This window comes from Janthinobacterium sp., from assembly GCF_009923995.1.
In the GTDB taxonomy this organism is placed as follows: domain Bacteria; phylum Pseudomonadota; class Gammaproteobacteria; order Burkholderiales; family Burkholderiaceae_D; genus Janthinobacterium.
This window is the reverse complement of sequence record NZ_RFSK01000022.1, coordinates 1-57,671: the sequence shown is the minus strand read 5'-3', so window position 1 is coordinate 57,671 and position 57,671 is coordinate 1. Positions and strand designations below refer to the sequence as shown.

The window sequence follows — 57,671 nt, the reverse complement described above, 5'->3', positions numbered from 1 at the left end:
GCCTGGAAATTCTCGACCCGTACACCCTGCGCGTGACCCTCACCAAGACCGATTTCAATTTCCCCATGATCCTGGCCTACGTGCCGACGGCCGCCCTGGCGCGCGAAGTGGTGGAAAAATATGGCGACGTGAAGGGCGAAGTGGGCTCGAACCCCGTCGGCACTGGCTATTACACCCTGGGCGAGTGGACGCGCGGCAACCGCATCGTCCTGAACCGCAATACGCAGCACCTGCCCGAGACGTGGAATTTCATGGCCGGCGACGACCCGGACGACCAGCGCATCGTGCGCCAGATGCAGGGCAAGCGCATTCCCGCCATCGACCGCATCGAAATTTCCGTGATGATCGAAGACCAGTCGCGCTGGCTGTCCTTCCAGAGCGGCGGCACGGACGTGTTCTGGCTCGACGGCCCGCTGGCGCCGAAAGCGCTGCTCAACGGCAAGCTGCGTCCCGAGCTGGCGGAGAAGGGCGTGCAACTGTCGCGCCTGCTGGACCCGGAGATCAGCTATTACTACTGGAACATGGAAGACCCGACCCTGGGCGGCTTCAGCAAGGAAAAGATCGCCCTGCGCCGCGCCATTGCCATGGCGCACAATATCGATGAAGAAATCCGCATCATCTGGAATGGCCAGGCCAAGCGCCTCGACTATCCGATTCCGCCCGGCGTCGTCGGCTACGACCCGCACTACAAATCGCTGCTGCAATACGATCCGGTGCTGGCCAACAAGCTGCTGGACAAGTTCGGCTACAAGAAGGGCGCCGATGGCTGGCGCACCTTGCCGGACGGCAAGCCGCTGCTGATACGCTACGCGTCGCGCAATGAAGCCAACGGCGTGCTGCAGGCGGAAATGTGGCGCAAGACCTACAACTCGCTGGGCATCCGCATGGAAAACGACCGCATGATCTTTTCCGATATTTTGAAGACGGAAAAGCAGTGCAAGATGCAGACGCGCACGGCGCCGTGGCTGGCCGACTATCCGGACGGCGACAACTTCATGCAGCTGTTCTACGGCCCGAATACGCACCAGAACAACAATGGCTGCTACCAGGATCCCGAGTACGATCAATGGTACGCGGCCAGCCAGCACATGCCGGCCAGCCCCGAGCGCGACGCGCTGTATCACAAGATGGCGCGCCGTCTGGAAGTCAATGCGGGCGCCCTGATCGGCTACGCGCGCTACCGCAACATGCTGGCGCAAAAGACGGTGCAAGGCTACAAGAAGCACCCGATCCTGTTCCAGGAATGGGCCTTCATGGATATCGACAGCACGGGTACGCCCGTGGTTGCCGCGCCAGCCCCTGCCGCCCCGGCGAATAAATAAGCGCAGCTTATAACAACAAGGAATCATTATGTTTGCTTATATCCTGCGCCGCCTGTGGCAGATGCTGCCGACCATGCTGGGCGTCGTCCTGCTGGTCTTCATCCTGTTCAACTGGGTGGGCGGCGACCCCGCCTATATCCTCGCCGGCAAGATGTCCAGTGCCGAAAGCATCGCCAACATCCGCCGCCAGCTGGGCGTCGACCAGCCGTACTACGTGCAGCTGTGGATCTTCATCAAGCAGATCGTTACCTTTGACTTCGGCCAGAGCTGGGCCACGGGCGAAACCGTGTCACACATCATCACATCGCGCCTGGGACCGTCCATGATGGTGCTGATTCCGCTGACCGTGCTGGAAACGTTCTTTGGCGTGGCGCTGGCGCTGGCCATCGCCTTCGTGCGCGGTTCGCTGACGGACCGCGCCGTCATGATCGCCTGCACGGTGGGCATGTCGATTTCCATCCTCGTCTACATCATCGTCTTCCAGTACGGCTTTGCCTACAAGCTGGGCCTGTTCCCCGTGCAGGGCTGGGGCGACAGCTTCTGGGAAAATCTGCTGCGCTATTCCACCTTGCCTATTTTGATCGGCCTGGCCGTGTCGATTGCGCCCACCCTGCGCCTGTTCCGCACCTTCGTACTGGACGAGGCCAACCAGGATTACGTGCGCACGGCGCGCGCCAAGGGCTTGAAGGAAGGGCGCATCATGTGGGTCCACGTGCTGCGCAATGCCGCCATTCCCATCATTACCTATGTGATGTCGAACTTGCCGGCCCTGCTGATCGGCGCCTTCCTGCTGGAACGCTTCTTCGGCATCCCCGGCATCGGGCGCGAAGTGATCCTGGCCGTCGAGCGCAGCGACTTTCCGGTGATCAAGGCGATCACCGTGTATGTGGCCGCCGCCACCATGCTCTTCAACCTGCTCACCGACCTGCTGTACCAGGCGGTCGACCCTCGCGTACAACTGAAGTAGAAAGAGACGATGTCGAATACTCATACTTCGCCCGGCCTGTGGGCCCTGGCGTGGCGCCGTTTGCGCGGCGACAAGATTGCAATGGTATCGCTGGCCGTGGTCGGCGCGTTTTTCCTGCTGGTGCTGGCCTCCGCCAGCGGCCTGGTGGCGGCGAACTGGGAAGATGAAGTGGCCGTCAGCTATGCGCCGCCCACCTTTGTCGGCGCCGACAAGGACGCGGCCGCGGCCGGCGACGGCGCCATTCCCCTGGCTGACGAGCGCACCTCGCCCACGCCCGTCAATGTGCTCGATCCGCTGGCCGACGATATCGCCGAATTGCGCGCCGAGTTGAAAAGCGATCCGTCCGCCGGCGTCGATATGTACGGCGTGACGGACCCGCTGGCCGAGGACTTGACGGCCTTGCGCGCCGGCATGGGCAAGGCGAAAAAGCTCGTCACGCACAAGGCCGCGACACTGCCGTTCGGCGCCGACAAGTGGGGCCACGACATCTTGCAGAAAACCATCAAGGGCGGCGAGACGTCCATCGTCGTGGGCCTGGTGGCGGCCTTGCTGGCCGTCGTGCTGGGCACGATCTTTGGCGCCGTGTCCGGTTACTTCGGCGGCATGGTCGATGACTTCTTCAACTGGTTCTACAGCATTTTTACGTCGATTCCGTCCATCCTGATGATTCTGACGGTGGCGGCCGTGCTGCAGCAGAAGGGCGTGCTGACCATCGTGCTGATCCTGGGCTTGACGGGTTGGACGGGGCCATACCGCCTGATCCGTGCCGAATACATCAAGCACAAGGCGCGCGAGTACGTGATGGCGGCCGACGCCATCGGCGCCTCGCACTGGCGCAAGATGTTTTCGCACATCTTCCCCAACGTGAGCCACGTTGCTTTGGTGCAAATGTCCATCCTCGTGGTGGGCTTCATCAAGGCGGAAGTGATTTTGAGTTTCCTCGGCTTTGGCGTGCCGGTGGGCACGGTCTCGTGGGGCAGCATGCTCAACGAGGCACAAAATGAACTGATCCTGGGCAAATGGTGGCAGCTGACGGCCGCCGCCACGGCGATGGCCGTGCTGGTGACGGCGTTCTCGCTGTTTACCGATGCCTTGCGCGATGCGCTCGACCCCAAAGTGAAATAGGAGTTGCTCATGGACCAGAATAACCTGTTGGAAGTGCGCGACCTGCGCGTCACCTTCCGCCTGGACAAGAAGACCACGTTCGAAGCCGTCAAGGGCATCTCGTTCAACGTGCCGCGCAACAGCACCGTCGCCCTGGTGGGCGAATCGGGCAGCGGCAAGTCCGTCAGCTCCCTGGCCGTGATGGGCCTGCTGCCGCCGGACAGCACCATCATCGATCCCGCCTCCAGCATCCACTTCGGCGGGCGCGACCTGCTGCAGCTGTCCATCGCCGAGCGGCGCACCATGTGCGGCAAGGATATCTCGATGATCTTCCAGGAGCCGATGTCGTCCCTGAACCCCGTGTTTACGGTGGGCTTCCAGATCGCCGAAGTGCTGCGCCAGCACATGGGCATGAACCGCAAGCAGGCGCGGACCCGTACCCTGGAACTGCTCGAGGAAGTGGGCATCCCCGACCCGGCCACGAAGATCGACGCCTACCCGAGCCAGATGTCGGGCGGCCAGCAGCAGCGCGTGATGATCGCCATGGCGATCGCCTGCGAACCGAAACTGTTGATCGCGGACGAGCCGACGACGGCGCTGGACGTGACGATCCAGAAGCAGATCATGGACCTGATCGCGGCGCTGCAAAAGAAGCACCAGATGTCCGTGCTCTTCATTACCCACGACCTGGGCCTGGTGGGCGAGATCGCCGACCAGGTGATCGTCATGCGCCACGGCGAAGTGCGCGAGACGGGCGAAGTGCGCCAGGTCTTCGAGGCGCCACAGGACAGCTATACCAAGGCCCTGCTGCATTGCCGCCCGTCCCTGGACGAGCGCCCATGGCGTTTGCCCGTCATCGCCGACTACATGGAGGGCAAGGCGGGCCCCGGCGTGGAAGTGAAACAGCGCACGCGCGGCTACACGCCGGGCGACGAGCCCGTGCTGGTGGTGAGTAACTTGAGTAAAAGCTTTTATACGCGCGAAGGCCTGTTCGGCAAGCGCGAATTCCAGGCCGTCAAGGATGTGTCGTTTACCTTGCCGCGCGGCAAGACCCTGGGCGTGGTGGGGGAATCCGGCTCCGGCAAGACGACCGTGGGCCTGACCCTGCTGCGCCTGCACCAGGCGACGGGCGGCACGGCCATGTTCCACGGCAAGGATCTGATTGCCATGCCGAACAAGGAATACCTGCCGTATAAGCGCCGCATCCAGATCATCTTCCAGAATCCGTATGCCTCGCTGAACCCCCGCTTCACGGTGGGGCAGATCCTGCTGGAACCGATGCGCATCCACAACATCGGCGCCAACGACAAGGAGCGCATCGCCAAGGCTTACTGGCTGCTGGACAAGGTGGGCTTGCCGGAACAGGCCTTCCACCGCTATCCGCATGAATTCTCCGGCGGCCAGCGGCAGCGCATCGCCATCGCGCGCTGCCTGACCATGCAGCCGGAAATCCTCGTCTGCGACGAATCCGTGTCGGCGCTGGACGTGTCCGTGCAGGCGCAGGTATTGAACCTGCTGCAGGATTTGCAGGATGAATTCGGATTGTCCTACATCTTCATCTCGCACGATTTGTCCGTCGTCAAATACATCGCCGACCAGGTGATGGTGATGCACAAGGGGCAGGTGGTGGAGCTGGCCGATTCGGACGAGCTGTACCGCAATCCCGTGCATCCGTACACGCGTACCCTGCTCAGTGCCATCCCGAAGGGCGTGCAAATCTAAACACGCTTTTACGGTAAGATAGCGCCCATGCCCAACCTTATTTACCTGCTCGAACATTACGGTGTCCTGATTGTCTTTGGCATCGTGCTGGTGGAGCAGCTCGGCCTGCCGATTCCCGCCTTCCCCATCCTCGTGGTGGCGGGGGCGCTGGCCGTCGATGGGGACATGAACGGGGCGCTGGTGCTGGCCGCCGCGCTGGGCGCCTGCCTGATCAGCGACTTCACGTGGTTCCGCGCCGGCCGCCATTTCGGCAAGCGCATCCTGCGCCTGCTGTGCCGCATCTCCCTGTCGCCCGACTATTGCGTCAGCCAGACGGAAGACAAGTTCAAGCGCTGGGGGCCGAAAGCCCTGATCGTCTCCAAGTTCGTGCCGGGATTTAACACCGTGGCCGCGCCCATGTCCGGCGCGCTGGGCACGCCGCCGGGCCAGTTCTTCCTGTACGCGGGCCTGGGCGCCCTGCTGTGGAGCGGCACGGGCATCGTCGTCGGCGTGATCTTCCATTCCAGCGTGCAGCAGGTGCTCGACCTGCTCAGCACCATGGGCAGCACGGCCTTGCTGATGCTGGCCACCTTGCTGGGACTGTTCCTGTTGTACAAATTCCTCGAACGCCGGCGTTTCCGCCAGGCCTTGCAGATCGAGCGCATCGGCATCGATGAATTGCTCGAGCTGATAGAGCAGGGCGAGGAGCCGCTGATGGTCGATGCGCGCAGCGCCACGGCACAGGCGCTGGAACCGGCCGTGCCGGGTGCCCTGTTCTTCAATGGCAAGGAACCCGTGCCCGCCATGATCGCCATGGACAAGGACCGCCACATCATCGTGTATTGCAGCTGCCCCAACGACGTGACGGCCGCGCAAGTGGCCAAGCTGCTGCACCAGCACGGCTTCCACCGGGCCAAGCCCCTGCATGGCGGCCTCGATGCGTGGAATGCCGCCTACCGCTCGGACCAGCCGGCGCCTGCCAGCCTGGTGGGCGAAGGCTTGCCATCCTGAATCGCGCTGTCGCCCGCGCGTTACGCCAGCCGTAAAAACCGGTAGTAATAATACGAAAACAGCCGCCCCGGGCCGCCACGATGCCGGCGCCGCGGGGCCGCCGTCCCGTACGAAGCGGCTTTGCGCAAACTGCGGCATACTCTCCTTCAAGGCCGATTCCTGCTGCTGTGCAGCATGGTTGTCACGCGCCTGGTGAGGGTGGGTACTCACTATTATTCATTGTTTCCGGGCAACTTTTCACCGCTCTGTTGCATTTGGAGTGGAACTACCAATAAAGGCTTGTTTTGATGTACTTAAACTACAAACTTTGCTTGCCTCCGGGCGCATTCATCCTTTAAGCTTGGCGTCCCATGCGTCCCACTTCATCATCTAAAATCATGAGCGCTTCGTCTTCTCCCGTACTGCCGACTTCCGCCTTCGCCGATGGACCGCGCCTGCTGGCCGACGTGGGCGGCACCAATGCCCGTTTCGCCCTGGAAGTGGCCGCCGGCCACATCGTCCTGGTGGAAGTGCTGCCCTGTGCCGATTACCCGAGCCTGTCCGCCGCGCTGCAAGCCTACCTGGCCTTGCCCCACGTGGCCGCGGCCGGCGGGCAAGCCGTGCGCCATGCCGTGATCGCCATCGCCAATCCCGTCGACGGCGATTTCCTCAGCATGACGAACCACCACTGGTCGTTCTCGATCCGCGCCATGCGCGAAGAGTGCGGCTTCACGACCCTGGACGTGGTCAACGATTTCACGGCCCTGGCGCGCTCGCTGCCGCAGCTGTCTGCCGAGCAGAAGCACCAGGTGGGCGCGGGCACGGCCCGTCCCGGCACGGCCATCGGCCTGATCGGCGCCGGCACGGGCCTGGGCGTATCGGGCCTGATTCCCTCGCATGGCGGCTGGATCGCCCTGCAAAGCGAAGGCGGCCACGTCAGCTTCGCGCCGTCGAATGAGGTGGAAGTGGGCATCCTGCAATTCGCCTGGCGCGAATTTGAACACGTCTCGGCCGAACGCCTGATTTCCGGCGATGGCCTGGAACTGATCTACCGCGCCCTGGCCGACCGCGCCGGCGTGCCGGCCGAAGACTTGCCGGCGGCGGAGATCACGCGCCGCGCGCTGGCCGGCGAATCGCAGCTGTGCGACGACGTCATCGAAGCCTTCTGCTGCATGCTGGGCACGGTGGCGGGCAACGTCGCCGTCACCCTGGGCGCGCTGGGCGGCATCTATATCGGCGGCGGCATCGTGCCGCGCCTGGGCCAGCGCTTCGACCGTTCCGGTTTCCGCGCCCGCTTCGAGCGCAAGGGCCGCTTCGCCAATTATGTGTCGCAAGTGCCCACCTTCGTCATCACGGCGCAGTATCCGGCTTTCCTCGGCGCATCGGCCATTCTCTCGGAGAAACTCGCCTCCCTTTGATGCGCCAGCCGTTCCAGATGTCGCGCCAGGGCCGGGTAAAACGTGTGTTTTGCCCGGTTTTGCGCTTTTCCGCTTTTTATCAGGTACAATTGGCATCGTTGGATGAAACGACGACTGTCGCTCACTTGCCTGGCTGGTCTGCCGCCACAAGAGAAGCAGCTGCTCCGGATATCGTTTCATTGCTGGTTATTTAAGGCCAGCTCCATGGATCGCAGGACTTTCACTGCATCCGCAAGTCCCGCTTTGCGCGCATCGGCCAAGGCGTCGGAAAAACAGCCTCAACTTGTAACTCCAGCATGGCGTCGTCATCGATGTCTGCCATCCGTTACGTTGAAATGAACGTTTTGATTTCTTTCTCTGCATACGAATTGCAACACACATCCGCACAGAATTGCTATGAATACAATTGAGGCTAAAAAAGTCCTCGAAACCGCGTTGCTGTGCGCTCGTGAGTCGCTGACGATCCACAGCCTGAAAAAGCTGTTCGTCGATGCGGACGAGAGCGGCCGCGTGCGCGGTGTCGGCGTCGGTGCCGACACGATCAAGCAGTTGCTGGAAGAGTTGCGGGACGAATGGGAAGGGCGGGGCATCGAGATCGTCAGCCTGGCCTCGGGCTGGCGCTTTCAAAGCCGCCCGGAAATGAAGATGTATCTCGATCGCCTGACGCCCGAGCGGCCGCCCAAGTATTCGCGGGCGACCCTGGAAACCCTGGCCATCATCGCGTATCGCCAGCCGGTGACGCGCGGCGATATCGAGGAGATTCGCGGCGTTGCCGTCAATTCGCAGACGATCAAGATGCTGGAAGACCGCGGCTGGGTCGATGCCATCGGCTACCGCGACGTGGTGGGACGGCCGGCCTTGCTGGCCACCACCAAGCAGTTTTTGGATGACCTGGGTTTGCATTCGCTGTCCCAGCTGCCGCCTTTGCAGCAAATCAGTGAAATGCAGGGCAATGGGCTCGAAGCCCTGGAAGCGGCCCTGCAGGAAAATTTTGACAAGGCAAGCAATGAGCTTGCCCCCCAGCTTGGTGCAGGTAGCAATACGGCTGTGACAGATGTAGATGTGACAGCAAGCCTTGATGCCGGCCCCGATGCTTCGCCCATGGACGAAGCCTACACTCACGACCCTGCGCCAGAACTAACGGTTGACGCTGCGCCAGGTCAGCACAGCCAAGAAACGAAGAATGAATAATCCGAACACACCCGAGACAGTTACCGCCAGCGACGAAGCCATCGTTGCCAAGCCCAAGCGCCGCACCAAGGCCCAGATCGAGGCCGACGCCGCTGCGGCGACTGCCGCTGCCGGCGACGCCGCCGTTGCCAAGCCGAAGCGCCGCACGAAAGCCGACGTGGCCGCCGAAGCGCCCGTTGCTGCCGCTGCCGCTGAAGAAGCCGCTCCTGCCGTCAAGAAAACCCGCGCCAAGCCGGCCCTGAAGGCCGTGGCGGAAGCGGCGGAAGCCGCCGCCGAGGCGGTCGCCGCCCCGGCGCCGCGTCCGCCGCGCGCCCGCGCCGCCGCCAAGGCCGCTGCCGCCGAAGCGGAAGCGTCGCCGGAAGCCGCTGCCGAGAAGCCGGCCGAAGCGCGTCCGACGCGCGGTCCGCGCCAGATGCGCGGCGTGCAAGCCGAACGCGCGCTGCGCCAGCCGCCGCGCGCCGAAGCGCCGCAGGCAGCGGAAGCCGCCGCGCCTGCCGCGGAGCAAGCTGCCGCGCCAGCCGCCGATGTGTTCGATGCCGAAGGCAACCTCGTGTCCGCACCACGCGCGCCGCGCGGTCCGCGCAACGACGTGCCCGGTGCCGGCAAGAATGCGGGCAAGAGCCGTAAAAAAGGCAAGGGCCGTCAGGCTGCGCCAGGCAAGGTCAGCGATGCAGACGCCGTGTTTTCCTTCGTGACCTCCGACGCCTTCGACAGCGAAGACGGCGGCATGGGCCGCGCGCAAAAAGCCGTCGTGCGCCGCGACCTGACGTCCGACGACGATGCGCCGAAGCTGCACAAGGTGCTGGCCGAAGCCGGTCTCGGTTCGCGCCGCGACATGGAAGACCTGATCATTTCGGGCCGCGTGTCCGTCAATGGCGAGCCGGCCCACATCGGCCAGCGCATCCTGCCGACCGACCACGTACGCATCAACGGCAAGCTGATCCAGCGCCGCGTGAGCAAGAAACCGCCACGCGTACTGGTGTATCACAAGCCGGCCGGCGAAATCGTCAGCCATAATGATCCGGACGGCCGTCCATCCGTGTTCGACCGCCTGCCGACCATGAAGGCAGGCAAGTGGCTGGCCGTGGGCCGCCTCGACTTCAACACGGAAGGCTTGCTGCTGTTTACTACTTCCGGTGACCTGGCCAACCGCCTGATGCACCCCCGCTACGGCATCGACCGCGAGTACGCCGTGCGTACCCTGGGCGAGCTGGAAGAGGGCATGCGCCAGAAGCTGCTGGCCGGCGTCGAGCTGGAAGACGGCATGGCGCAGTTCTCGAAGATCGCCGATGGCGGCGGCGAAGGCATCAACAAGTGGTACCGCGTGGTGATCGGCGAAGGCCGCAACCGCGAAGTGCGCCGCATGTTCGAAGCCATCGGCCTGACCGTTTCGCGCCTGATCCGTACCCGCTACGGCGCCATGACCCTGCCGAGCGGCCTGAAGCGGGGCCGCTGGGAAGAGATGGATGAGAACACCGTGCGCGACCTGCTGGCCGCCTACGGCATCGAAAAGAAAATGCCGCCTTCGGGCGATCCCCGTGCCGCCGGCGCCGCCAAGGGCCGCGAAGCGCGCAAGGCGAGCCGCGATGACGAGCCGAATGGCAACCGCATCGATGTGAGCAACCGCAACGCCGATCCTTTCCCCGTCGCGCCGCGCCGTGGCCAGCCGCAAGGCCAGTTTGCCCGTCCGCAAGGCCAGGGCCGCCCAGGCGGCGCCGGCCGTCCAGGCGAAGCGCGTGGTCCGGGCCGTGGTCAGCCGCAAGGTCCGTTCCAGGGTGGTCAGCCCCGTTCGTCGGCATCGTTCGAAGGCGCGCCGCAAGGCCGTGCTCCGCGCGCCGCCGGCCAGGGCCGTCCCGGCGGCGAAGGCCGCGCACCGCAGCGCGGTCCGCGCCAGCCCGATCCGCTGCAAACGGCGTTCGGCTTCGCCAACACGGGTCCGCGCCGCAATGCGGGCGGTGCCGGCGGCCAGGCCCGTTCCGGCGGCCAGCCGCGCGGCGGCATGGATCGTGGCGGCATGGATGGCATGCCGCGCCGCCGCAGCAAAGGTTAATTCAGAGGAATTTCTTCTCGCGTTCCCGCCAAACTGCGGCGGGGGCGCGCTCTTGTAACTGTTGTAAGCCGGGCCGCACCTTGCGTGCGGCATTGCGGCGAAGTTAATAAGAGGTTATAATCTGCAGCCTAATAAAAGTTCTCCGCAGGGTTGTTTGGTGGGGAGTGCTTTCATCTGGTTGGGGAAATACAAGAAGATGGGCAGATGCCCATTTTTTTTTTGTTGAACCGTTTGTAATGGCGCCGACAAGGGGCCATATATGACTTGCGCGTGTTTTTCGCATGCCGCCGGTGCTGTTGCAGTGCCGCGATGCTGAAAACGGGCCTTATTTCTGGAGAATTTCTTGCAGCAGTTGGGATTAATTGAAAAGACAGTCACTGGTCTGGGCTATGAGCTCGTTGATGTCGAACGTGCCGAGCGCGGGCTGCTGCGCGTCTTTATTGATTTCAGCGCCGCCGATGCCGCTGAAAAAGGTCCGATCACGGTCGAGGACTGTGCCACGGTCAGTCACCAGTTATCGCATGTGTTGACGGTAGAGAACGTTCCTTACGAGCGTCTCGAGATTTCTTCCCCGGGTCTGGATCGTCCGGTGCGCAAGCTGGAAGACTTTGTCCGTTTCGCAGGCCAGGAAATCATCGTCAAGCTGATGGTGGCGATGCCGGGTACGAACAACCGGAAATCGTTCCAGGGGATTCTGCAAGAACCCGTGGGCGATAAATTGTCGTTGGAATTTGAAGGTAAGGATGGTCCGGCGATGTTGGAGTTTACGCTCGCCGACGTGGATAAGGCACGCTTGGTGCCGCAGGTGGTTTTTAAGGGACGCAAAGCATGAGCCGCGAAGTTTTATTATTGGTTGACGCGCTGGCGCGCGAAAAAAACGTCGATAAAGATGTCGTCTTCGGCGCCCTCGAATTCGCGTTGGCGCAAGCCACGAAGAAACGGTATGAGGGTGAGGTAGACATCCGCGTTTCGATCGACCGCGACACGGGCGAATTCGAATCGTTCCGCCGCTGGCACGTGGTGCCCGATGAAGCGGGCCTGCAATTGCCGGATCAGGAGATCCTGCATTTCGAGGCAAAAGAACAGATTCCCGATATCGAAGTCGATGATCACATCGAAGAACCGATCGAATCCGTCGAATTCGGCCGTCGTTTCGCCCAGGATACCAAACAGGTCGTCCTGCAGCGCGTGCGCGATGCCGAGCGCGAACAGATCCTGGTCGACTTCCTGGAACGCGGCGACTCGCTCGTCACCGGCACCATCAAGCGCATGGAACGCGGCGACGCCATCGTCGAATCGGGCAAGATCGAAGCACGCCTGCCACGCGACCAGATGATCCCGAAAGAGAATCTGCGTATCGGCGACCGCGTGCGTGCCTACATCTTGCGCATCGACCGCAATATGCGCGGCCCGCAAGTGATCCTGTCGCGTACGGCGCCGGAATTCATTATGAAGCTGTTCGAGCTGGAAGTGCCGGAAATTGAACAAGGCATGCTGGAAATCAAATCCGCAGCCCGCGATGCCGGCGTGCGCGCCAAGATCGCCGTCTACACGGCCGACAAGCGCATCGATCCGATCGGTACCTGCGTCGGCATGCGCGGTTCGCGCGTGCAGGCCGTGACCGGCGAGCTGGGCGGCGAACGCGTCGACATCGTGCTGTGGTCGGAAGATCCGGCGCAGTTCGTCATCGGCGCCCTGGCACCGGCGAACGTGTCGTCGATTATGGTTGACGAAGAGAAACATGCGATGGATGTCGTCGTCGATGAAGAAAACCTGGCAATCGCGATCGGCCGCTCCGGCCAGAACGTGCGCCTGGCATCGGAACTGACTGGCTGGAAGATCAACATCATGACGGCCGAAGAATCGGCTGACAAAGCTGCCCAGGAAACGGCTGCCGTGCGCATCCTGTTCATGGAAAAGCTCGATGTCGACCAGGAAGTGGCCGATATTCTGGTGGAAGAAGGTTTCGCCAGTCTGGAAGAAATCGCTTACGTGCCAATTTCCGAAATGCTGGAAATCGAATCGTTTGACGAAGATACCGTCAATGAACTCCGTACCCGTGCGCGTGATGCGCTCGTGACCGAAGCGATCGCTTCGGAAGAGGGTCTGGAAGGCATGGACGAGGCGTTGGTGAATCTGGAAGGCATGGATCGCGTCACCGCCGGCAAGCTGGGTCTGGCTGGTATCAAGACCGTTGAAGCATTTGCAGCACTGGCATACGACGAATTTGGCGCAATCCTGGCCTTGTCTGCGGACCGTGCGCGTGAACTGATTACAAGTGAATTTAAAGATGTGACCGACGATGAGATGAAGTTGGTTGACTCGAAGTACGACGATCGTGCCAAGGCGCTGCAAGCCAAGGCATGGAGTCTGGCCGAATCCGCAAAGGCTTAATTTGAGTATCTTTATCATCTCCGCGACACATAGAAAAGAGGACTGAATGGCGAGTAACAACGTAGCCCAATTTGCCACCGAACTGAAGATGCCTGCAGATTTGCTGCTGACGCAGCTGCGTTCTGCCGGCGTCGAGAAAAGTTCGACGTCAGATCCATTGTCGAAAGATGATAAGGACAAGCTTTTGGATCATCTGCGCCGCACACACGGCGCAGCGGCTGACACAGAAAAGAAGAAAATCACCGTGACCCGCAAGGAAACGACTGAAATCAAGCAGGCTGACGCCACCGGCAAGTCGCGCACCATCCAAGTGGAAGTGCGCAAGAAACGCACCTTCGTCCAGCGTGACGAAGCGGCGCCGGTCGCTGCCGAGCCGGTCGCGCCTGCCGCGCCGGTGATCGATCCCGCCGAAGTGGCGCGCCGTGAAGAAGATGCCCGTAAACAGGCAGAACTGATCGCCCGCCAGGAAGCGGACCTGCGCGAAAAGCAGGAACGTCTGGCCAAGCTCGACGCGGAAAAAGAAGCCCAGGCGAAAGCCACGCAACAGGCTGAACTGGCCGCGAAGAAAGAAGCGGAAGCGGAAGCGAAGAAAGCGGCCGCCAAGGCTGCCGCCGCGCCTGCTGCCAGCACCGCCGCGCCTGTCGCCGACGATGCCGCCGCGGAAGCGAAAAAAGCTGCCGCCGCTGAAGAAGCGAAGAAAAAAGCCGCCGCCGCTGCTGTTGCCGCCAAGGAAGCCGCTGACAAGGCGGAAGCCACCGAGCGCGCACGCAAGGCCGTCGCCGACGAAGTGGCCCAGATCAAGGCCATGATGAACGCGCCACGCCGCGCCATCAAGGCGCCTGAGCCTGCGCCGGTACCGGTCAAGCCGAAGGCGCCGGAAGGCACCCTGCACAAGCCTGCTGACAAGAAACCGGGCGACAAGCCGGGCGACAAGAAGCCTGCTGTTGCAGACAAGAAATCCATCAAGTCGGCCAATGTGTCGTCCACCTGGTCCGATGACGCGAAAAAACGCGGCACCACCGGTGGTCCCAAGCCACGCGGCAACAGCGGCCCAGGCGGCCGTGACAGCTGGCGCGGTGGCGCGAAGGGCCGTCGCCCGACGCACCATGACGACCGTGAATCGAACTTCCAGGCGCCGACGGAAGCCGTCGTCAAGGACGTGCACGTACCGGAAACGATCACCGTGGCCGAACTGGCGCACAAGATGTCCGTCAAGGCATCCGAAGTCATCAAGCATTTGATGAAATTGGGCCAGATGTGCACGATCAACCAGGTGCTGGACCAGGAAACCGCCATGATTCTGGTGGAAGAAATGGGCCATAAGGCGTTCGCCGCCGAACTGGACGATCCGGAAGCGTTGCTGGCCGACGTGGGCGAACACGCGCACTTCGAAACCAAGCCACGCGCACCGGTGGTCACCGTCATGGGTCACGTCGACCACGGCAAGACCTCGCTGCTGGACTACATCCGCCGTGCCAAGGTGGCATCGGGCGAAGCGGGCGGGATTACGCAGCATATCGGCGCTTACCACGTCGATACGCCACGCGGCATGATCACCTTCCTCGACACCCCGGGTCACGAAGCGTTTACCGCGATGCGTGCCCGTGGCGCCAAGGCAACCGACATCGTCATTCTGGTGGTTGCCGCCGACGATGGCGTGATGCCGCAAACGAAAGAAGCTATTGCCCATGCGAAAGCAGCCGGCGTACCGCTGGTGGTGGCGATCAACAAGGTCGACAAACCGGGCGGCAACGTGGATCGCGTGACGCAGGAACTGGTCGCCGAACAAGTCGTGCCGGAAGAATACGGTGGCGAATCGCCATTCGTGCCGGTCTCGGCCAAAACGGGTCAGGGTATCGACGACCTGCTGGAACAAGTGCTGCTGCAAGCCGAAGTGCTGGAACTGACGGCACCGGTGGAAGCGCCTGCGCGCGGCCTGGTGGTCGAGGCGCGTCTGGACAAGGGCCGTGGTCCTGTCGCGACGATCCTGGTGCAGTCGGGTACCTTGCGCCGCGGCGACGTGATCTTGGCGGGCTCTTCGTATGGCCGCGTGCGCGCCATGCTGGACGAGAACGGCAAGGCCATCGCTGAAGCGGGTCCGTCGATCCCGGTCGAAATCCAGGGTCTGACGGAAGTGCCGGTCGCCGGTGAAGAAGTCGTCGTCATGGCGGACGAGCGCAAGGCGCGCGAAATCGGTCTGTTCCGTCAAGGTAAGTTCCGTGACGTGAAACTGGCGAAACAGCAAGCCGCGAAACTGGAAAACATGTTCGACCAGATGGCCGAAGGCGAAGTGAAAAACTTGCCATTGATCATCAAAACCGACGTGCAGGGTTCGCAGGAAGCGCTGGTTGGCTCGCTGCAGAAACTGTCGACCTCCGAAGTGCGCGTCCAGGTGGTTCACGCTGCCGTCGGCGGCATCACGGAATCGGACGTCAACCTGGCAGTCGCCTCGAAAGCGGTCATCATCGGCTTCAACGCCCGTGCCGACGCCCAGGCGCGCAAGCTGGCCGAGTCGAATGGCGTGGACATCCGCTACTACAACATCATTTACGATGCGATCGACGAGATCAAATCGGCGTTGTCGGGCATGTTGGCACCAGAGAAACGCGAAACGGTCATCGGCCAGGTCGAGATCCGCCAGGTCATCCTGGTCTCGAAAGTGGGCGCGGTTGCCGGTTGCCTGGTCACCGATGGCGTGGTCAAGCGTGCTTCTTCCGTCCGCCTGTTGCGCAACAACATCGTGGTGTGGAGCGGCGAGATCGACTCCCTGAAACGCTTCAAGGACGATGCGAAAGAAGTTCGCGCCGGTCTGGAGTGCGGCCTGTCGCTGAAGAACTACAACGACATTCAGGTTGGCGACACGCTGGAAGTGTTCGAAGTCCAGGAAATCGCGCGTACGCTGTAATCACCGCAGTAACAGAAATGAAATGCCGCGCGGACATATCGTTGTCCGCGCAAACACGTGGGGCGCATGGGGCAACGGGCAACCGTTTGACCCATGCGCCCTGCGGCACTTAGGACAGCACTTACTATCATGGCTAAACATAGCAAAACCATGCCGGCGCGCGGCTTGCGCGTGGCAGACCAGATCCAGCGCGACCTGGCCGAAATCATCGCCTACGAACTGAAAGACCCCCGCGTCGGCACGATGATCACCATCACCGAAGTGCAGATCACGCCGGACTACGCGCACGCCAAGGTGTTTTTCACGATGTTGAAAGACAGCAAGGAAGCCATCAAGAACACGACCGAAGGCCTGATGGCTGCGGCCGGCTTCATCCGTGGCCTGCTGGGCAAGCGCCTGCACATCCACACCCTGCCGATGTTGCATTTCGTGCATGACAGCTCGACGTCGCGCGGCATGGAAATGTCCTTGCTGATCGACAAGGCCAACGCCACGCGCGCGGCCGATGCCGAGCCGGACGCGAAACCCGAGACGGACGAGCAATAACAGTGGCCGGTCCGAAGAAACCGCCCGGCATCAAGCGGGTGCGCGACCTCGTGGACGGCGTCTTGCTGCTGGACAAGCCGGTCGGCTGGTCCAGCAACGATGCGCTGATCAAGGCCAAGCGCGTGCTGAACGCGAAGAAGGCGGGCCATACAGGCACCCTGGATCCGTTCGCCACGGGCTTGCTGCCGCTGTGCTTTGGCGAGGCGACCAAGTTCTCGCAGGATTTGCTGGAAGCGGACAAGACCTACGAAACCCTGGTGCACCTGGGGCAGACGACGGATACGGGCGACACGGAGGGCGAAGTGCTGGAAACGCGCGACGTCAACGTGACGCAGGAGCAGATCGAGGCCGTGCTGGCGCAGTTCCGCGGGCCCATCCTGCAGACGCCGCCCATGTACTCGGCCTTGAAAAGGGACGGCAAGCCCTTATATGAGTATGCAAGGGCCGGCATCACCCTGGAGCGCGAAGCGCGCCCGGTGACCATCCACAAGCTCGAGTTTCTCGGCTATGAGGCCCCGTTCCTGAAATTGTCCGTGATGTGCAGCAAGGGCACGTATATCCGCGTGCTGGGCGAGGACATCGGCCAGGCCCTCGGCTGCGGCGCGCATCTGAACGCCTTGCGCCGCACGCAGGTGGGCAACCTGACCCTGGACGGCGTCGTCACGCTGGACGAACTGACGGCGCATGCCGAACCGTTGAGCCTGCTGGCGCCCGTCGATGCCCTGTTGTCGAGTTTTCCCGCCGTGCAACTGACGGACGAATTGGCCAAGCGCTTCCTGCATGGCCAGCGCATCGCCCTGGGCAAGGAAGACGTCGCCGTGCCGGCCGAACCTGGCAGGGTGCGCGTGTATCACGACAGCAAACTGCTGGGCACGGGCCAGTTGCAGGAGTACAGCATCCTGGCGCCCGAGCGCTTGATTGCGACAGCACATCAATAAAAGCTGGGGTCAGACCCCCGCGACCGTTGGCGCAAGCCTCTGAGTTAGCGGGATTGAGGGTCTGACCCCGGTATTCACTCGTCAAACAGTGTCGCTTTTTTAAACAAACCGTCCCCGACTGCGGGAGCCGCCAGCATTTTTAGATAGCGTTGCAACGCAACATGCTATACTACGCGGTTCCGGAAATAGATTAGCATTCGGGTATCTCGTACACCTTGTACGCACTCCGCAGTTTTTCAGTAACTACTACGACCATGTCAAATACAAAACGCGCAATTCGTAATATCGCCATTATCGCCCACGTTGACCACGGCAAAACCACGCTGGTGGACCAGCTGCTGCGCCAGTCCGGCACCTTCCGTGAAAACCAAGCGGTCGACACCCGAGTCATGGACTCGAACGACCTGGAAAAGGAGCGCGGCATTACGATTCTGTCGAAGAACTGCGCCGTTGAGTACGAAGGCACCCACATCAACATCGTCGACACCCCAGGCCACGCCGACTTCGGCGGCGAAGTGGAACGTGTTCTGTCGATGGTGGACTCGGTTCTGCTGCTGATCGATGCACAGGAAGGCCCGATGCCGCAAACCCGTTTCGTCACGCGCAAGGCGCTGGCACTGGGTCTGAAGCCTATCGTCATCGTCAACAAGATCGACCGTCCGGGCGCACGTCCTGACTGGGCCATCAACCAGACGTTCGAACTGTTCGACAAGCTGGGCGCTACCGATGAGCAACTGGATTTCCCTATCGTTTACGCTTCGGGCCTGAACGGCTATGCCGGTCTGACCGAAGACGTGCGCGGCGGCGACATGAAGCCGATGTTCGACGCCATCCTGGAACACGTTCCAGTACGTGACGACAATCCGGAAGGCCCGCTGCAAATGCAGATCACCTCGCTGGACTACTCGTCGTACGTCGGCAAGATCGGCATTGGCCGCGTCAACCGCGGTACCGTCAAGGTCGGCCAGGACGTGCTGGTCATCAATGGCCCAGGCGCGACCCCGATCAAGGGCCGCATCAACCAGGTGCTGAACTTCAAGGGCCTGGAGCGCGTGCTGGTGGACGAAGCCGTCGCCGGCGACATCTGCCTGATCAACGGTATCGACGAAATCGGCATCGGTTCGACCCTGTGCGCCGTGGACACCCCGGAAGCGCTGCCGATGCTGACCGTCGACGAGCCGACCCTGACCATGAACTTCATGGTCAACAACTCGCCGCTGGCTGGCCGCGAAGGCAAGTTCGTGACCTCGCGTCAACTGCGTGACCGTCTGGAAAAAGAATTGAAAGCCAACGTTGCTCTGCGCGTGGCGCCAACCGACGACGACACGATCTTCGAAGTATCGGGCCGCGGCGAGCTGCACCTGACGATTCTGATCGAAAACATGCGTCGTGAAGGCTTCGAGCTGGCCGTTTCGCGTCCACGCGTGGTGTTCAAGATGGTCGATGGCGTGCGCCACGAGCCGTTTGAAAACCTGTCGGTCGACGTGGAAGAAGCCAACCAGGGCGGCGTCATGGAAGAACTGGGCCGTCGTCGCGGCGACCTGCAAAACATGGAATCGGATGGCAAGGGCCGCGTGCGTCTCGAGTACCTGATCCCGGCGCGTGGCCTGATCGGCTTCCAGGGCGAATTCATGACCCTGACCCGCGGTACCGGCCTGATGAGCCACGTGTTCCACGAATACGCACCAGTCGACAACACCCGTGGCGAAATGGCTGGCCGTCGCAACGGCGTGCTGATTTCGCAGGACGACGGCGCTGCCGTTGCCTACGCGATCTGGAAACTGCAAGACCGCGGCCGCATGTTCGTGTCGCACAACGATCCAGTCTACGAAGGCATGATCATCGGCATTCACTCGCGCGACAACGACCTGGTCGTCAACCCGATCAAGGGCAAGCAGCTGACCAACGTGCGTTCGTCGGGTACCGACGAAGCGGTGCGCCTGGTACCACCTATCCAGATGTCCCTGGAATACGCGGTCGAGTTCATCGAGGACGACGAACTGGTGGAAATCACGCCGAAATCGATCCGTCTGCGCAAGCGTTTCCTGAAAGAGCACGAGCGTAAAAAAGCGTCGCGCGATTCGTAATCTGTTGTAGAGCATGGCCTGCGGGCCATGCGCTTCCGGCCCGCTGCGCCGCCTTTCCGTCACCGGTGAGGCGCGCAGCGGGTTTGTCATTTGCAGCCCCTGTTTTTGTAGACACCATGACTTCCTCTTCTTTGCCTTCCCGCCGCCTGTCCGTCGCTCCCATGATGGACTGGACCGACCGCCATTGCCGCAAGTTCCACCGCGAAATCACGCGCCATACCTGGCTGTACACCGAGATGGTGACGACGGGCGCGCTCGTGTACGGCGACGTGGAGCGCCATCTGCGCTTCAACGAGGAAGAGCATCCCGTGGCCCTGCAGCTGGGCGGCAGCGATCCGGCGGACCTGGCCACCAGCGCGAAGCTGGGCCAGAAGTGGGGTTATGACGAGGTCAACCTGAACTGCGGCTGCCCGTCCGAGCGCGTGCAGAAGGGCGCCTTCGGCGCCTGTCTGATGGCCGAGCCGCAGCTGGTGGCCGACTGCGTGAAAGCCATGCGCGACGTGGTCGACATCGACGTCACGGTGAAGCACCGCATCGGCATCGACGACAGCGAATCGTACGACTTCGTGCGTGATTTCGTCGGCACCGTGGCCGATGCCGGCTGCAAGACGTTTATCGTGCATGCGCGTAACGCCATCCTGAAAGGCTTGAGTCCGAAGGAAAACCGCGAAGTGCCGCCCCTCAAGTATGACTATGCCTACCGCTTGAAGCGTGATTTTCCGCAATTCGAGTTCATTATCAATGGCGGCATCAAGACCCTGGACGAGATCGACCTGCATCTGCAGCACCTCGATGGCGTGATGCTGGGCCGCGAGGCGTATCACAACCCCTACGTGATGGCGCAGTTCGACCAGCGCTATTACGGCGACGATGCGCCCGTCAAAACGCGCGAGCAGGTGCTCGAGGCGATGATTCCCTATATCAGCGCGCAGCTGGAAAAAGAGGCGGGGCGCCTGAAACTGAACAGCGTCACGCGCCACATGCTGGGCCTGATGCAAAACCTGCCCGGCGCGCGCGGCTTCCGCCAGACCCTGTCGGATTCGAAGAAGCTGGCCTCGGGCGACCCCCGTTTGCTGCTGGAAGCGGCGGCGCGATTGTCTTTGCCGGGCTGATGAGCGGCGCTTGCCACGCCCATGCGCAGCAGTTGCATGGCTACCTGCAAGCCGTCGGCGCGCTGAAGGACGACGGCAGCCTGTTTCTGTGCGAGTATCTCGGGCCCGTCGCGCCGCAGGCGTCGCTCGACGCCGTGTGTCGCGCGCTGAACGTGGCGTCGGAGGGCTTGTCCCTGCAGCCGCTCGAGGCGGCGCCGCTGCACGCCGCGCCAGTGGCTGCTGGAACGGCTGCGTCCCATGAGCGAGGCGGACCGCCAGCCGCTCGACGCGCGCCTGTTCGACGGCTTCGAGCGCGAAGTGGCCGAACTGCTGGACGGCCAGCCCCGCTGGCACCAACTGGTATCTTCGGGTCGGCGCAGCCTGGCCGGCCAATTGGGCGCCATCTGGAGCGTCTTTGTCTTTGGCACGGACGAGCACGCCTATGTGATGCATTGCAGCTGGGACAGCTGACTCAACTTGTCTATACCTGTGCCTGCCGCACTGGTATTACCCGCCGCACTCCTTCCCCCTGTTGCCTCGCAGAAAACGATGTCATAAGGCTATGCCATGTGTTGTAAATGCGCATTTTCGGCGCACGCCCGCACTGCAATGGGGCGTTTCTGCTTGGCAAGAAACGGCGTTGTTGCCATTTCCCCGAAGAAAGTTAATCTGCAATTTATTCAGGCACTTATTGCTTGCTTTGAGGCAAAATTTACACCTATAATTGATTATAGACAAATATTTCTCATATGAATGTTTGATGTTGATCTCACCATCAACAGTGTAAAAACTGCAGTGTGTGGAACAAATTTGCATTCGCAGTCACTGGTGTTGCCAGGGCTGTTGTAGACCAGGAAGTACCTCAGGCTGCGTGCGGCCGGATACCGCCGGCTGGCCGAGAGGCAGCAGCGGCTACCGGCGTTCCGCAGCCTTCGTCTTGTCGTGCCGGGCAAAATTCTTATCAATAGTTTCATTTACGAAGAGCCGAAATGAATTTAGCAAAAATGAAGGTTGGTACTCGCCTGGGCCTGGGATTCGCCCTGGTACTGGTTCTGCTGGTGGCCGTGACCGTCCTCGGTATCGCGCGCATGGCGCAAATCCAGGAACGTCTCGATCACGTGATCAATGTCAACAACGTCGTCACCCGCCTGGTGATCGACATGCGTGGCAACGTCAGCGACCGCATCACGTCGCTGCGCATCCTGACCCTGATGACCGACGCGAGCGATATGGAGCCGGAAATGGCGCGTATCAAGACGCAAACGGCGACCTATCAGGAAACGCAGAAAAAGCTCGAAGAGAAATTCGCCGTCGAGTCGACTTCCGAAGAAAAGGCCTTGCTGGCCTCGATCAAGGAATATGAAGCCGCCGCCATGCCGGCCATCGCCAAGGCATCCGCCCTGTGGATGGCCAACGATGCGGAAGGCGCCACGCGCGTGATGATCAAGGAAATCCGCCCGGTACAGAAAAAATGGATGGAAGCGCTGGAGCAGCTGGCCACCCTGGAAGACAAGCTGAACGAGCAGATGCAATCGGATGCCCGCAAGGCCTTCGACAGCGCGCGCCTGTTCATGATCATCCTCGGCGTACTGGCCGTGGCGATGGGCGTGGCGGCAGCACTGGTGATCACGCGTGGCCTGCTCAAGCAGCTGGGCGGCGAACCGGACTACACGGCATCGATCGCCGGCAGCATCGCCAATGGCGACCTGTCGATCGGCATCCACACCCAGCCTTCGGACAATTCCAGCCTGCTGGCGGAAATGAAGGAAATGCGCAACAGCCTGGTGGGCATCGTCGGCCAGGTACGTGTCGGCACGGAAACCATCGGCACGGCCTCGCGTGAAATTGCCGACGGCAATATCGACCTGTCTTCGCGCACGGAAATGCAGGCCAGCGCGCTGGAAAAAACGGCGTCGGCCATGGAAGAGCTGACCTCGACCGTGAAACAGAATGCGGACAATGCGCGGGAAGCCAACAAGCTGGCCGCCACCGCGTCGGACGTGGCCCTGAAAGGCGGCTCCGTCGTGTCGCAAGTGGTCGATACCATGAGCTCGATCAATGAATCGGCGAAGAAGATCGTCGACATCATCGGCGTGATCGATGGCATCGCCTTCCAGACCAACATCCTGGCGCTGAACGCGGCCGTGGAAGCGGCGCGTGCCGGCGAACAGGGCCGCGGCTTTGCCGTGGTGGCGTCGGAAGTGCGCAACCTGGCCCAGCGTTCCGCTGGCGCCGCGAAGGAAATCAAGATCCTCATCGACGATTCGGCCGAGAAGACGGAACGGGGCACGCGCCTCGTCGGCCAGGCCGGCGTGACGATGGGCGAAGTGGTCGACAGCGTGCGCCGCGTTACCGACATCATGAGCGAGATCGCCAGTGCCAGCCAGGAGCAGAGCGCCGGCATCGAACAGGTCAACCTGGCGATCATCGAGATGGATGGCATGACGCAGCAGAATGCGGCCCTGGTAGAACAGGCGGCCGCCGCGGCGCAAAGCCTGCAGGACCAGGCGGCCGAACTGGCCCACGTGGTCAGCATCTTCAAGCTGGTCGAAGGCGAGGAAAAACCGGCGGCCTACGTGCCGGCCCCCGTGGCGGCCGCGCCCGTTGCCGTGCGCAAGCCGGCACCGGCATTGCGTCCGGTCAAGTCGCTGACGCGCAAGACCGAAGCGGCTGCGCCTGTCGCCCCTGCGGCGCCCCGCAAGGCGGCCGCGGCCAGCACCAGCAATGACGAGTGGGAAGAGTTTTAAGCGCCAGCCGGCGTGAAGAGGGCCGTCTGCCTGTCCAGGAAGGTAATTCCCGCATTACCGCCCCGGCAGCAGCGCCCTGCGTAGCAGGCAGAAATTGTAATGACCGTATCTGATAATCATGGGGAAGCACATGTTTGAGAATAAGCGTTTTATGAGTGTTGCAGCAGCCTTGCTGGTGTCCGTGACTTCCGCCGCGTATGCGGCCGAAGTACCGGCGTCGTTCGATTCGAAGAACTGCAAGGCCGAATATCCGAAGGCCTCGCTGATGAATGAAGAGCAGGGCACGGTGACGATGTCTTTCCTGGTGAATGCCGACGGCAGCGTTGCCGATTCGAAAGTCGAGAAGAGCAGCGGCTTCAAGAACCTGGACAAGGCCGCCGTGAAAGCCATTTCCGCCTGCAAGTTCAAGCCGGGCACCAAGGACGGCGCCGCGGCGCAGACCTGGACCAAGGTGGATTACGCCTGGAAACTGGACTGATCCGGGTGCCGGCGGAAGGCTGGCTCCTGCTGACGACCTGACCCGCGACGGGCAGCGCTTGCAAGGGCGCTGCCCGTCTTGTTATGTGCGCCAGGCAACGGCGCTACCGTCCCCGATTCTGTTACCCTCGGGGCATCCAACGCGGTTTCCGCCAAGAAGAGGTTGATTATGCAACGCACCCTGATACTGTCCGTCCTCGCCGCCAGCGGCCTGCTGCTGTCCGCCTGTGCTTCCCTCGGGACGCCGGCAGGCTTGCAGGAGGGGCAAACCGTGGCCATCGTCAATAGCCTGAGCTGGGACAATCCCCTGAACGGCAAGCGTGACGGCGTGCGCACGAGCTGGCCTGTCAAGCATGGCACGATCGCCGCCGAATATTTTCCGCTGGCGCAGCTGAAGCAATGCGATGCGGGCGGCAAGTCCTGCGCCTGGGGCGTGATGCGCGCGCAGCGCAGCGTGCCCACGCTGGCCTACATGGAGGGCGGCGTCGACCTGACGCTGGGCGTGGCCATCGACGTGGCGCGGCGCCAGGATGCGCGCCAGGGCGAGACGCAGACGGCCATGGCCATCCCGCAGGATGTGGCGGCCCTGGTCGGCAAGAAGCAGGTACAGCCCAGCTGGAAATTGAAGTATGGCAAGGTCGAGCAGATCGACCTGGATTACGGCGTGCGCTACCAGGTGTGCGTGCAGCGCTACGATGCGGCCGGCAAGGCCATCGACAGCTGCGACATTCCCTTTATCTGAGCGTTTATGCGTGGCGGGGCGGCGCTGCGGACCCGCAGCACAGGCCGCTTGTGGCGGCTTTGCCACATTTTATGTTGCGGCATGCGTAGGGGTGTAACAATCGGTAAAAGCACAGCAAAGGCCGGCGTAATTTCTTATAGTACTTAATTAAGGTAGTACATATCAGGAGAATTGCGATGAAAACCCTGCTGGCAGTAATTTCACTGGCCGCCCTGGGTGGCTGCGCCGTGGCCCCTCCCGGCCCCGCCTACTACGGCACGCGCGCGCCACAGGCAGCCTACAATCCGTACGAGTGGCACACGGTGTCGTCCGAGCCGTCCCAGTCGGGCAGCGTCGTCGGCGCCCCGCGCGTCGAATACACGAGTGAACCCGTGTACGTGCAACAGCAGCCCGTGTACGTGCAGCAACCGGTGTATGTGCCGGCCCCCGTGTACGCGCCACAGCCGTACTACTACAATCCGCCCGTGTCGATCGGCCTGGACTTCGTGTTCGGCTTCGGAGGCTACCGCGGACACCGCGGCGGCTGGGGCGGGCATGGCCGTTACTACGGCCGCCGCTAGTCCTTCCTTTTTCCTGCCAGGCCATGCCTGGCACGGCGCGCGCCCTTGTGCGTCACGCCGCCGCGCGGCTTGCCGGCGGCGTCTGGCCGTCCGCGCTCATGGCGTGCAGCGGGGAGCCCGCTCAGTGGAAATACACGGCGCTCTGGTGCAGCACGTCCGCCGAGCACAGGATATACATCGCCGCTGCGGCCAGACCTATTTGCAAGGCACCAAAGCTGATCGGGATGAGGCGGGACATGTCGTACTCCTGAGTGGTAGGGGGCGTCTGGACGCGCCGGGCATGTTCTCATCATAGGATGAGTTGATGCATACAGGCATCAGATGACGCTCCGCCACTTTGTAGGACAATGCCTCGCCACCGGTGCCCAGCCGCGCTCTGCGGCCGGTCAGCGGTTCTTCCAGCGCACGACGGGCGCCTCCGGTGCCGTGTCGAGCACGTTCGAGATCGTCAGCCAGTGCGTCAGGCGTTCCGGATGCTTGAGATTGATGCCCATGCCGTCGATGATGCCCACCTGTTCCAGCATGCGCGCATCGATCTTCGCCTTCGACACCGTGGGCGCGCCCATGACCATGCGGTCATAGGCCTTGCGCGCCTTGTGTTCCCACTTGTGCAGGTTGCTTTCATCGAAGCGGTTCGCCTCGAAGTACACGGTCAGCGTGCCATCGAGGTTGCCGAAGCCGACGATGCCGGCACCCTTGCGGATGGTGGTGGTGTTGTCGATGTCAAATTCCGCAGTGGGCACGAAAATGCCGGCGCGGCCATCGATGTCGGGACGCCCCACGGGCGTGTCCTTGCCGTAGGAACTGGTTTCGGTAATGGTTTTTTCTTCAGACATGGTGCGTGCTTGGTGGTGGTGTCGGGAGCGGAAGCAAGGTCCGGCACCGCCAGCCATCCTGTTCAAAAAATGCGTGCTGATGATCAGGGCGGGGTAGGGGCCCTGGCGGAGCGATGCCTGGCATTGCTTGATACGATGCTATTGTAGTCCCAATTTAATTCCCAAGGGCAACATTTCATGCCATGCATAGCTGCTGCGCCATGCAAAAAGCCGCCCGGCCATGCGGCGGGGCGGCTGGGGCGCGGCGCTGGCCGGAATCAGGCGGCGGGCTTGCGGCGTGCCATGAAGCCCAGCAAGCCCAGGCCCAGCAGCATCATGGCGTAGGTTTCCGGTTCCGGCACGGCGGCCATCACCGACACATTGTCCAGGTAGGAGCCGTACGTGGGCGAGGACACGGGGCCGATCGACTCGAAGCGCAGCACGGTGGACGAGCCGAGCGCCGTCAGGTTCTGGCTGTAGCTTTGCCACACGCCGCCCGTGTTGCCGACCAGTGCCGTGGGCGTGAGCAGGGTGGAGCCCCAGTAGACATTCATCAGGCTGTTCGCGCCGCCCGGCGTGTCGGGACGGCCCGAATAGGCAAACGACAGCGCATACGTGCCGCCGGCCGTGGTGGCGATGGCTTGCGAGACGGAGGTCAGCCGGTCGGTATTGAGTTCCAGGTATTGCGTGCCGCTGGCGGCGACGGGATTGAAGCCGCTCAAGCCGCCCTGCGTGGCGCCCTTCTGGATTTCAAAGGCCGAGTTGCCGCCGGCCGACGAGGTCCAGCCCGTCACGCTGCTGACGGGGGCCCAGGGCGTGGCGATGACGTTGTCCTCGAAACTGCCGTTGACCACCAGTTCGGTCGCGGCGTTGGCGGCGCCAGCGGTGGCCAGGGCGGCCAGGGCGGCGATCGTGCAGAGAGTGGCAGGCGTTTTCATGAGGGGTCCGTTTTTGGTTGGTTAAAAGTTAATTTGATTTCCTAAATGACATTTAAAGAATATCACCAAAACTCACTTCCAGAACAAGTGCTCGCTAAAAATATTTGCAATTGTGAAATGATTTGTGTCTGTATGGCAATTGATTTCCTTGTTGAAATCGTCGTCGCGCCGGCCCAGGGCGAACACGGTGGTGAGGGCGCTTGCCTCACGGTATTTTTGTGACATCGGGGACGTAAAAAAAACCTGCATCGCCACAACAACGATGCAGGTTTTCTGGACTGCCGGGCGCGTGCAGGGCCCTATCGATGCGATAGGCGCTGCGCGCAGGCATCAGAAAATCAGGCGGCCCTGCACGTAGACCATGCGCGGCGCGCCCACCATCTTGCCCAGGTTGGCGTCGGACGTGCGCGTGAAGTAGCGCTTGTCGGCCAGGTTGTTGACGCCGGCGACCAGTTCCAGGCCCGCCTGTCCCGGGACTTGCCATTTTGCCTGGGCATTCCACGTGCGGAAGCCGGGAATCACGCCCACGTCGCCCTTGGCGCTTTCCGCCACGGTATTGGCATCGTCGGCAAACTGGCGGCTCTGGTGGGTGCTCGACAGGTCGAAGCCCCAGGCGCCCAGCTGGTAATGGGCGCCGACGGTATCCGTGGTGCGCGAGTAGAACGGCACGTCGTTGCCGGCGTTCACGCCGTCCTGCAGGGTGGCCTTGGTATAGGTGTAGGTGGCGTAGGCGTTCAGGCCGGCCAGGGGGCCGGACTTGTCGAAGCGGTAGTCGAGCGCCGATTCCAGGCCCCGGTGGTGCGTGGCGCCCACGTTGTAGAAGGTGACGTTGCTGCCGCTGCCGACGGACTGGATCTGGTTGTCGAACTTGATGTTGAACAAGGTTGCCTCGGCTGCCAGCTGTCCGCTCTTCCAGCGCGCGCCCAGCTCGGCCGTCTTCGCCAGTTCCGGCTGCAGGGGATTCTTGCCCGACTGCGAATTGAGCTGCGTGTTCTGCACGGCGCCGAAGGAGCTGTTGTAGTTGCTGAACAGCGTGACATTGTTGTTGAGCAAGTAGGCCACGTTCAGTGATGGCAGGGCCTTGTTGTTGAGCAAGTCGATCGTCTCATCGGCCGGCAGGTGATTGATGCGCTCCGTCTTGATGTGCTCGTAGCGCACGCCCGGCGTGATGCGCCACGCGCCGGCGGCGATCTTGTCGTCGATGTACACGGCCTGCGCGTCGGTCGAATTGTTGGCAAAGCGCGTCGGCGCCTGCTGCACGCCCGTGGCGATGACGACGTTGTAGACGCTCTCGTCGGCCCGTTCCGCCAGGTAGCGGTAGCCGACGGTGACATCCTGCGACACCTTGCCCGTGACGAAGCGCTGCGTGTAGCGGGGCTCGACGGCCATGGTTTCATAGTTGCGCGGCTGGTGGCCCATGCCCGTGTTGGTGGCGTTGACGAGCGTGCTCTGGCGCGAACTTTTGTTGTAGTAGGCGCGCACTTCCATTTCCTGCGTGCCGGAAATGGCGTTCAGGTAGCCGATGTCGACAGCCTTGCGCTCGCCGCTCCAGAAGTCGCCGCGGCGCGTGTTCTGGAACGGGTCGGCATTATATTGCGCCACGGTCAGGCCGCCCGGCGTGCGCGAATTGACGTCGTAGTAGGACAGCTTGCCGTAGATTTCAGCCGTGGGGCTCAGGTCGTAGCGGAACTTCAGGGCGAAGTCGTTGACCTTTTCATCGCTGGCCACGCGCCAGTCGCTGCCGCGGATGCCCGAGTACAGGATGGCCAGGCCCAGACCATTGTCGAGCTGGGTGCCGGCAAACACGCTGGCCTGCGTGTTCTGGCCCACTTCGCTGTACGAGTTGTAGCGCACGCTGGCGTCGCCCGTGATGCCCGGCGTGGTGGGCACGCGGCGCGTCTTGAAGTTGATGATGCCGCCCACGTTCTGCGGGCCGAAGCGCACGGCGCCGCCGCCGCGCACGACGTCCACCGTTTCCACGTTGGCCAGGCTGACGGGAGCGAACGACAGCTGCGGCTGGCCATACGGCGCCACCGACATCGGGATGCCATCGAGCAAGACTGTGCTGCGCGGCGAATAGCGTCCGGCCAGGCCCCGCACGCCGATGTTGAGCGACACGGCGCTGCCGGCGCTGCCCGAGTTGTCGCTGATCTGCACGCCGGGAATGCGGCGCATCACGTCGCTGATGCTGGACGCGCCCGAGTTCTCGATATCTTCCTTCTGCACCACCGTACGGGCGCCGGCAAAATTCTTCGTGCTGGCGGCCATGCTGGTACCCAGCAGGTTGCTGCTGACCTGGATGGATTCGAGGATGGGGCCGGCGTTGTCTGCCGAGTTGGCTTCCTGGGCCTGCGCGGCGCAAGGCGCGCCCAGGCAGGCGAGGGCGATGGCCAGCGCGCACGGGCGCAGGGAAAAGGGCAGTGGGGAAAGTGTGGCGGCCATGCATGAATCTCCGTAATGACGATGGTTGCGCGGGCAATCGGGCGGCGCGACAACATCGTGGCGAGGACATCCGGCGCAAGGGGATAAGAATGATAATGATTCTCATTTTATCCGTCAATTGCGCATACTGCGTAATGCCGGCTTTCGTCGCACGACGGCGGGGAAGTGTTGCAAGCGTGGTACAGCCGGCCGCTGGATTGCCGCCTGGCAGCATTGCTGGGGTGCGGCGGCATTGCGCGCGCTTCTTGTATACTCCCGTCTTTGCAGCCGTCAGACGTGAACGTACAATGAGCCAGACAACTGAACCGATACCAGGCAGTTCCACCGTGGAACGCCGCCAGGGCGAGCAGCCTGCCGCCGCCGCGCGCAAGCTCAATCTGCTGGTGGTGGATGACAACCAGGAAGTGGGGGAATCGCTGGCCATGCTGCTCGAAGCGCTGGGCCACCATGCCGTGGTGGTGCGCAACTGGCAGATGGCCGTCGAGCAAGTCAAGCTGTGCGTGCCCGACGCCGTCTACCTCGACATCGAAATGCCCGGCATCAGCGGCATCGAGATCGGCCGCCGCCTGCACAACAATCCGGAAACCGCGCACGCCGTGCTGATCGCCGTCACGGGCCACAGCCTGCCCATGTACATGGACGACGCGCTGGCCGTGGGCTTCCGCCACTTCCTCGTCAAGCCCGTGCGCCTGGAAGACCTGGCGACGACGGTGCAGTCCGTGCTGGCTGGCTGATCAGCCAGCCGCCTGCCCGTCCCGTATTGCCGCTTCGGCCCGCGCCGTCAGGGCATCGAGTTCCTCCTCCGTCGGCTGCAGGCTGCCGTCCACCATCCTGGCGAGCAGCGCCGCCAGCTCTGCCTGCGCGGCCCGCACGCCGGCCGGCAGCGCAGCGGGAGCCGTCTCTAGCAGTACCTCGAGCCGCACGCAGGCATGGACGAAGCGTCCCATGGTGGAAAAGTAGGCGGTATCGCGCATAGTGTCTTTCAGTTAATTTCCTCCAGTATGCCCGCGTTTGTACGCCTCCGCTACGGCCGGCTCAGCGACCACTGCTGGTTGTTCGCATTGGTCAGGTTCCACTGGATGATCTGCGCGTTTTCCGCCGTGCTCAAATTGAGTACGTCCAGAGTCAGGTTGCTGTAGCGATTGCTGATCGTCTGGTAGCCGGACGCGGGGCTGGCGAAGCGCCATTGCTGGCCCAGTCCGCTCCAGTAGCTCCATTGCGCGATATTCGTCCCGGCCGTGGTCGAGTTGTTGTAGTCGTCCAGGCCCAGCAGGCTGTTCGCGTTGATCAGGCTGTAATACCCGTCGCCATGTCCCACCACGTACCACTGCTGGTGCTTTGCCCCCGTGTACGTCTGCTGCTGCACCAGCGCGCCATTGACCGTGCTGGCACCGGCCACGGCCAGGGCCTTGCCGCTCAGGCGTGAGCGCAGCACCGTGGGGCCGTCGGAAATGCCGCCGCAGCTGGCCACCGTGAAATTGCGCGTCAGGCTGGGCCAGCCGTCGCCATACGTCATCTTCAATATGTCGAGCTTGGCCGCGCCATTGTCGTTCACGTCGTAATAGTGGATGGAGGTGTAATTGCAGCCATCCTACTTGAGCACGCCGATATGGCCCGGCCCCTTGTACTTGCCATCGAGGTTGGGCAGCGCCGTGCGCGTGCCGCTGTACGGTCCCGTCACGCTGCTGGCGCGCTGCACTTCCACGTAATACGTGCTGGCGGCGCCCTGGCAGCATTTGCCGCGGTTGACGAACAGATAGTAATACTCGCCGTCGCGCGTGATGTAGGGCGCTTCGATATCCTTGCCGCCGCCACCGAGGATGGTGGTGACGTTGCCCGTCGTCTTGCCCGTGGCCTGGTTGATTTCCGTCAAGCCGATGCCGCCGAAAAACGAGCCGTAGGACATGTAGACCTTGCCGTCATAGTCGCGGAACAGGGCCGGGTCGATGGCATTGATTTCCGCGCCGCCGCCATACGATTGCACGACGATGCCCAGGTCCGTCCAGGCGGGGTTCTTCAGCGAGGCCGAGCGGGCCACGCCGATGGCCGACACGGACGTGCCGAAGGTCGATACCGAGTAATACAGATAATAGTAGCCGTTCATGTGGATCACGTCCGGCGCCCAGTACGAGCCGCCGAAGTTGGGAATCTTGTTGGCGATCCAGGCCGGCGGCGTGCTGAAGACGGGCGCGGGGCCGGCCGACCAGTTCAGCATGTCCGTCGAGGTGGAATACCAGATGCCGTTGCCGGTGGTGAAATTGAAATACGTGTCGCCGTCGCGGGTCAGCGTACCGGGGTCGTGCGCGTTGGGCACGCCCGTCAGGTTGACCGCCTGCGCCGCCTGGGCGCAGAACATCAGGCAGAGCGCTGCCAGGAATTGTTTCATCGTCGTCTCCGTGCTGTTTTTATGATGCGGTCCAGGCCGCATGCCAGAGTAGGGCGATGGTCAAATTTGCACTAATGAATTTTTTGCGGGGAACGATACCGGAGCCGGTATCGGTGACGGAAGAAAACTGGCGCCGGAATGGAAAAAGCCCGGTTCGAAAACCGGGCTCTTCTTTATTCTGTGGGGTGGCTGATGGGGCTCGAACCCACGACAACAGGAATCACAATCCTGGACTCTACCAACTGAGCTACAGCCACCACTGTCTTACTTACCTATTTAGCTGTTTTGCTGAACAGGTGCCGAATTATACAAAGAACTCGGCAAAGTGGCAAATCTAAATGCAGTCTTTTTTAAAGAATCGAAAGATTGCCTGAAAACGGGTGTTTTCGCTCAGACTTCCAGGTGTGCGACGGGGGGCTGCAAGTCCAGCAAACCGGCGAAGGCTTTCGACAGGGCATCGACGCCGGCCGTCGTATAGCCCTGCAGCCGCGGCGCATCGTTGGCGGTGCGGCGCAGGCTGGCCGCGTCGAGCAGGCGGGCCAGCTGGCGCGCCACGGCCTCGCCCGTGTCGACGAGGGTAATCGTTTCCTGCGCATGCGCGCGCACCGTGCGTGCGATGGCGTCCTGCACGAAGGGATAGTGCGTGCAGCCCAGCACCAGGGTGTCGGCCCCTTGCGCCAGCAGGGGCGCGATGTAGCGTTCCAGCATGGCGCTGGTGGCGTCCTGCGGGTCGGTGCCCAGCTCGCATTGCTCGATGCGGTCGGCCAGGCCGATGCAGGGCTGCAGGATGAAGGTGGCGCCCGTGGCGGCACTGACCTGTTCGCGCAGGGCCAGCAGCTTGTCGCCGCGCAAGGCGCGTTCCGTGGCCAGCACGCCGATGGTGCCGTTGCGGCTGATGGCGGCCGCCGGTTTCAAGCCCGGCTCGACGCCGACGATGGGCAAGTCCGGGTAGCGCGCGCGCAGCGCCTTGATGGCGGCGATGGTGGCCGTGTTGCAGGCCACCACCAGCGCCTTGGCGCCTTGCTGCAACAGAAAGGCGGTGATCGCCAGCGAGCGGGCGATGACTTGCTCTTCCGTCTTGTCGCCGTAGGGCGCATAGCCGGAATCGGCAAAATAAATCAGATCTTCCTGCGGCAGCTGCGCGCGGATATGGCGCAGCACCGACAGGCCGCCCACGCCGGAGTCGAATACGCCGATGGGCGCGTCCTGGCGGGCATTGCTTGCGATAGAAGTCATGGGGGAACCGATGGAGATAAAAAAACGCCGCGCTGGTATGCCGCGCGGCGTCGATGGTGGTTTAAGCAACCGTCACGGGAATCTTGCTGACGCTATTGAGCTGCTCGATCTTCGCCTGCCACTCTTTCGGCCCCGTGTTGTGCACCGAGGTGCCTTTGGCATCCACGGCCACGGTGACCGGCATGTCGACGACGTCGAATTCGTAGATGGCTTCCATGCCCATGTCGGCAAAGCCCAGCACTTTCGCGCCCTTGATGGCTTTCGACACGAGGTAGGCGGAGCCGCCCACGGCCATCAGGTAGGCCGACTTGTGCTTCTGGATCGATTCGATGGCGACGGGACCGCGTTCGGCCTTGCCGATCATGGCGATCAGGCCCGTCTGTTCCAGCATCATGTCGGTGAACTTGTCCATGCGCGTGGCCGTCGTCGGACCGGCCGGGCCCACCACTTCGTCGCGCACCGGATCGACGGGACCGACGTAGTAGATCACGCGGTTCTTGAAATCGACGGGCAATGGCTCGCCCTTGGCCAGCATGTCCTGGATGCGCTTGTGCGCGGCATCGCGGCCCGTCAGCATCTTGCCGTTCAACAGCAAGGTCTGGCCCGGCGTCCACGAAGCGACTTCTTCCTTCGTCAAGGTGTTCAGGTCGACGCGCTTGGATTTTTCCGTGTCCGGCGCCCAGCTCACGTCAGGCCAGGTCGACAGCGGCGGCGGCGTCATGTAGGCCGGGCCGGAGCCGTCCAGCACGAAGTGGCCGTGGCGCGTGGCGGCACAGTTCGGGATCATGGCGACGGGCTTCGATGCCGCGTGCGTCGGGTGCATCATGATCTTCACGTCCAGCACGGTCGTCAGGCCGCCCAGGCCCTGCGCGCCGATGCCCAGCGAGTTGATCTTGTCGCACAACTCGATACGCAATTCTTCCAGTTTATTCTGCGGGCCGCGTTGTTTCAGCTCATACATGTCGATGTCTTCCATCAACACTTCTTTTGCCATCAGCATGGCTTTTTCGGCCGTGCCGCCGATGCCGATGCCCAGCATGCCGGGCGGGCACCAGCCGGCACCCATGGTCGGCACCGTCTTCATGACCCAGTCCACCAGCGAGTCGGACGGGTTCATCATGATCATCTTCGACTTGTTTTCCGAGCCGCCGCCCTTGGCCGCCACTTTCACGTCGACGGTATTGCCTTCGACCAGTTCCATGTGCACGACGGCTGGCGTGTTGTCCTTGGTATTCTTGCGGTCGAAATGCGGGTCGGCCACGATGGAGGCGCGCAGCTTGTTGTCGTCGAAGTTGTACGCGCGGCGCACGCCTTCGTTGACGGCGTCGGTGACGGTGCCGGAGAAGCCTTCGAAGCGCACGCCCATGCCGATTTTCAGGAAGACGTTGACGATGCCCGTGTCCTGGCAGATCGGGCGCTTGCCTTCCGCGCACATGCGCGAGTTGGTCAGGATTTGCGCAATCGCATCTTTCGCCGCCGGGCTTTGCTCGGACTCGTAGGCGCGCGCCAGGTGCTCGATGTAATCAGCAGGGTGGTAGTAGCTAATGTACTGCAACGCTGCGGCGACGGATTCGATCAGGTCTTCTTGCTTTATGACAGTCATGGTGTTCTCGCGGTAGATAAGAAGGGTAAGACTCTTTACTAGTACTAGTTACTGCATTGGAATGACAAAAGCCCATGGCCGCCGCTGGCAGCCATGGGCTTCGGGTTTAATGCGGTCGTGCCTGGTTCTGCGTCACCGTCATAATGCGGTCGGTGTAGGCGATCGCCATGGCGGAAATGATGAAGACCATGTGGATCACCGTCTGCGCAATGATCACTTCCATCTTGTAGGAATTGGCATTGATGAAAGTCTTCAGCAGGTGGATGGACGAGATGCCGATGATGGCCATCGCCAGTTTCGTCTTCAGCACGGATGCATTGACATGCGACAACCATTCCGGCTGGTCTGGGTGGTCATCGAGGTGCATGCGCGATACGAAGGTTTCGTAGCCGCCGATAATGACCATGATCAGGAGGTTCGAAATCATGACCACGTCGATCAGGCCTAATACCACCAGCATGATGGTTGCTTCGTTCAGCTTGGTCGGCAGGGCGCTGCCGGGCACGGCGACGGCCGTCAGCACGTGCTGCAGGGCGGCATCGTTGCCGAACACGGCGCCGATCAGGTCGGACAATTCCACCCAGAAATGAAATACATACACGCATTGTGCGAGGATCAGGCCCAGGTACAGCGGCAGCTGCAGCCAGCGCGACATGAAGATGAAGGCGGACAGCGGATGCAGCTTGGTATGTTTGGTGGTCGGTGGTAGGTGGTCGATCATGTGGGGTTTCCTGGGGGAGTAAATACCAATTTTTGGCATGCCCGACATTTTACACTTGCTGTTGATCACTGCGCATGGCCCGGTTCTGGAATATCGGCTTTGATGAAAGCCAAAGTGGTATTGAACCTTCGGCGCGGGATCGCTTTTCCCATCGAAAATACTGCACAGGACGCCCTTGACGCCCATCGCCGAAGGCGATTATGGTTAGCATGGATAGGGGTAAAACGCTGCATAAACGCGACATGTAAGGCGTCCGTAAGACACGGGGCCTATCGTGTTAGCAAACAATTACTACACTGGAGACTAGCATGACCGCTACAGAGAACCAAGGACAGGGCACGCAGCAGCAGGGACCGGAAGAGTCGCGCGTATTCGAGCCGTCGGCGGCATTTGCCGCGCAGGCCACCATTTCCGGCATGGCGGCGTATCACGCCATGGTGAAAGAGGCGGAAACCGACTACGAAGGATTCTGGGCCAGGCTGGCGCGCGAGAACCTGAGCTGGAAAAAGCCGTTCACCCGCACCCTGAACGAAGACAACGCGCCGTTCTACAAATGGTTCGAGGACGGCTTGCTGAACGTGTCGTACAACTGCCTGGACCGCAACATCGAAAATGGCCTGGGCGACAAGACGGCCATCATCTTCGAGGCGGACGACGGCACCGTCACCAAGGCAAGCTATAAAGAGCTGCACGAAAAAGTGTGCAAGTTTGCCAACGGCCTGAAATCCAAGGGGATAGGCAAGGGCGACCGCGTCATCATCTATATGTCGATGTCCGTCGAAGGCGTTGCTGCAATGCAAGCCTGCGCCCGCATCGGCGCCACGCACTCCGTCGTCTTCGGCGGCTTCTCGGCCAAATCCCTGCAGGAACGCATCATCGACGCGGGCGCCGTGGCCGTCATCACTGGCGACGAGCAATTGCGCGGCGGCAAGAAGCTGCCCCTGAAAGCCATCGTCGACGAAGCGCTGGCGCTGGGTGGCTGCGATTGCGTGAAAAACGTCGTTGTTTATAAGCGCACGGGCAGCGACCTGCCGATGGTGGCCGGCCGCGACACGTGGCTGCACGACCTCGTCGAAGGCCAGAGCGCGCAATGCGAGCCGGAATGGGTCGATGCCGAGCATCCACTGTTCATCTTGTACACCTCGGGTTCCACCGGCACGCCGAAGGGCGTGCAGCACTCGAGCGGCGGCTACCTGCTGTGGGCCGCGCTGACGATGAAATGGAGCTTCGACATCAAGCCGGACGACGTCTTCTGGTGCACGGCCGACATCGGCTGGGTGACGGGCCACAGCTACATCGCGTATGGCCCGATGGCCGTGGGCGCCACGCAAGTGGTGTTCGAAGGTATCCCGACCTACCCGAACGCGGGCCGTTTCTGGGAAACCATCAAGAAACACAAGGTCAGCATCTTCTACACGGCACCGACGGCCATCCGTTCGCTGATCAAGGCGGCCGACGTGGACCCGAAAGTGCATCCAAGCAACTACGACCTCTCCAGCCTGCGTCTGCTGGGTTCGGTTGGCGAGCCGATCAATCCGGAAGCATGGATGTGGTACTACAAGAACATCGGCGGCGAGAAATGCCCGATCGTCGATACCTTCTGGCAAACGGAAACGGGCGGCCACATGATTACGCCGCTGCCGGGCGCGACGCCGATGGTGCCCGGTTCCTGCACCCTGCCATTGCCAGGCATCATGGCCGCCATCGTCGATGAAGCGGGCCACGACGTGCCGAACGGCCAGGGCGGTATTTTGGTGGTGAAACGTCCATGGCCATCGATGATCCGCACGATCTGGAACAACCCGGACCGCTTCAAGTCCAGCTATTTCCCGGAAGAGCTGGGCGGCAAGATGTACCTGGCAGGCGACGGCGCCATCCGCAACAAGGACACGGGCTACTTCACCATCACGGGCCGCATCGATGACGTGCTGAACGTGTCGGGCCACCGCATGGGCACGATGGAGATCGAATCGGCCCTGGTGGCCAACCCGCTGGTGGCCGAAGCGGCGGTCGTCGGCCGTCCGGACGACACGACGGGCGAATCCATCTGCGCCTTCGTCGTGCTCAAGCAGGCCCGCCCGACCGGCGAGGAAGCGAAGAAGCTGGCCCTGGAGCTGCGCAACTGGGTCGGCAAGGAAATCGGCCCGATCGCCAAGCCGAAGGAAATCCGCTTCGGCGACAACCTGCCGAAAACCCGCTCCGGCAAAATCATGCGCCGCCTGCTGCGCGTGCTGGCCAAGGGCGAGACGATTACGCAGGACGTCTCGACCCTGGAAAACCCGGCCATCCTGGAGCAGCTGAAGGAAGCGTCGTAGAAGGCCCGTCCCTGCGGGATCGGCCTGTGCGGGGGGGGGGGGGGATTCCGGCAGCGGCTGGCTTGGGCGTACCCGGCATCCCGATGCTGCCTGGGGAGTCGATGCCCGAATCGACGTCCGGGGGCGGAGCGGGCGTCCAGCCCTTCAGGGGCCGACTCCGGTCCTGATCGGCTTATGTCAGGCACAACTTTTACCCCACGGTAAATAACTTTGGCAGTCCGTAGAATCTTTGCTATAATCTGCGGCTTCGCGACAAGCGAGAAATAGTACGCAGTGTGTGCAAGTAGACGCATTGCCTGCAGGAGAGGTGGATGAGTGGTTGAAGTCGCACGCCTGGAAAGCGTGTATAGGTTCATAGCCTATCGGGGGTTCGAATCCCCCTCTCTCCGCCACGGATAGTAATTAAGTAAGATCAGGACGTCTCAGGAAGTCCCTCAAAAACCGCTTAGAGCCTTGATTCTAAGCGGTTTTTTCGTTTTTCGGCGTCTCAGGTCGTGTCAGCCCATTTCAATGCATCGCGCTTTTTTTAGGGTAGGTGATGCGGGATCGGCGGCATACCCTTGATCGTCTACTCTTTTAATTTGCACCATCTTGTCTATAGTGTTCTTTCAACACGTTGACGTGGAGGTGCATCATGCCCAAGATCATTGCTCCGCTGACTGACGCTCGTATCAGGAACGCCAAGCCACGCGAGAAGTTGTACAAACTGTTTGATGGCGACGGCTTGTACATCGAGGTGACGCCAAGCGGTTCGCGCATCTGGCGCTTCAAGTTCCGACAGGCCAACGGCAAGGACAACCTGCTGACCTTCGGCCCATATCCGGAAATCACGCTGCAGCATGCTCGCGAAAAGCGCCTGGAGACCCGCCGCCTGATTCTGCAAGGGATCGATCCCGGCAAGCACCGCGATGACGCCAAGCGGCGATTGAAGGAGCGCGCCGCCAACACATTTGAAAAGATTGCCCGCGAGTGGCACGCCAACAAGGTGCCGACCTGGAGCGAGCGCACCGCCAAGAACGTCCTGCAACGGCTGGAGGCAGATATCTTCCCGGCCATTGGCCGCAGGCCCATCGATGAACTCAAGCACCTCGATGTAATCGCTGCACTGCGCAAGATCGAGGAGCGCGGCGCAAGCGAAATCGCCCATCGCCAGAAAGCGGTATGTGCGTCAATTTTCAGCTACGCGATTCAATGCGGATTCACAGAGAGTAATCTGGTCACCGATATGAAGGATGTGTTGAAGACCGTCCGCGCCAGACACTTCGCCGCTATCAACGCCGACGAACTACCGCAGTTTCTGGCCATTCTGGACCGCAACGAAGCGCGCATGTTCGCGCCGACCCGCATTGCGCTGCGGCTGATGCTGCTGTGCTTTGTGCGCACTAGCGAGCTGATCGAAACGCCCTGGAGTGAAATCGACCTGGAGCGCGGCGAGTGGATCATTCCATGGCAGCGCATGAAGCGCGGCAAGCTGACCGTCAATCCGGATATGACCAATCATCACGTCTGCCTGTCGCGCCAGGCGCTGGAGCTGCTGCGCGAACTGCACGCGATCACGGGCCGCAGCAAGTACCTGTTCCCGAATCAGCGCGACCACGAAAAGCCGATCAGCAATAACACGATACTGGTGGCGCTTGGACGCATGGGATACAAGGGCAAGATGACCGGCCATGGCTTCCGGGCGCTGGCCATGAGCACCATCAAGGAGCGCCTTGGCTACCGGCATGAAGTCGTGGACCGGCAACTGGCACATGCACCGAAGGACAAGGTGGCCAGTGCCTATGACCGGGCGCAGTTCCTGGCGGAACGGCGCAAGATGATGCAGGATTGGGCCGACTACATCGATGCCGTCAGCGGCAAGGGAGAGCCGCCGCAGACGCCCAGATTAACGCTGGTCAGCGGTGAGTTCAGCCGGGATGGCGGAACAGGAGGGCACCATGTCTGAGTATGTACTGCGCCTCACGGATGCGCTTATCAAGCAGACCGCTTCCAAGGAAAAATTACATAAACTAGCTATCGGAGCCTTTGTCCGGGCTGCAACGCTGCCGGTCAATCCAGTAGCAGCAGCCCAGTCCGCGCCGGTCCCAATTCTGCGTACTACGAAAAGCGCACTTGACGAAACGAACCACTTGCAAACGTCGATATCAGGCATAGAATGAAGCTCTCTTATGTGGGAATCGCTCCCACGAGGGCATGCATCGAGCATGTCCCTATGCTTAGCGGCATAGGCGTTGCGGTCGTCACCCGCCACCATGATACTTAGCAGTTTCTGCTAGATATATCGCCGGGCCATGCAGAAGCATGCACATCTCGGCACGATAAAGCGCTGCCTTCAGCGTCTTCATATCCCACAATCCGCAAGTCGGATTGCTTGGATGATTGCGCCCGATGGACGCTTCCTCAAACAGGAGCAAGACTCCTGCCCCGATTGGTTCGCATGCCCCGCGAGGTAGCGCACCGTATGAAGCACAGCATGGCTTTGCCGCAAGCCGCACCGTCAGCAGAAATGCCAGCGATGCGATGCCATCGCGGCTGCCGCCAGCGCATGTGCTTCAGAGTCGCCAGTATCGTCACCGCGAGTGCGATGCTGGCGTGTATGCCGTCACATGCCATGGCTACGTGCGCGCGTCGTTACTGGCGGCTTGCTGCCAGTGACGACGCGCCGCCGACGGCATAGGCCCCGGCGGCAAGCGGAATTCCACCGCGTGATGGTGTTCAGTGACGGGGCCAGGCGCCCCGCATCGCAGGCAAGCCCTGCGATGTCCTTTGCCCGCTACGGGCTGATTAGTTGAAGTTGATCCGTGCACGATGTGCACTCCATGGACCCTGGGTGATTGGTCCCCGCTGCGGCAGCTTCCTCCGGGAGCGCGCAGCGGTGCCACACGCGCATGCGGCGCGGGCAGGCAGTAACAGCAACCGCATACACGGGAGTGGTGTCCCGAGGCCCTTGATTCAACCTTTTCTGCCGAGGCAGTGAGGGTGGCCAGAAACACTTACCAGACAGGATTACACCACGCGGCATCGATGTGAAAACCAATGATCGAAAGGATGACTTTGCCATGCGCGACTTGAACTACCAGCTCAAGCAACTGTGTCACCGCAACCGGGATGGCAGCTTTGCGACGCAGGCCGACCGCGAGCGCCTATTAACCCTGTGCGCCAACGACCTGGCCGAACGGGGCTTCCAGCATATGAGTGTGGACAGCCTGAAACCGAAACATGTGGCGGCGCTGCTAGACAAGTGGAAGCAGGATGGCGTCAGTACCGGCACGATCAAGAATCGCATGAGCGCCCTACGATGGTGGGCCGAGAAGATCGGCAAGGAAAACATTATTGCGCGCACCAACGGCGAATATGGCATCGCGGAGCGGGTGTTTGTCACCAATGTTTCGAAGGCGAAGGTGCTGGACGCCGACACGCTGGCCCGCGTGAATGATCCGTATACGCGCATGTCCCTGCAGCTGCAGGCGGCGTTTGGTTTGCGACGCGAGGAAAGCATCAAGATCAAGCCGGGATGGGCCGATGGCGGGAACATCCTGCGGTTGCAGGATAGCTGGACCAAGGGCGGCAAATATCGGGAGGTGCCGATTACCACCACGCAGCAGCGCGCGGTGCTGGATGCGGCCAAGGCGCTGGCGGGAAAAGGCAGCCTGATTCCGGCGCAGTTGCGGTATCGGGACCAGTTGAACCGCTTTCGTGCGCAGTGCGACAAGGCTGGCGTTCATGGTGTGCATGGGCTGCGCCATGAGTACGCGCAGCGGCGCTATGCCGAGTTGACTGGCCGAACTAGTCCAGCTTGTGGCGGCGCGACTTCCAAACAGCTGGATGCGTCGCAAAAATTGGCGGATAACGCTGCGCGGCTGAAGATTTCGACGGAGATGGGGCATGGTCGTGAACAGGTCACGTCTATCTACCTGGGCAGATGACCGCCCACTTGTATCAGGGCCGCAGCGCATGGGGCGGAAGATATGTAAAGGGTGCAGCCCTGGCGCTGCCGGAATGATCGCGGAGAGTCGGCATGACTCTCCATTACTTGGTGTTCATCAATCGAAGGAGAATCTTATGACCACGACTAAAAAATTCCTCCGCTTGCCTGCGGTAATCGAGGCCACCGGCTGGTCCCGCGCCACAATCTGGCGCAAGGTGAAGGCAGGCGTGTTGCCAGCGCCGATTCCCATTGGCCCCAAGTCCGTCGCCTGGGACGCAGAGGAAATCGCTCAATGGCAGCAGCGCTGCATAGATGCTAGCCGAAGCGTCTCCTACACGAGAGAATGAACGACTGCTGGATCAGCAACGCGCATAGGTGCCACCGGAGGCTGCGATGACAGGTACTTCTAGGAAAGATTTGCTAATAGCCATTAGTACTGGTCGCGGATCAGCTTTCAATTGCTAGCGCTGCCTGTGTCAACTCGCACAGGCCGGCATCACAGGCCAAGATCAATTCTTGCCCACCATCCTGAGGGGGAAGTTAGGTGAGGTTGCCCTAGCGACTGAAAGGTTAGTCAGCTTACTCATTTAGGAGTGAGTCCGCTATGGCATCTAGCCGTAGTTTGATGGCCTGATAGCCAGGCATCTGCTTTTCTAGCAGTGAGTAAAACCGCTGAGTATGGTTGTGCTCCTTTAAATGACATAGCTCATGTAGTACGACGTAGTCAATGCATTCTCTTGGCGCCTTGACCAGTTGAGGATTGAGAGTTAATCGCCCGGCAGGCGAGCAACTTCCCCATTGGCTGCGCATTGTCAACAACCGCAGAGGTGGAGTGCCCGAAACCCATCGGAGTGATGCTGCCATTAACTGTACTCGCTCAGTCAGTACGACTCGAGCTCTTTGCCGAAACCAGGACCTGAGTCCTAAGCGCACCAAGTTTGGGTCAGACTCCGGTACCAATACTTCAATGAATGCACCGCGCATGCGAGCCGTTACTAAGGAATCTACTGCCAGCGTAACCTTCAGCCGATATCGACGTCCTAAATACATCAGGGATTCACCACTGACGTACTCGCGTGGGAGTACATGGCGTAATCGCTCCTTGGCCGCAGCAACGTGCCCAAAGATCCATCGTGCTCTCACCTTGACGGCTTGATTGATTTCTTTCTCTGACGCTGTCTCAGGTGCATCGACGAAGATACGCCCATCTGGCTCAACGTGAATTGCTACTCGCTGCGATGACCGTCCCGGCTGGATACGAACCTCGTAAGGTAAGACATGTTCTCCGTAGTGGATGCTACCCTGCATGGCGACTCAAACCTACCCGTGTGATGTGAATTACCTGCTCAATCACTAACTTGGCGTTGTCCAGGCCCATGACTGTAAACAGCTTTGGCAACAATCCCTTTCGGATAGCTGCTTCAATATTTTGCGGGTTTAAGGAGTTTTCTGCCACAGCATTACGTACCACTTGGTCCATCTCGAAGGCCAAAGCCACGTGTTGATCGGCGCCATCGCCAAGCACCAACTTGGTTGCGCCAAAGTAGGCCTTGGCATGCCCGTTGTCGCCAAACGCATCAGGAACGCCCGGTGTGGCGCGCGCCTGCAAGGTCTGTTCAAAATCTTTGAACAATGCGTACTGTTTGAGCGGATGATCAAACATGGCCTCAGCATCGGCGATGGCTTGCTTCAACAAGTCTGCGAATACTTTTTGCGCATAGGGATCCTCTGCCAGATCCTGCTCGATAGTCTTGCGCAATCGAGTACGAATTATGTCCGTCTCGTTGCGCGTTTTCTCCTCAGTCCAGTCCTTCGGATCCTCGGGTTTACCCAATTCGTGGACAAGGTATACACCGTCTGGCTCACGCACCTCAGTGCCGATAACTTGCTTGTCCACGAGCTTGCGGATCTGCTCTTCGTAGACGCTATAATCGACCGTCTCCATGGCATCGCGCCTGGCAGTTTTACGCAGTTCAGTGAAAAACCTTAGGTCTTCTTTGTACCGTGTGATCTGCTCCTCAGAGAAGCTATGGTCCTCAAAGAAGCTGCGCGATGACAGTGCTGTTTGCAGACACAAACCGAACTCGGTCAAGGCTGCATAAAAGTCTTCTCGCAGTTTCTGCCGTTCGTCGTATTCTTCGCCATCGGCATCGGTTGTGTACTTCGGTGTAAGTACTTGGCGATACTGCTCGGTGTCTTTGCGATTGGCTACGGCCCTAAAAAAGGACCACAGTTTGTCGTGAAAACCAGGCAGCCGTTTGTACTCGGTACTGAACTGCTTGTACAGGCCATCTAAGTCGGCCAAATCAAATCCAACTTGAGTCTTCGCCTCAAGATCCTGATAGGCACGCACAGCTGTGTCCAACTCCTTCAAAATGCCCCGGTAGTCCACCAGCACACCATAGCGCTTCGCATCATGCAGGCGGTTCACTCGTGCGACGGCTTGAATAAGGCTGTGACCCTTCAACGGCTTGTCGATGTAGAGGACGGTATTGCGTGGCTCGTCAAAGCCCGTCAGCAAACGATCCACCACGATCAACAAATCAGGGCTTCCATCACTTCCAAAGTCTTGCAGCGCATGGCGCTCATAGCTTTCAGCATCCAAGCCCTTTTCAGTGATGTTCTGCTTCCACCATTTTTGCACCTCGGGCAACTGGTCCTCATCAACTTCGTCGTTACCCTCGCGGGTGTCTGGCGGCGAAATTATTACCATGCTAGTCACCAGGCCTGTTTCATCTAGCGCTTTCTTATAGCGAATGGCATCAAGCTTGCGTTCAGTGGCCACTTGGCCTTTGAGCCCCATACCCAGTTTTTTGATGTTTTCGTTAAAGTGGGCAGCAATATCCCAGGCTATCAACTCGATGCGGTTGCTCGCACCGTAGATGGCTCCCTTCTTAGCAAACTTTTGCTTGAGGTCGGTTCGCTGAGCGTCAGCAAGACCAGCAGTGATCTTGTCAAACCAACGGTTCACAGCTCCTTCATTGATCGTGAGTTCCGGCACTCGCTCCTCATACAAAAGTGGTGCCACCGTTTCGTCCTCCACGGCGCGTTGCATTGTGTATGCATGCACGATGGGGCCAAACTTGTTGGACGTCTTCTCGTTCTTGAGCAATGGCGTGCCGGTGAAGGCCACATAGGCGGCCTTAGGCAGGGCCTGCTTCATTCGTTCATGGGTTTCGCCGCCATGACTGCGGTGGCCTTCGTCCACCAGCACGATAAGATTGTGCGAGTCATTGCGGCAGTCAGGCAGCTTGGCCGCAGTATTGAACTTATGGACCAATGTGAAAATTATTCGATCATTGCTATGACCAATGCGTTTGGCCAGCTCGCGGCCTGACAACACCTTGCTACGTTCGCCCTCCTTCTTTGTGCCAACGGCAGAGCCAAACGCGCCGCCAGACATGAAGTTCTTAGCCAGTTGCGACTCTAGATCAATGCGGTCAGTCACCACCACCACGCGGCAATCCCGTAATCCTTCGTTCAACAACAATGCCTTGGTCAACAGCACCATTGTGAAGCTCTTGCCAGAGCCTGTGGTGTGCCACACCACACCACCTTCACGGCTACCGTCTGGCTTGAACGTGTTCAGGCGAGCAAGCAGGGCGCGGATACCAAAGTACTGTTGGTAACGGGCTACCACCTTGCCCACCTTGCGGTCAAATAGCATATAGCCGCGCAAGACATCCAATAAGCGCTCTGGCGTGAGCAAGCTCACCAGCAGTCTGTCCTGATCGGTTGGTAGCGTGGGCTGGGACCACAGCGATTCAAAGTATGCGCGCACATACGCTGGTTTGCCTTCAAACAGAGCGGCGTGGGTTTCTCCGGAAAGTGGTTTGTTTTTAAGTGTGCTGAAGTGCGCGTCATCAAACTGCTCTTCGCGCCACCTCGCCCAGAATTTGGCAGCGGTGTGCGTGGTGCCATAGCGGCCATCTAGCTGGCTGATAGATAATAAAAGTTGTCCATATGAGAAAAGATTGGGGATTTCATCTGACCGCTGATTGCGTAGGTGCTGGCTAATGCCCTCAGCCACCATTGCTTTGTCGGCACGTACGGATTCAGGGCGCTTAGCTTCGATTATTACCAGAGGGATACCGTTAACGTAGGCCACCACATCAGGTCTGCGTGTATGCGTGCCCTGGACGGATAGCACCTCCAATTCCTCAGTAACATCCCATAAATTGGCTATGGGATTGAGCCAGTCAAGAATGGCCACCGTGGGCTGATGCTTTTTGCCATCGGGCATGAACTCCGTGATGGTAATGCCCAAGGTGAGCTTATTGTAGAGCTGCTCGTTCGCAAGAAGGAGGCCTTCGGCGAGGTTAATATTGGAAATCTCACGCACAATCTGATCGATACCGCCGGGTGAGAGGGGAAATGTTTCTCCTTTGTAATCAAAGCGGCGGGTTTTAAGTATTTCGATCAAACGCGGCTTGAGTAAAACTTCACGTGTGTTACCGCGAAGCGCGAGGGCTGACGCGGAACTTAGGTAGTTCCAGCCGAGATTGCACATCAGGTGCAGGGCCGGAATGTGGGCGCTGTATTGCTCGCGGGTTTGCGGGGTGTTGCTCATGTAGATGCCTCTACATGAGGTAGGCTATTTCGAGTAAGGCGCCGCTTACCTGTTAGCAGTATCGTCATAAGTGCATTTTTCTCTGCTTTTAAAGTAACCAACTGTTTTTCTAGATTTGTTACTTCAGAGTAAAATGTGTCAAACACTGATATAGCCGCACGCTGTTCTGCTAAAGGGGGTAACGGGACATGAATTTTCTTGAATTCCTTCCAGCGCAAGCTGCCTCTCCTATCCACTGAAGCATTGGTCGCTGCAGAAAATATCTGGCGGTATTTCTCTGTCTTCAGGAGTTGGTATAAATACCCATCATCAATTTCTCCATGCGTTTTAAAGACAGTGTACATGGGACTGACGATGGCTTTCTCATACAGGTCCTGATATCCAATTGATCCCTCTTCTATGTGATTGGTTGCGTAGACGAAACAGTCACGCGAAACAACTTTGTACGTGGAAATATCTTTGCTGAATACTTGCTTTTTGAAATAGCTCAGCGAGTCCACGAGGCCCGTATATTTCGTACACGAAAGTACAGGGAGAGGCTCTCCATCTCGCAGCTTTTGGCTGACCTCGACAGCTATTTCTCCAATGTTCGGGTAGCTCCAGTTTGAAGGGATTGAACCGTGCGCCGTTTTGAATTTTTCAGCTGAATTTTGGAAATCAGCCAACTGAAGTTTTCCACTAGTAAGCAGATGAACGATCATTTGACGCTGTTTTTTGCTATTGCTAAGCATGACTTCACTTATAGCAATGGCTTGCTCCCATGTAGATAGAGCCTGAGCGATATAACGTTGTTCTGCGCCGGTAGGAACAAGGAGCTGTTGTCGTTCAATGTCAGATTTTTTTACATGAACCAATGTAGCTTTAAATCCATGCGCCTGCGCTTCAATTCGACTTGTGACATCCTTTAGTGCCCAATAGAGCCATTCTTTACTGATATTCTCACTCGCCAAAACTTTGAAAATGTGTTGATTTAATACCCCTCTTGGTCCGCGCCAAATGAATGGGCCAAACGAAACGCCTTTTGTACCAGCCCAAGAAAACAACAATTGGCCTGGTTCCACAATCCATCGGGGGTCAGGTATTCCAGAAAAGTAGTCAAATTCCTTCCCTCCATTTAAGTTTTGAATGCGAATAATTGGAAGGCCCGTAACATCCCAATCATTGGGGCCAAAGCTGTGTCCATTCTGCATTTTACAGAGACTGGCAACAGTGCTGATTTGCCAGCTCTTAGGTAGTGACTGGATTGACATTAATTTTTCTTTTTCAATAGATACTCAATTTTTTTAGTATCTTCATATCTTTAGCTTCGCTTAACGGCTTTGGTCTGAGATTATGCTGCGCACTGCCAGCGAGCGATACTGCGTACTGCCGTCTTTGGTAGAGTGAAGTCCCAGTTCGTCCTATATAAGGTCAAACTCACTCATAGCCCAGCTCCTTCAAATAGGTCGTCATCTTTTCTTCCAGCATGGCTAGCTCCAATTTGAGTTGAGCACGTTCGCGACGTACAGCCATCAGGTCGATCTCGACTTCTTCCTCAAATGTGTCAACATACCGCGCGATGTTAAGATTGAAGTCGTTTTCAGTGATTTCAGCCAAGGTCGCCAAGTGGGCGTACTTATTAACATCGTGACGATTCTGGCTAGTGCTCAAAATGCGCCGTAAATCGTCCTCGCGCAGCATGTTCTGGTTTTTGCCATCTTCGAAGTCGCGGCTTGCATCTATAAACAAGACCTTCTCGTCGCGCTTGCGCTTGCGGAACACTAAAATAACGGCTGGGATGCCAGTGCCATAGAATAGCTTTTCAGGCAAGCCAATCACCATGTCCAGCAAGTTTTCCTCGATCAGTTTCTGGCGGATTTTGCCTTCGGCGGCTCCACGGAACAGTACGCCATGCGGCACCACTACCGCCATGCGGCCGGTGCCCGGCTTCATAGTCTCAACCATGTGCAAGATGAAGGCGTAGTCACCTTTGGTGCGAGGCGGCACCCCCCGCCGGAAGCGTCCGAATTTATCGGCTTCGGCATTCTCATGGCCCCACTTTTCCAGACTGAATGGAGGGTTAGCGACTACGATGTCGAAATGCTTGAGTGTGCTCTCACTGTCGAGTAGTTTGGGGTTGCGCAGGGTGTCACCCCATTCCACCCGGTGATTGTCCTCGCCATGTAGGAACATATTCATCTTGGCCAACGCCCAAGTACTGCCAATGGCCTCTTGGCCGTACAAGGCGTATTTACGAGAACCAGTGCGCTGGCGGATCAAGCGGCCGCACTTCATCAGCAATGAGCCAGAGCCACAGGTGGGGTCGCATATCTCTTCTCCCTCTTGCGGGTCCATTAAACGAGCCATGAGTGTGGACACCTCGGGTGGTGTGTAGAACTCGCCAGCCTTTTTGCCGCTCGTAGATGCGAAGTTCTTGATCAGATACTCGTATGCATTTCCAATCACGTCGAGAGTTCCGACGCGGTGGGGGCCGAGATTTAACTCCTCCTTGGCAAAGTCTTCCATTAGGTGCCGTAGGATGTCGTTTTTTTGCTGCTCATCGCCTAGCTTGTTGGAGTTGAAAGTGATGTCTTGAAAGACATCTCGTAATTTGCTGATGTTGGCGTCTTCGATGGCATGTAGTGCTGTGTCGATACGTTCGCCATTGCCCGGTTCGAATCGCTTGTCGTACAGCACATAGAAGTTTGCGCGTGGTGGTAGAACAAACCGCTCGTTCTTGAGCATTTCGATAATTAGCTCGTCGTTGTCACCAAATTGCTTCTTGTAGTCGTCGTAGTGGTCCTGCCAGACATCAGACATGTACTTCAGGAAAAGCATGGTTAGGACATAGTCCTTGTAAATGCTAGGGTCAACTGTGCCACGGAATGTGTCGCAAGCGTTCCAGACTGCCGCGTTGATGGTGTCCTGGCTAACGGAAGTTGTTTCGGTCATAGGTTACTCAGGAAAAATTCAGGGGAATGCCTTCGGCAATTGCATGTGCCAAGGCTTCGAGTTCTTGTTCGCGATTACGGATCATGGCTGTGAGTAAGGCTTTCTCACGTTGAGCCATGTCCGCGAGATCAACGAGAAGTCGCTGGGTCTTCAAAGAGGGCACTGCGATCTCTAATGCCTCCAAAGCGGGCCTCGCGACGCTGAGCTGGTGTGAGCCTGAGGCGGCCTGCTGAAGTTGCCGCTGAACAGGAGGCTGTCCAATCTGCCAAGCTAGGAAGGCTGGGAGAACGATGTCAGGGTCTCGTACAGTGAGATGAAATAAGTGAGCACCGCACACAGCAAGGGGCGGAGGTTGGTCCACACAGGCAGCGTGGTATCGATTACCTCTTGAGATGAATAGTATGTCTCCAGGCTTGAGCCAGTCAGGTTCTTTGCGTCCTACAAGCTCAGTTCGAACGGTGGACGACCAGTCGATCTGACCCGATGGAAGGATGTCTTTCATCTGCACAACAGCCACAGGAGCATTTGCAATTACTGGCACTGAGCCGCGAAAGGGGTGGCCGCCACGAATTCTGGCGACATCTTTGAGATTAAGTTTTTTCGCATCATTGAACATGTTGCATATTTTAGCGTATGCGTGCTAGCATTGCACCAACAATTTATCGCAGCATTGTTGATGCTGCATAAATTTTGATGCAATCGAATAACTTGTGAGGGGACTTGACAAAATGGTGCAGGGACATTTGACATATCCCAAATTGGGAATGTATAATTTGAATAAATTTGGGAAGTCAGGGCGGTGCCTATGCAGCTAGTTCACTTGGAAGTGCTTGAGGCACTGAAGCATACGCATGCTGATGCGCGTGGCGCACTGGATGCTTGGCGTGCAGAGGTTGAACGCGGGCAATGGGCTGGGCCGCAGGACGTTAAAGATCGGTTCTCAACGGCCAGCTTCTTGGCTGACAACAGGATTATTTTCAACATTAAAGGTAATTCATACCGGCTTGTCGTGAAAGTTCGCTTCCGCAACGGTCTCGTCTTGATCGAGTGGGGTGGTACGCATGCCGAGTACAACAAGAAGAATTTCAACAAGTAGAAACCTATGTACTTTAGCGTCAGGAGGTCAGTATGAACACACAGATTCGAGTACTTAAAACGGAAGGTGACTACGCCGCTGCCGTTGCTCGCCTGTCTGAGCTTATGGACAAAGATCCTACGCTCGGTTCTACTGAAGATGCAGAGTTGGAGCTGCTCGCACTCGTCATTCAGTCGTATGAGAAAAATCGTTTCCCTCCGTCCCTCCCTGATCCTATTGACGCGATCCTATTCAGAATGGATCAACAACGCTTGGCGCAAAAGGATCTGGTTCCCTACATTGGCTCAATTTCCAAGGTTTCAGAAGTTCTTGGTCGTAAAAGGCCGCTGAGCCTATCGATGATCCGTAAATTACATGTCGGCTTAGGTATCCCTGCGGATGTGCTGATTGGCGAGGTCTTTGACCTGTTTGCTGAGCCAAACATTGATTACACTAAGTTTCCTTTAGCAGAAATGCAGGAACGTGGCCTATTCGGGGATGCTAGGCGTAGCGTACAGCATCTAAAGGACTACGCAGAGGAGCTGGTGACTGGGTTCTTCAGAGCGATGTCCGGTCTTGCTGGGCAACAAATCAAATTACGCGCTACATTACACCAAAGCGGCGCACGCATGATGGATGAACACTCTTTGATGGTCTGGCAAGCTTGTGTTCTGCGCAAGGCTCGCACGCGAACGCTCAAAGGCCAATATCAGCCAGGAACTATCACATTGCAGTGGCTACGTGATTTGGTACGATTGTCTTCGTTCGAAATGGGGCCGCTGCTTGCTCAAGAATACTTGTCCAACTTTGGCATTGCGCTTGTCTTTGAGAAGCACTTCGACAAGACATATCTCGACGGCGCGGCACTGCTGGACAGTGAAATGCCGATCGTGGCATTAACACTACGCCACGACCGCTTAGATAATTTCTGGTTTGCATTGTTGCATGAGTTGATTCACGTGCAGTGCCATTTGTCCGCTGCGCGTCCCTCTATTGTAGATAATTTGGATGACAAGACCCGTTCAAGCGAAGAAGAACAGCAAGCGGATCGGGAAGCTAGCGAAGCATTGATCCCAGAGGCTGTGTGGGCAACGGCTCAAGTCCGGATAAGTTATGCGCAGGACGACGCAATTGCGTTAGCGCGACAGCTTCAAATTCATCCCGCAATCGTTGCTGGGAGAGTTCGTAAGGAAACCGAGAACTGGAGGTTGCTGTCAAACTTGATCAGCTCAGCCGGCAAAGTGTCCGACTTGTTTATCAGCCAGCTTCCTCAGCTCGCATAGCTATAACTATGTTCCCTGAATTGAGGGGGCGTGAAGTCATAAGCTGGTTCGAGGGGGTATGTTTTGGGGGATTCTCCAATCTGGAATTGATCGAAATCCCAGAATTATGCGACTCTAGAGCATGATTCGAATCCCCCTCTCGAAAAAAGAAAAAGCTACCCGAGGGTAGCTTTTTCTTTTTTCGTCTATACGCGGAGAGACGCACTTCGTTCTTCAGGCGCAGGGCAGTGTGCTTCGAATCGACCAACTGCCGCCGCTGCACGATAGCCCCGTGCGTTCGTGGTTCTGATCAGCTTTGCGACTGAGCATGCTTCTACAACACTTAGCCTATCAGTTCGTGTCCAAATGGCAGACCTGATCCTGCGTCCTTTGCTGCGTCCTCTGCGTCCTTTGTGATTTCATACTGCAGCGGCCAACTTTTGCCACTGCAATCCGCAAAGTCGCCCTAACCAGCCAAAACCGCCGAAACAATCGACCGGCGAAGCACGGTTCTCTCGGCATCGATGCCACGCTGTGAAAACGCCGGCGGTAACGCGGCATCATCCGTGGCGGTGTTGTCTGGCGAGGCCGTTTCCTTTACCAGCATGTTGGCGCTATTTTCGACCTCGAAGTACTCGTCCCAATGCACTGGAACCTGATGGGAGCGGCCATCTCCGCCTCTCACCGAGACGTACTGGGTGCGCGCGACGCTGCGGAAGCCGCTGGCCGTTACATGTACTTTCTGCGATCCGTCGGCTTGCTGCTGCATGGATGTCTTCAGGATACTTCGCGTGACGCACTCGGGATGCTCGAACGTCGCCTCGCCGTGGTAATTGGCAATCGCTTCATGCTCCCAGAAACAAGGTTTGTGCGAATACGTGTCTTGATAGATGTCCGAGTGCGGACGATGCTGTTGGTACAGTGGGATGGCAAGCAGCGGGGCGATCCCAAAGTAGAATGACTTGAAGAAATCGTTGTGATAGGCGTTGAAAAACAGGCGGGCCTGGGCGAGTTCGTAGGCAAAGAATTTCTCCGGGGCGCCGCTGATGTCGGTCGCGCGCATATGTCCCGATTCCAGCACGTTGATCATGCGGGTTTTTTCGAATACGAACGTGTCGCCAAAACCTGTTTGATTATCCTTGAGCAGCTTGAGCATTTCCTGTTGCGCCAATGGCGTGAACAATAGCCGGAACTGTACTTCATGGTTGCGGTCCGTGGCATCGAACAAGGCGTCGAATTCGCGGTTGGCCATCACCGTAAAAGTATGCCCCTCGTCGACATCGCGGGACTTTTCTTCCAGCTTCTTGATGGCGCGATTCTTCCGCCATTTGTCGAAGAAGCCGTCCTCCAGGCTGGAGAGTTTTGACGGGTGGCGGCTGAACACGAGATCCGGCGCCGCTTCGTTGCCGTAGACGATAAACGTCTGGTTCTCGTATTCGGGCATTGGACGCTCGATCGATGCCCGCAGGGTTTCGTGGCGGGTTCTGGTTTCCAGTTTGCCTTGCGAATTGCGGTACTGTTCCGTCCAGCTGATAGCCAGCGAGCTATCGTATTTCTTGCTGCCCATCGAGTGGGACAAGGTGCGTGCAAGAATGAACGGGTTGCCGTTCAGTACGCCGCTGTGCGAGAACACGATCGAGTGGTCGTCCCCCAGATTGCCAAACCAGCCAAAGCTCTTGCGCAGCTCTTCCATGCGGCCGTTGCTGAAATACGGGTCGAATGCGATGCGAGGTACTGTCTGCTGCATCAGCTTTGCCATGATGTCCCAGTCGTACAGGCGGTTCAGCGGCACCATCTGGCCCCAGGCCACGGCACGTTTGGCGTCGCAGGCTTCCTGCAGCCGCTTTAACTGTGCGTCGGAATCGTTGATGATGCGGTTGAGCGTATGAATCGCAATGGCAAGCGCAATCGCTGGGACCATGAGCCATGGCCATGCGTAATAGGCGTAGAGATAGAGTGCCGCCAGTAGCGCGGCCACGATGCTGGCGCCGCGCAGGATACGCCACCATTTGTTGCTGGAACCGGCGCCCGCAGCCTGCTTTTCGAGCACGCGTAGTTCCTGCACCGTCGCGATGTTGGCGTTCTCGTCCACGCCGGACTGGCGCACGAGGTCTTCGAAAAAGTCCGACGTATTGCTGGCGTGAGCATTTTTGAAATGGAGAGAATACTGCTCCAATGGTTCATGGACGTCGTTGATCAAAAGAAGACGCTCCGGGCGGCAGCCTTGGTTTCGGCGGAGGCGGTGAAAGGAATTCGCGTGGTGTAACCTTGCCGCGCCGCTACGATCTGCTTGGTCGGCCAGGCAAAGACGTCCTGGTTCCACATGCCGACGGTATCGTTATACAGCGTGCGCGCGGCGGTTACTTCCTTTTGCAGATAACTGTTCTGGCGCATGGCATCGGCGATGACGGCTTGTGCCTTCAGATCCGGGTAGGCTTCGCACGCCAGGCTGATGCGGGAAAAAATCCCGTCGATTTTCTGCGATGCCTGATTGCGTTCGGCATCGGCGTTCTGTCCGCTCCGGTAAGCTGCGACCGACTTCATCACGTCCTTGTCGAGGTCGATCGCTTTTGCGACCAGGCCAACCACGTTGTTCAGCACGACGACGCGCTGTTCCAGGTAATTGTCGATCTGTGACGCATCGGCCTGGATTTTCTGCTGCAGCTTGCGCAGATACGCCAGGGCGGAGATCTTCATGAACAGGAAGACCAGGCCTGGCAGTGCCCCCAGCACCAGGAGTGCCAAGCTGTACGTTTGCGGCAATGCACCGGTTAGCAGCGCCAAGCCGCCGATCAGCGGAAGGACCGCCCACAGGGCGATTTCAAATATGAGCGACCCGGTGCCGACTTGGACGGGAATCTGCTTGCTGATGACGTTGATGTCGCGCCCCTGCTCGTTTATCGGGCCAGTTACTTCGTCTAATTCATTTGCCATGCTTCAAAATCCTTTGTATTAAGCGTTTCTTATTGAGCGTCTCGCGCTCGGTTGTAAAAATATTTCGCTTTAGCTTTTGAAGTGCGGGAGCAAAATATCGGTGAGTTGTGTAAGTTTCTTAAAATCAATTTTTTTGTCATCATATCTTGAAGGATGAAATCCAATCAAGGGCGGTCAAGCCGATATTTCACGTGAAGTTACGGGGAAATTTCTGAACACTTTCCGGCGCGGCCAATTTTCAGCCAGCCGCTTGCGTAAACCCGGCAGCAGAAAGCGGAGCACTGGATAATGGAAGCCGGCTTCCAGCCGGCCATAGCGGCCCAATACATGCTGCAAGCAATCCCCGCCCTCCATCGAATCTTCGGCTGCGCCAGATCAAACTTTGCGGAGAAATAAATGATCAAGAATTTTTTAACGCTTTGCCATCGGCAAATAGAGAAATGCAGGAAGTGGCTGCAATGCAGCGGTGAAGTAACACTGTCGGGTAGGATGAATGACAGTCTTCAATCACTTTACGAATTTAATTACAGGAATGCCAGCATGGCCGGGCAGAGCGATATCAATTGCCGTCAGTATCGGCGCTATCGATTCGCGGTATGTCTATGAAGCATGAGCATCCTTAAGCAAGCGGGATTGCCGTTCGTTTAACGAAAAAAGCCCGCCGAAGCGGGCTTTCTCACTCTACAGTCAAGCCAAAGGTTCAGAACTGGTTCATCATATTGTCTTTACCAGCCGCCCTCAGTAAGGGCCGGGGTCATGTCCGCCATTTGGACACTGGCAGATGCATTGAACACTGCAGAAGCCCGGTCAGTTAGAGCTGAATAACCAAGTAAGCCTCTGTCAGAAGTTCATCAACCAAACATTGTTTTCAAGTTATGGAGAGGCTGCTCCCATTTAGAGATATTCGGGTTTGGTCATGCGAGGGGCATGTTTAAGGGCGCAGCTAAGAGGGCACAGCTAAGTTTTCGAAGTCGGAACCCGTTGATGTTGCGGCCTCCAGCGGACGATAGGAACCCCTCTCGCCAAAAAGCCCGCAAAAAGCGGGCTTTTTCAATCGAAGACGGGAAATGAATCACAGCCGATTCATCCTGCCTTGAGATTTACCACATGATTACGCGCTGCTCCGGCGCCAGATACATCTTGTCGCCTGGCTTGATGTCAAACGCCTCGTAGAATCCCGGCTGGTTCATCACGGTGCCCTTGGCGCGGAATTCGCCTGGCGAGTGCGGGTCGCTCTTGATTTGCGCGATGGCCGCTTCCGGGCGCAGTTTGGCGCGCCATTTCTGGGCGAAGCCGATGTACAGGCGCTGTTCGCCCGTCAGGCCGTCGAGCACGGGCGATGGCTTGCCGTGCAGCGAACGCTGGTAGGCCTTGTAGGTGATCGACAGGCCGGAATTGTCGCCGATGTTTTCCCCCAGGGTCAGCTCGCCATTGATGTGGTAGCCGGGCACGGGGCTGTAGGCGCCGTATTGCTTGACCAGGCCGGCGGCCAGGGTCTTGAAGGCGGCGCGGTCTTCCGCCGTCCACCAGTTGCGCAAACGGCCCTTGGCGTCGTACTGGCTGCCCGAGTCGTCGAAGGCGTGGCTGATTTCATGGCCGAAGGTGATGCCCAGCAAGCCGTAGTTGACGGCGTCTTCCGCCTTCACGTTGAAGAACGGCGGCTGCAGGATGGCGGCCGGGATGGTGATGGCGTTGAGCGCGGGACTGTAGCTGGCGTTGACGGTTTGCGGCGTCATCGACCATTCGTCGCGGTCGACCGGTTTGCCCAGCTTGGCCAGGTTTTGCTGGCGGCTCCACTCGCGCGACGCGCGCACGTTGGCGACCAGGTCATGCGGCTGGGTCTTCATGCTGCTGTAATCGCGCCATTTGTCCGGGTAGGCGATCTTCGGCTTCAGGGCAGCCAGCTTGAGCTGGGCTTCCTTCTTGGTTTCCGGACCCATCCAGTCCAGCTGCTCGATGCCATCCTTGAACGAGGCGACGAAGTTGTCGAACATGGCCATCACGCGCGGCTTGGTTTCGGGCGGCAGGTACATTTCCACGTAGCGCTTGCCGACGGCGTCGGCCAGGGCGCTGTCCGTGAAGCGCAGGGCCAGCTGCCACTGCGGTTCGCTTTGCGGCACGCCGCGCAGCACCGTGCCTTCGAAGGCGAAGCGTTCCTTGACGGTGGCGCTGTCGAGGTAGGAGGCATAGCTTTCGATGACGCGCCAGTTCAGGTAGCTCTTCCACGATTCCAGCGGCACGGCGGCCACGGTCTCGGAGAAGCCTGTCATGAAGCTGGGCTGGCGCACGACGGCCGAGCTTTCCTTCTTGGCCATGCCGGCGGCGGCAAAGTAGGCTTTCCAGTCAAATGCAGGCGCCATGGCGGCGAACTGGTCGAAGGCGACGCGGTTGTACGATTTGACGGGGTCGCGCATCTGCACGCGCGTCCATTGCACGGCAGCCAGGCGCGTCTCGACGTCGAGGATCTGCGCCGCGTGCTCGGCGGCCTTCTTGTCGCCGCTCATGGCCAGCATGGTCTCGATATGCTGCAGGTACTTGGCGCGCACGGCTTGCAGCTTGGCGTCGTCATCCTTCAGGTAGTAGTCGCGGTCAGGCAAGCCCAGGCCGGACTGGCTGATGTTGATCGTGTAGCGCTCGGGATCTTGCGCATCGGGTGCGATATAGGCGGAAAATGGCGTGGCGATGCCATTGCCTTGCAGGTAGGCGAACAGGGCCGGCAAGTCCTTCTTGTCCTTGAGCGCGGCGACGCGGGCCAGGTCCGCTTTGACGGGCTTGAAGCCGGCCGCATTGCGCGCCTTCTCATCCATGAAGCTGGTGTACAGGTCGGCGATCTTGTGCGCTTCGCTGCCAGGCTTGCCGGGGTTTTTCAGGGTGGCGTCGATCAGGCCGCGCAGCTGGCCTTGCGCGATTTCGCGCAGTTCGATGTAGGTGCCCCAGACGGATTTGTCGGCCGGGATTTCCGTGTTGCGGGTCCAGACGCCGTTGACGTAGCCGTAGAAGTCTTCCTTCGGGCTGACTGCCGGGTCCAGGGTTTTCAGGTCGATGCCCGAGACGGGCGCGGCAGGCTGGGCGGCTTGCTGGGCGTACAGCGCAGGGGAAGACAGGGCGAATAGGGCGCAGCAGGCGGCGCTGATCAGTGAACGATGCACGAAGATTCCTTTAATTGTAGTTCGACTTCATGTGAGGGAACATGCTGTGTCCAGGCATGTGGCGGAAGATTATAACCGCAGGGATAGTGCTGCATTGCAACATGGTGCAGGCACTCCCGCCATGCCGCGGCATGGC

The 57,671-nt window shown here is 59.5% G+C and carries 46 protein-coding genes and 2 tRNA genes (1 of these 48 running past the window's edge); 30 read left to right on the top strand and 18 right to left on the bottom strand.

Annotated elements, in window-relative coordinates:
- The 20 genes from EBS11_RS13265 to EBS11_RS13170 all read left to right on the top strand — a co-directional run.
- Positions 1 to 1,322: the 3' portion of an ABC transporter substrate-binding protein gene (locus EBS11_RS13265; protein WP_290603424.1), read on the top strand. The gene continues 523 nt to the left of window position 1, outside the view; 1,322 of the gene's 1,845 nt are visible here — the last part of the coding sequence; its start codon lies off the left edge, out of view; the stop codon is at positions 1,320 to 1,322.
- Positions 1,323 to 1,350: 28 nt separating this feature from the next.
- Positions 1,351 to 2,289 (top strand): ABC transporter permease, encoded by a 939-nt coding sequence (locus EBS11_RS13260; RefSeq protein WP_131374152.1) that lies wholly within the window; start codon positions 1,351 to 1,353, stop codon positions 2,287 to 2,289.
- Between the two features lie 9 nt (positions 2,290 to 2,298).
- Positions 2,299 to 3,414, top strand: coding sequence for an ABC transporter permease (locus EBS11_RS13255; RefSeq protein WP_290603423.1), 1,116 nt, complete (start codon positions 2,299 to 2,301; stop codon positions 3,412 to 3,414).
- A gap of 9 nt (positions 3,415 to 3,423) precedes the next feature.
- Positions 3,424 to 5,115: an ABC transporter ATP-binding protein gene (locus EBS11_RS13250; RefSeq protein ID WP_290603422.1), complete on the top strand. Its 1,692-nt coding sequence runs from the start codon at positions 3,424 to 3,426 to the stop codon at positions 5,113 to 5,115.
- 27 nt (positions 5,116 to 5,142) lie between these two features.
- Positions 5,143 to 6,105, top strand: coding sequence for a VTT domain-containing protein (locus EBS11_RS13245; protein WP_290603421.1), 963 nt, complete (start codon positions 5,143 to 5,145; stop codon positions 6,103 to 6,105).
- 377 nt (positions 6,106 to 6,482) lie between these two features.
- Positions 6,483 to 7,502, top strand: coding sequence for a glucokinase (locus EBS11_RS13240; RefSeq protein WP_290603420.1), 1,020 nt, complete (start codon positions 6,483 to 6,485; stop codon positions 7,500 to 7,502).
- A 396-nt stretch (positions 7,503 to 7,898) separates the two neighbouring features.
- Complete coding sequence (scpB, locus tag EBS11_RS13235; protein WP_290603419.1) at positions 7,899 to 8,693, top strand: SMC-Scp complex subunit ScpB; 795 nt, start codon at positions 7,899 to 7,901, stop codon at positions 8,691 to 8,693.
- Complete coding sequence (gene rluB / locus EBS11_RS13230) at positions 8,686 to 10,743, top strand: 23S rRNA pseudouridine(2605) synthase RluB (RefSeq protein WP_290603418.1); 2,058 nt, start codon at positions 8,686 to 8,688, stop codon at positions 10,741 to 10,743. The genes scpB and rluB overlap by 8 nt, the downstream gene beginning before the upstream one ends.
- Positions 10,744 to 11,086: 343 nt before the next feature.
- Positions 11,087 to 11,575: a ribosome maturation factor RimP gene (gene rimP, locus EBS11_RS13225; RefSeq protein ID WP_035828693.1), complete on the top strand. Its 489-nt coding sequence runs from the start codon at positions 11,087 to 11,089 to the stop codon at positions 11,573 to 11,575.
- Positions 11,572 to 13,137, top strand: a complete 1,566-nt coding sequence (gene nusA, locus EBS11_RS13220) for a transcription termination factor NusA (protein ID WP_290603417.1) — start codon at positions 11,572 to 11,574, stop codon at positions 13,135 to 13,137. Before rimP ends, nusA begins: the two co-directional genes overlap by 4 nt.
- A 46-nt stretch (positions 13,138 to 13,183) precedes the next feature.
- The gene (gene infB / locus EBS11_RS13215) at positions 13,184 to 16,042 is read left to right on the top strand and encodes a translation initiation factor IF-2 (protein WP_290603416.1); all 2,859 of its coding nucleotides are present in this window, start codon (positions 13,184 to 13,186) and stop codon (positions 16,040 to 16,042) included.
- A gap of 129 nt (positions 16,043 to 16,171) precedes the next feature.
- A complete protein-coding gene (rbfA, locus tag EBS11_RS13210; RefSeq protein WP_215403710.1) occupies positions 16,172 to 16,588 on the top strand; it encodes a 30S ribosome-binding factor RbfA in 417 nt (138 codons plus the stop codon).
- 2 nt (positions 16,589 to 16,590) lie between these two features.
- Positions 16,591 to 17,526, top strand: coding sequence for a tRNA pseudouridine(55) synthase TruB (truB, locus tag EBS11_RS13205; RefSeq protein WP_290603415.1), 936 nt, complete (start codon positions 16,591 to 16,593; stop codon positions 17,524 to 17,526).
- 254 nt (positions 17,527 to 17,780) lie between these two features.
- A complete protein-coding gene (gene typA, locus EBS11_RS13200) occupies positions 17,781 to 19,613 on the top strand; it encodes a translational GTPase TypA (protein WP_215403706.1) in 1,833 nt (610 codons plus the stop codon).
- 116 nt (positions 19,614 to 19,729) lie between these two features.
- Positions 19,730 to 20,725 carry a tRNA dihydrouridine(20/20a) synthase DusA gene (gene dusA / locus EBS11_RS13195; RefSeq protein WP_290603414.1) on the top strand — a complete coding sequence of 332 codons (996 nt, stop codon included), beginning with the start codon at positions 19,730 to 19,732 and terminating at the stop codon, positions 20,723 to 20,725.
- A 237-nt stretch (positions 20,726 to 20,962) separates the two neighbouring features.
- Positions 20,963 to 21,175, top strand: coding sequence for a hypothetical protein (locus EBS11_RS13190; RefSeq protein ID WP_290603413.1), 213 nt, complete (start codon positions 20,963 to 20,965; stop codon positions 21,173 to 21,175).
- Between the two features lie 518 nt (positions 21,176 to 21,693).
- Positions 21,694 to 23,451: a methyl-accepting chemotaxis protein gene (locus EBS11_RS13185; RefSeq protein WP_290603412.1), complete on the top strand. Its 1,758-nt coding sequence runs from the start codon at positions 21,694 to 21,696 to the stop codon at positions 23,449 to 23,451.
- A gap of 151 nt (positions 23,452 to 23,602) precedes the next feature.
- Complete coding sequence (locus EBS11_RS13180; RefSeq protein WP_290603411.1) at positions 23,603 to 23,929, top strand: energy transducer TonB; 327 nt, start codon at positions 23,603 to 23,605, stop codon at positions 23,927 to 23,929.
- 168 nt (positions 23,930 to 24,097) lie between these two features.
- On the top strand, positions 24,098 to 24,670 hold the full coding sequence (locus EBS11_RS13175) for a hypothetical protein (RefSeq protein WP_290603410.1): 573 nt from the start codon (positions 24,098 to 24,100) through the stop codon (positions 24,668 to 24,670).
- A 176-nt stretch (positions 24,671 to 24,846) separates the two neighbouring features.
- Positions 24,847 to 25,230, top strand: coding sequence for a hypothetical protein (locus EBS11_RS13170; RefSeq protein ID WP_290603409.1), 384 nt, complete (start codon positions 24,847 to 24,849; stop codon positions 25,228 to 25,230).
- Between the two features lie 386 nt (positions 25,231 to 25,616).
- On the opposite strand, the gene EBS11_RS13165 is transcribed toward EBS11_RS13170, so the two are convergent.
- On the bottom strand, positions 25,617 to 26,066 hold the full coding sequence (locus EBS11_RS13165) for a hypothetical protein (protein WP_290603408.1): 450 nt from the start codon (positions 26,064 to 26,066) through the stop codon (positions 25,617 to 25,619).
- A gap of 257 nt (positions 26,067 to 26,323) precedes the next feature.
- Positions 26,324 to 26,983: an FxDxF family PEP-CTERM protein gene (locus tag EBS11_RS13160; protein WP_290603407.1), complete on the bottom strand. Its 660-nt coding sequence runs from the start codon at positions 26,981 to 26,983 to the stop codon at positions 26,324 to 26,326.
- 45 nt (positions 26,984 to 27,028) lie between these two features.
- Here EBS11_RS13160 and EBS11_RS13155 point away from each other — a divergent pair, with 45 nt between their 5' ends.
- The gene (locus tag EBS11_RS13155) at positions 27,029 to 27,205 is read left to right on the top strand and encodes a hypothetical protein (RefSeq protein WP_290603406.1); all 177 of its coding nucleotides are present in this window, start codon (positions 27,029 to 27,031) and stop codon (positions 27,203 to 27,205) included.
- A 108-nt stretch (positions 27,206 to 27,313) separates the two neighbouring features.
- On the opposite strand, the gene EBS11_RS13150 is transcribed toward EBS11_RS13155, so the two are convergent.
- Entirely contained in the window at positions 27,314 to 29,425 is a 2,112-nt protein-coding gene (locus tag EBS11_RS13150) for a TonB-dependent siderophore receptor (RefSeq protein ID WP_290603405.1), read from the bottom strand.
- 287 nt (positions 29,426 to 29,712) lie between these two features.
- Here EBS11_RS13150 and EBS11_RS13145 point away from each other — a divergent pair, with 287 nt between their 5' ends.
- Complete coding sequence (locus EBS11_RS13145) at positions 29,713 to 30,159, top strand: response regulator (protein ID WP_290603404.1); 447 nt, start codon at positions 29,713 to 29,715, stop codon at positions 30,157 to 30,159.
- On the opposite strand, the gene EBS11_RS13140 is transcribed toward EBS11_RS13145, so the two are convergent.
- From EBS11_RS13140 to EBS11_RS13110, 7 genes are all read right to left on the bottom strand, one after another.
- Positions 30,160 to 30,399 (bottom strand): hypothetical protein, encoded by a 240-nt coding sequence (locus EBS11_RS13140; RefSeq protein ID WP_290603403.1) that lies wholly within the window; start codon positions 30,397 to 30,399, stop codon positions 30,160 to 30,162. It lies immediately after the preceding gene.
- Between the two features lie 50 nt (positions 30,400 to 30,449).
- Entirely contained in the window at positions 30,450 to 30,980 is a 531-nt protein-coding gene (locus EBS11_RS13135; RefSeq protein ID WP_290603402.1) for an RICIN domain-containing protein, read from the bottom strand.
- A 36-nt stretch (positions 30,981 to 31,016) separates the two neighbouring features.
- A complete protein-coding gene (locus EBS11_RS13130; protein WP_290603401.1) occupies positions 31,017 to 31,811 on the bottom strand; it encodes an arabinan endo-1,5-alpha-L-arabinosidase in 795 nt (264 codons plus the stop codon).
- A 181-nt stretch (positions 31,812 to 31,992) separates the two neighbouring features.
- A tRNA-His gene (locus EBS11_RS13125) sits at positions 31,993 to 32,068 on the bottom strand.
- 133 nt (positions 32,069 to 32,201) lie between these two features.
- Positions 32,202 to 33,047, bottom strand: a complete 846-nt coding sequence (gene murI, locus EBS11_RS13120) for a glutamate racemase (protein ID WP_290603400.1) — start codon at positions 33,045 to 33,047, stop codon at positions 32,202 to 32,204.
- 61 nt (positions 33,048 to 33,108) lie between these two features.
- The gene (locus EBS11_RS13115) at positions 33,109 to 34,650 is read right to left on the bottom strand and encodes a fumarate hydratase (protein WP_290603399.1); all 1,542 of its coding nucleotides are present in this window, start codon (positions 34,648 to 34,650) and stop codon (positions 33,109 to 33,111) included.
- 106 nt (positions 34,651 to 34,756) lie between these two features.
- Entirely contained in the window at positions 34,757 to 35,371 is a 615-nt protein-coding gene (locus EBS11_RS13110; protein WP_131374110.1) for a YqhA family protein, read from the bottom strand.
- A gap of 308 nt (positions 35,372 to 35,679) precedes the next feature.
- Here EBS11_RS13110 and acs point away from each other — a divergent pair, with 308 nt between their 5' ends.
- From acs to EBS11_RS13080, 6 genes are all read left to right on the top strand, one after another.
- Positions 35,680 to 37,686, top strand: coding sequence for an acetate--CoA ligase (gene acs / locus EBS11_RS13105; RefSeq protein ID WP_290603398.1), 2,007 nt, complete (start codon positions 35,680 to 35,682; stop codon positions 37,684 to 37,686).
- Positions 37,687 to 37,987: 301 nt separating this feature from the next.
- A tRNA-Ser gene (locus EBS11_RS13100) sits at positions 37,988 to 38,078 on the top strand.
- A gap of 242 nt (positions 38,079 to 38,320) precedes the next feature.
- On the top strand, positions 38,321 to 39,631 hold the full coding sequence (locus EBS11_RS13095) for an integrase arm-type DNA-binding domain-containing protein (protein WP_290603397.1): 1,311 nt from the start codon (positions 38,321 to 38,323) through the stop codon (positions 39,629 to 39,631).
- Positions 39,624 to 39,845 carry a hypothetical protein gene (locus tag EBS11_RS13090; protein ID WP_230522322.1) on the top strand — a complete coding sequence of 74 codons (222 nt, stop codon included), beginning with the start codon at positions 39,624 to 39,626 and terminating at the stop codon, positions 39,843 to 39,845. The genes EBS11_RS13095 and EBS11_RS13090 overlap by 8 nt, the downstream gene beginning before the upstream one ends.
- Positions 39,846 to 40,745: 900 nt before the next feature.
- Positions 40,746 to 41,612, top strand: coding sequence for a phage integrase N-terminal domain-containing protein (locus tag EBS11_RS13085; protein WP_365955383.1), 867 nt, complete (start codon positions 40,746 to 40,748; stop codon positions 41,610 to 41,612).
- 136 nt (positions 41,613 to 41,748) lie between these two features.
- Positions 41,749 to 41,961 (top strand): AlpA family transcriptional regulator, encoded by a 213-nt coding sequence (locus tag EBS11_RS13080; RefSeq protein WP_290603395.1) that lies wholly within the window; start codon positions 41,749 to 41,751, stop codon positions 41,959 to 41,961.
- 232 nt (positions 41,962 to 42,193) lie between these two features.
- Here the strand turns inward: EBS11_RS13080 and EBS11_RS13075 are convergent, their stop codons facing one another.
- The 5 genes from EBS11_RS13075 to EBS11_RS13055 all read right to left on the bottom strand — a co-directional run bounded on the left by EBS11_RS13075 (position 42,194) and on the right by EBS11_RS13055 (position 49,731).
- Complete coding sequence (locus EBS11_RS13075; RefSeq protein ID WP_290603394.1) at positions 42,194 to 42,922, bottom strand: SprT family zinc-dependent metalloprotease; 729 nt, start codon at positions 42,920 to 42,922, stop codon at positions 42,194 to 42,196.
- Positions 42,912 to 46,184 carry an HsdR family type I site-specific deoxyribonuclease gene (locus EBS11_RS13070; RefSeq protein WP_290603393.1) on the bottom strand — a complete coding sequence of 1,091 codons (3,273 nt, stop codon included), beginning with the start codon at positions 46,182 to 46,184 and terminating at the stop codon, positions 42,912 to 42,914. The genes EBS11_RS13075 and EBS11_RS13070 overlap by 11 nt, the downstream gene beginning before the upstream one ends.
- On the bottom strand, positions 46,181 to 47,434 hold the full coding sequence (locus tag EBS11_RS13065) for a restriction endonuclease subunit S (RefSeq protein ID WP_290603392.1): 1,254 nt from the start codon (positions 47,432 to 47,434) through the stop codon (positions 46,181 to 46,183). Before EBS11_RS13065 ends, EBS11_RS13070 begins: the two co-directional genes overlap by 4 nt.
- Positions 47,435 to 47,600: 166 nt before the next feature.
- Complete coding sequence (locus EBS11_RS13060) at positions 47,601 to 49,115, bottom strand: type I restriction-modification system subunit M (RefSeq protein ID WP_290603391.1); 1,515 nt, start codon at positions 49,113 to 49,115, stop codon at positions 47,601 to 47,603.
- 7 nt (positions 49,116 to 49,122) lie between these two features.
- Positions 49,123 to 49,731, bottom strand: coding sequence for a restriction endonuclease subunit S (locus EBS11_RS13055; protein WP_290603390.1), 609 nt, complete (start codon positions 49,729 to 49,731; stop codon positions 49,123 to 49,125).
- Positions 49,732 to 49,920: 189 nt separating this feature from the next.
- Here EBS11_RS13055 and EBS11_RS13050 point away from each other — a divergent pair, with 189 nt between their 5' ends.
- Together EBS11_RS13050 and EBS11_RS28375 are read left to right on the top strand one after the other, a co-directional pair.
- Positions 49,921 to 50,211, top strand: a complete 291-nt coding sequence (locus tag EBS11_RS13050; RefSeq protein WP_290603389.1) for a type II toxin-antitoxin system HigB family toxin — start codon at positions 49,921 to 49,923, stop codon at positions 50,209 to 50,211.
- A gap of 32 nt (positions 50,212 to 50,243) precedes the next feature.
- Positions 50,244 to 51,473 (top strand): ImmA/IrrE family metallo-endopeptidase, encoded by a 1,230-nt coding sequence (locus EBS11_RS28375; RefSeq protein ID WP_365955366.1) that lies wholly within the window; start codon positions 50,244 to 50,246, stop codon positions 51,471 to 51,473.
- A gap of 445 nt (positions 51,474 to 51,918) precedes the next feature.
- On the opposite strand, the gene EBS11_RS13035 is transcribed toward EBS11_RS28375, so the two are convergent.
- From EBS11_RS13035 to EBS11_RS13025, 3 genes are all read right to left on the bottom strand, one after another.
- A complete protein-coding gene (locus EBS11_RS13035) occupies positions 51,919 to 53,652 on the bottom strand; it encodes an MAG1210 family protein (protein WP_290603388.1) in 1,734 nt (577 codons plus the stop codon).
- A complete protein-coding gene (locus tag EBS11_RS13030) occupies positions 53,649 to 54,386 on the bottom strand; it encodes a LemA family protein (protein WP_290603387.1) in 738 nt (245 codons plus the stop codon). The genes EBS11_RS13035 and EBS11_RS13030 overlap by 4 nt, the downstream gene beginning before the upstream one ends.
- A 1,100-nt stretch (positions 54,387 to 55,486) precedes the next feature.
- On the bottom strand, positions 55,487 to 57,535 hold the full coding sequence (locus EBS11_RS13025; RefSeq protein WP_290603386.1) for a M13 family metallopeptidase: 2,049 nt from the start codon (positions 57,533 to 57,535) through the stop codon (positions 55,487 to 55,489).
- Positions 57,536 to 57,671: the final 136 nt, after the last annotated feature.

Bases quoted from the DNA above. Each gene is read 5' to 3' on its own strand.
- EBS11_RS13260 (WP_131374152.1), top strand. From the start codon at position 1,351: ATGTTTGCTTATATCCTGCGCCGCCTGTGGCAGATGCTGCCGACCATG.
- EBS11_RS13255 (WP_290603423.1), top strand. From the start codon at position 2,299: ATGTCGAATACTCATACTTCGCCCGGCCTGTGGGCCCTGGCGTGGCGC.
- EBS11_RS13250 (WP_290603422.1), top strand. From the start codon at position 3,424: ATGGACCAGAATAACCTGTTGGAAGTGCGCGACCTGCGCGTCACCTTC.
- EBS11_RS13245 (WP_290603421.1), top strand. From the start codon at position 5,143: ATGCCCAACCTTATTTACCTGCTCGAACATTACGGTGTCCTGATTGTC.
- EBS11_RS13240 (WP_290603420.1), top strand. From the start codon at position 6,483: ATGAGCGCTTCGTCTTCTCCCGTACTGCCGACTTCCGCCTTCGCCGAT.
- scpB (WP_290603419.1), top strand. From the start codon at position 7,899: ATGAATACAATTGAGGCTAAAAAAGTCCTCGAAACCGCGTTGCTGTGC.
- rluB (WP_290603418.1), top strand. From the start codon at position 8,686: ATGAATAATCCGAACACACCCGAGACAGTTACCGCCAGCGACGAAGCC.
- nusA (WP_290603417.1), top strand. From the start codon at position 11,572: ATGAGCCGCGAAGTTTTATTATTGGTTGACGCGCTGGCGCGCGAAAAA.
- infB (WP_290603416.1), top strand. From the start codon at position 13,184: ATGGCGAGTAACAACGTAGCCCAATTTGCCACCGAACTGAAGATGCCT.
- rbfA (WP_215403710.1), top strand. From the start codon at position 16,172: ATGGCTAAACATAGCAAAACCATGCCGGCGCGCGGCTTGCGCGTGGCA.
- typA (WP_215403706.1), top strand. From the start codon at position 17,781: ATGTCAAATACAAAACGCGCAATTCGTAATATCGCCATTATCGCCCAC.
- dusA (WP_290603414.1), top strand. From the start codon at position 19,730: ATGACTTCCTCTTCTTTGCCTTCCCGCCGCCTGTCCGTCGCTCCCATG.
- EBS11_RS13190 (WP_290603413.1), top strand. From the start codon at position 20,963: ATGAGCGAGGCGGACCGCCAGCCGCTCGACGCGCGCCTGTTCGACGGC.
- EBS11_RS13185 (WP_290603412.1), top strand. From the start codon at position 21,694: ATGAATTTAGCAAAAATGAAGGTTGGTACTCGCCTGGGCCTGGGATTC.
- EBS11_RS13180 (WP_290603411.1), top strand. From the start codon at position 23,603: ATGAGTGTTGCAGCAGCCTTGCTGGTGTCCGTGACTTCCGCCGCGTAT.
- EBS11_RS13175 (WP_290603410.1), top strand. From the start codon at position 24,098: ATGCAACGCACCCTGATACTGTCCGTCCTCGCCGCCAGCGGCCTGCTG.
- EBS11_RS13170 (WP_290603409.1), top strand. From the start codon at position 24,847: ATGAAAACCCTGCTGGCAGTAATTTCACTGGCCGCCCTGGGTGGCTGC.
- EBS11_RS13165 (WP_290603408.1), bottom strand. From the start codon at position 26,066: ATGTCTGAAGAAAAAACCATTACCGAAACCAGTTCCTACGGCAAGGAC.
- EBS11_RS13160 (WP_290603407.1), bottom strand. From the start codon at position 26,983: ATGAAAACGCCTGCCACTCTCTGCACGATCGCCGCCCTGGCCGCCCTG.
- EBS11_RS13155 (WP_290603406.1), top strand. From the start codon at position 27,029: ATGACATTTAAAGAATATCACCAAAACTCACTTCCAGAACAAGTGCTC.
- EBS11_RS13150 (WP_290603405.1), bottom strand. From the start codon at position 29,425: ATGGCCGCCACACTTTCCCCACTGCCCTTTTCCCTGCGCCCGTGCGCG.
- EBS11_RS13145 (WP_290603404.1), top strand. From the start codon at position 29,713: ATGAGCCAGACAACTGAACCGATACCAGGCAGTTCCACCGTGGAACGC.
- EBS11_RS13140 (WP_290603403.1), bottom strand. From the start codon at position 30,399: ATGCGCGATACCGCCTACTTTTCCACCATGGGACGCTTCGTCCATGCC.
- EBS11_RS13130 (WP_290603401.1), bottom strand. From the start codon at position 31,811: ATGAAACAATTCCTGGCAGCGCTCTGCCTGATGTTCTGCGCCCAGGCG.
- murI (WP_290603400.1), bottom strand. From the start codon at position 33,047: ATGACTTCTATCGCAAGCAATGCCCGCCAGGACGCGCCCATCGGCGTA.
- EBS11_RS13115 (WP_290603399.1), bottom strand. From the start codon at position 34,650: ATGACTGTCATAAAGCAAGAAGACCTGATCGAATCCGTCGCCGCAGCG.
- EBS11_RS13110 (WP_131374110.1), bottom strand. From the start codon at position 35,371: ATGATCGACCACCTACCACCGACCACCAAACATACCAAGCTGCATCCG.
- acs (WP_290603398.1), top strand. From the start codon at position 35,680: ATGACCGCTACAGAGAACCAAGGACAGGGCACGCAGCAGCAGGGACCG.
- EBS11_RS13095 (WP_290603397.1), top strand. From the start codon at position 38,321: ATGCCCAAGATCATTGCTCCGCTGACTGACGCTCGTATCAGGAACGCC.
- EBS11_RS13090 (WP_230522322.1), top strand. From the start codon at position 39,624: ATGTCTGAGTATGTACTGCGCCTCACGGATGCGCTTATCAAGCAGACC.
- EBS11_RS13085 (WP_365955383.1), top strand. From the start codon at position 40,746: ATGCGCGACTTGAACTACCAGCTCAAGCAACTGTGTCACCGCAACCGG.
- EBS11_RS13080 (WP_290603395.1), top strand. From the start codon at position 41,749: ATGACCACGACTAAAAAATTCCTCCGCTTGCCTGCGGTAATCGAGGCC.
- EBS11_RS13075 (WP_290603394.1), bottom strand. From the start codon at position 42,922: ATGCAGGGTAGCATCCACTACGGAGAACATGTCTTACCTTACGAGGTT.
- EBS11_RS13070 (WP_290603393.1), bottom strand. From the start codon at position 46,184: ATGAGCAACACCCCGCAAACCCGCGAGCAATACAGCGCCCACATTCCG.
- EBS11_RS13065 (WP_290603392.1), bottom strand. From the start codon at position 47,434: ATGTCAATCCAGTCACTACCTAAGAGCTGGCAAATCAGCACTGTTGCC.
- EBS11_RS13060 (WP_290603391.1), bottom strand. From the start codon at position 49,115: ATGACCGAAACAACTTCCGTTAGCCAGGACACCATCAACGCGGCAGTC.
- EBS11_RS13055 (WP_290603390.1), bottom strand. From the start codon at position 49,731: ATGTTCAATGATGCGAAAAAACTTAATCTCAAAGATGTCGCCAGAATT.
- EBS11_RS13050 (WP_290603389.1), top strand. From the start codon at position 49,921: ATGCAGCTAGTTCACTTGGAAGTGCTTGAGGCACTGAAGCATACGCAT.
- EBS11_RS28375 (WP_365955366.1), top strand. From the start codon at position 50,244: ATGAACACACAGATTCGAGTACTTAAAACGGAAGGTGACTACGCCGCT.
- EBS11_RS13030 (WP_290603387.1), bottom strand. From the start codon at position 54,386: ATGGCAAATGAATTAGACGAAGTAACTGGCCCGATAAACGAGCAGGGG.